The sequence below is a fragment of the Burkholderia sp. JP2-270 genome, from assembly GCF_003233675.1.
In the GTDB taxonomy this organism is placed as follows: Bacteria; Pseudomonadota; Gammaproteobacteria; order Burkholderiales; family Burkholderiaceae; genus Burkholderia; species Burkholderia pyrrocinia_C.
In genome coordinates, this window is sequence record NZ_CP029824.1 from 3,310,178 (window position 1) to 3,367,848 (window position 57,671).

At 67.4% G+C, this 57,671-nt stretch carries 48 protein-coding genes (2 of these 48 running past the window's edge); 20 read left to right on the plus strand and 28 right to left on the minus strand.

Features of this window, described 5'->3' with window-relative positions:
• The 4 genes from DM992_RS15565 to DM992_RS15580 form a co-directional block, all read left to right on the plus strand.
• On the plus strand, positions 1 to 681 hold the 3' portion of the coding sequence (locus tag DM992_RS15565; RefSeq protein WP_111017467.1) for an MdtA/MuxA family multidrug efflux RND transporter periplasmic adaptor subunit. The gene continues 678 nt to the left of window position 1, outside the view; 681 of the gene's 1,359 nt are visible here — the last part of the coding sequence; the start codon falls outside the window, past its left edge; the stop codon is at positions 679 to 681.
• Between the two features lie 15 nt (positions 682 to 696).
• Complete coding sequence (locus DM992_RS15570; RefSeq protein WP_111017468.1) at positions 697 to 3,810, plus strand: MdtB/MuxB family multidrug efflux RND transporter permease subunit; 3,114 nt, start codon at positions 697 to 699, stop codon at positions 3,808 to 3,810.
• A gap of 3 nt (positions 3,811 to 3,813) precedes the next feature.
• Positions 3,814 to 7,119 (plus strand): efflux RND transporter permease subunit, encoded by a 3,306-nt coding sequence (locus DM992_RS15575; RefSeq protein WP_111017469.1) that lies wholly within the window; start codon positions 3,814 to 3,816, stop codon positions 7,117 to 7,119.
• 106 nt (positions 7,120 to 7,225) lie between these two features.
• Positions 7,226 to 7,609, plus strand: coding sequence for a VOC family protein (locus DM992_RS15580; protein ID WP_111017470.1), 384 nt, complete (start codon positions 7,226 to 7,228; stop codon positions 7,607 to 7,609).
• 85 nt (positions 7,610 to 7,694) lie between these two features.
• Here the strand turns inward: DM992_RS15580 and DM992_RS15585 are convergent, their stop codons facing one another.
• Complete coding sequence (locus DM992_RS15585) at positions 7,695 to 9,152, minus strand: NYN domain-containing protein (RefSeq protein WP_111017471.1); 1,458 nt, start codon at positions 9,150 to 9,152, stop codon at positions 7,695 to 7,697.
• A gap of 317 nt (positions 9,153 to 9,469) precedes the next feature.
• Here DM992_RS15585 and DM992_RS15590 point away from each other — a divergent pair, with 317 nt between their 5' ends.
• Positions 9,470 to 10,099, plus strand: coding sequence for an SDR family oxidoreductase (locus DM992_RS15590; protein WP_111017472.1), 630 nt, complete (start codon positions 9,470 to 9,472; stop codon positions 10,097 to 10,099).
• Between the two features lie 89 nt (positions 10,100 to 10,188).
• Here DM992_RS15590 and DM992_RS15595 read toward each other — a convergent pair whose 3' ends face one another.
• Complete coding sequence (locus DM992_RS15595) at positions 10,189 to 10,737, minus strand: peroxiredoxin (RefSeq protein ID WP_111017473.1); 549 nt, start codon at positions 10,735 to 10,737, stop codon at positions 10,189 to 10,191.
• A gap of 277 nt (positions 10,738 to 11,014) precedes the next feature.
• Here DM992_RS15595 and cdpA point away from each other — a divergent pair, with 277 nt between their 5' ends.
• Positions 11,015 to 12,757 (plus strand): cyclic di-GMP phosphodiesterase CdpA, encoded by a 1,743-nt coding sequence (gene cdpA, locus DM992_RS15600; RefSeq protein WP_204356121.1) that lies wholly within the window; start codon positions 11,015 to 11,017, stop codon positions 12,755 to 12,757.
• A gap of 25 nt (positions 12,758 to 12,782) precedes the next feature.
• Positions 12,783 to 14,285: an HDOD domain-containing protein gene (locus DM992_RS15605; RefSeq protein WP_111017475.1), complete on the plus strand. Its 1,503-nt coding sequence runs from the start codon at positions 12,783 to 12,785 to the stop codon at positions 14,283 to 14,285.
• 102 nt (positions 14,286 to 14,387) lie between these two features.
• On the opposite strand, the gene DM992_RS15610 is transcribed toward DM992_RS15605, so the two are convergent.
• The 7 genes from DM992_RS15610 to DM992_RS15645 all read right to left on the minus strand — a co-directional run bounded on the left by DM992_RS15610 (position 14,388) and on the right by DM992_RS15645 (position 22,754).
• Positions 14,388 to 15,182: an ABC transporter substrate-binding protein gene (locus DM992_RS15610; RefSeq protein ID WP_111017476.1), complete on the minus strand. Its 795-nt coding sequence runs from the start codon at positions 15,180 to 15,182 to the stop codon at positions 14,388 to 14,390.
• 363 nt (positions 15,183 to 15,545) lie between these two features.
• Positions 15,546 to 16,574: a succinylglutamate desuccinylase gene (gene astE / locus DM992_RS15620; protein ID WP_204356122.1), complete on the minus strand. Its 1,029-nt coding sequence runs from the start codon at positions 16,572 to 16,574 to the stop codon at positions 15,546 to 15,548.
• Positions 16,575 to 16,581: 7 nt separating this feature from the next.
• Entirely contained in the window at positions 16,582 to 17,922 is a 1,341-nt protein-coding gene (gene astB, locus DM992_RS15625; protein ID WP_111017478.1) for an N-succinylarginine dihydrolase, read from the minus strand.
• Between the two features lie 14 nt (positions 17,923 to 17,936).
• Positions 17,937 to 19,400 (minus strand): succinylglutamate-semialdehyde dehydrogenase, encoded by a 1,464-nt coding sequence (astD, locus tag DM992_RS15630; protein WP_111017479.1) that lies wholly within the window; start codon positions 19,398 to 19,400, stop codon positions 17,937 to 17,939.
• Between the two features lie 7 nt (positions 19,401 to 19,407).
• On the minus strand, positions 19,408 to 20,442 hold the full coding sequence (gene astA, locus DM992_RS15635; protein ID WP_111017480.1) for an arginine N-succinyltransferase: 1,035 nt from the start codon (positions 20,440 to 20,442) through the stop codon (positions 19,408 to 19,410).
• Positions 20,439 to 21,491, minus strand: coding sequence for an arginine/ornithine succinyltransferase subunit alpha (aruF, locus tag DM992_RS15640; protein WP_111017481.1), 1,053 nt, complete (start codon positions 21,489 to 21,491; stop codon positions 20,439 to 20,441). Before aruF ends, astA begins: the two co-directional genes overlap by 4 nt.
• A 30-nt stretch (positions 21,492 to 21,521) precedes the next feature.
• The gene (locus DM992_RS15645; RefSeq protein WP_111017482.1) at positions 21,522 to 22,754 is read right to left on the minus strand and encodes an aspartate aminotransferase family protein; all 1,233 of its coding nucleotides are present in this window, start codon (positions 22,752 to 22,754) and stop codon (positions 21,522 to 21,524) included.
• A gap of 641 nt (positions 22,755 to 23,395) precedes the next feature.
• Between DM992_RS15645 and DM992_RS15650 the strand changes: the two genes are divergently transcribed.
• Together DM992_RS15650 and DM992_RS15655 are read left to right on the plus strand one after the other, a co-directional pair.
• The gene (locus DM992_RS15650) at positions 23,396 to 23,977 is read left to right on the plus strand and encodes a PAAR domain-containing protein (RefSeq protein WP_111017956.1); all 582 of its coding nucleotides are present in this window, start codon (positions 23,396 to 23,398) and stop codon (positions 23,975 to 23,977) included.
• Positions 23,970 to 24,587, plus strand: coding sequence for a type VI secretion system amidase effector protein Tae4 (locus tag DM992_RS15655; RefSeq protein ID WP_111017483.1), 618 nt, complete (start codon positions 23,970 to 23,972; stop codon positions 24,585 to 24,587). The genes DM992_RS15650 and DM992_RS15655 overlap by 8 nt, the downstream gene beginning before the upstream one ends.
• A 732-nt stretch (positions 24,588 to 25,319) precedes the next feature.
• Here DM992_RS15655 and DM992_RS15670 read toward each other — a convergent pair.
• The 9 genes from DM992_RS15670 to hpnI all read right to left on the minus strand — a co-directional run bounded on the left by DM992_RS15670 (position 25,320) and on the right by hpnI (position 34,208).
• Positions 25,320 to 26,357 carry a GlxA family transcriptional regulator gene (locus tag DM992_RS15670; RefSeq protein ID WP_111017485.1) on the minus strand — a complete coding sequence of 346 codons (1,038 nt, stop codon included), beginning with the start codon at positions 26,355 to 26,357 and terminating at the stop codon, positions 25,320 to 25,322.
• A gap of 22 nt (positions 26,358 to 26,379) precedes the next feature.
• On the minus strand, positions 26,380 to 27,174 hold the full coding sequence (locus tag DM992_RS15675; RefSeq protein ID WP_111017486.1) for an ABC transporter ATP-binding protein: 795 nt from the start codon (positions 27,172 to 27,174) through the stop codon (positions 26,380 to 26,382).
• A gap of 21 nt (positions 27,175 to 27,195) precedes the next feature.
• Positions 27,196 to 27,909: an ABC transporter permease gene (locus tag DM992_RS15680; RefSeq protein ID WP_065500422.1), complete on the minus strand. Its 714-nt coding sequence runs from the start codon at positions 27,907 to 27,909 to the stop codon at positions 27,196 to 27,198.
• Positions 27,906 to 28,595 (minus strand): histidine ABC transporter permease HisQ, encoded by a 690-nt coding sequence (hisQ, locus tag DM992_RS15685; RefSeq protein ID WP_111017487.1) that lies wholly within the window; start codon positions 28,593 to 28,595, stop codon positions 27,906 to 27,908. Before hisQ ends, DM992_RS15680 begins: the two co-directional genes overlap by 4 nt.
• A 269-nt stretch (positions 28,596 to 28,864) precedes the next feature.
• Positions 28,865 to 29,422 (minus strand): lipoprotein, encoded by a 558-nt coding sequence (locus tag DM992_RS15690; RefSeq protein ID WP_034183140.1) that lies wholly within the window; start codon positions 29,420 to 29,422, stop codon positions 28,865 to 28,867.
• 87 nt (positions 29,423 to 29,509) lie between these two features.
• A complete protein-coding gene (locus DM992_RS15695) occupies positions 29,510 to 30,568 on the minus strand; it encodes an HpnL family protein (protein ID WP_111017488.1) in 1,059 nt (352 codons plus the stop codon).
• The gene (gene hpnK, locus DM992_RS15700; RefSeq protein ID WP_111017489.1) at positions 30,565 to 31,449 is read right to left on the minus strand and encodes a hopanoid biosynthesis-associated protein HpnK; all 885 of its coding nucleotides are present in this window, start codon (positions 31,447 to 31,449) and stop codon (positions 30,565 to 30,567) included. The genes DM992_RS15695 and hpnK overlap by 4 nt, the downstream gene beginning before the upstream one ends.
• A 3-nt stretch (positions 31,450 to 31,452) precedes the next feature.
• Positions 31,453 to 32,874, minus strand: coding sequence for a hopanoid biosynthesis associated radical SAM protein HpnJ (hpnJ, locus tag DM992_RS15705; RefSeq protein WP_111017490.1), 1,422 nt, complete (start codon positions 32,872 to 32,874; stop codon positions 31,453 to 31,455).
• Between the two features lie 158 nt (positions 32,875 to 33,032).
• Positions 33,033 to 34,208 (minus strand): bacteriohopanetetrol glucosamine biosynthesis glycosyltransferase HpnI, encoded by a 1,176-nt coding sequence (gene hpnI / locus DM992_RS15710; RefSeq protein WP_111017491.1) that lies wholly within the window; start codon positions 34,206 to 34,208, stop codon positions 33,033 to 33,035.
• Positions 34,209 to 34,845: 637 nt separating this feature from the next.
• Here hpnI and DM992_RS15715 point away from each other — a divergent pair.
• Positions 34,846 to 35,844: an LLM class flavin-dependent oxidoreductase gene (locus tag DM992_RS15715; RefSeq protein WP_111017492.1), complete on the plus strand. Its 999-nt coding sequence runs from the start codon at positions 34,846 to 34,848 to the stop codon at positions 35,842 to 35,844.
• A gap of 36 nt (positions 35,845 to 35,880) precedes the next feature.
• Here the strand turns inward: DM992_RS15715 and DM992_RS15720 are convergent, their stop codons facing one another.
• Positions 35,881 to 36,942, minus strand: a complete 1,062-nt coding sequence (locus tag DM992_RS15720; RefSeq protein WP_111017493.1) for an alpha/beta hydrolase — start codon at positions 36,940 to 36,942, stop codon at positions 35,881 to 35,883.
• A 173-nt stretch (positions 36,943 to 37,115) separates the two neighbouring features.
• On the opposite strand from DM992_RS15720, the gene pdxY reads away from it, so the two are divergent.
• From pdxY to DM992_RS15740, 3 genes are all read left to right on the plus strand, one after another.
• Positions 37,116 to 37,976, plus strand: a complete 861-nt coding sequence (pdxY, locus tag DM992_RS15725) for a pyridoxal kinase PdxY (protein WP_034183134.1) — start codon at positions 37,116 to 37,118, stop codon at positions 37,974 to 37,976.
• A gap of 385 nt (positions 37,977 to 38,361) precedes the next feature.
• A complete protein-coding gene (locus DM992_RS15730; RefSeq protein WP_111017494.1) occupies positions 38,362 to 40,506 on the plus strand; it encodes a phospholipase C, phosphocholine-specific in 2,145 nt (714 codons plus the stop codon).
• A 370-nt stretch (positions 40,507 to 40,876) separates the two neighbouring features.
• The gene (locus DM992_RS15740) at positions 40,877 to 42,025 is read left to right on the plus strand and encodes a branched-chain amino acid ABC transporter substrate-binding protein (protein ID WP_111017495.1); all 1,149 of its coding nucleotides are present in this window, start codon (positions 40,877 to 40,879) and stop codon (positions 42,023 to 42,025) included.
• Positions 42,026 to 42,162: 137 nt separating this feature from the next.
• Here DM992_RS15740 and DM992_RS15745 read toward each other — a convergent pair whose 3' ends face one another.
• A complete protein-coding gene (locus DM992_RS15745) occupies positions 42,163 to 42,924 on the minus strand; it encodes a FadR/GntR family transcriptional regulator (protein ID WP_034183131.1) in 762 nt (253 codons plus the stop codon).
• Positions 42,925 to 43,286: 362 nt separating this feature from the next.
• Between DM992_RS15745 and gudD the strand changes: the two genes are divergently transcribed.
• Positions 43,287 to 44,639, plus strand: coding sequence for a glucarate dehydratase (gudD, locus tag DM992_RS15755; RefSeq protein ID WP_111017496.1), 1,353 nt, complete (start codon positions 43,287 to 43,289; stop codon positions 44,637 to 44,639).
• A 198-nt stretch (positions 44,640 to 44,837) separates the two neighbouring features.
• On the opposite strand, the gene DM992_RS15760 is transcribed toward gudD, so the two are convergent.
• The 3 genes from DM992_RS15760 to DM992_RS15770 form a co-directional block, all read right to left on the minus strand.
• Positions 44,838 to 45,302 (minus strand): DUF2214 family protein, encoded by a 465-nt coding sequence (locus tag DM992_RS15760; protein WP_111017497.1) that lies wholly within the window; start codon positions 45,300 to 45,302, stop codon positions 44,838 to 44,840.
• A 39-nt stretch (positions 45,303 to 45,341) separates the two neighbouring features.
• Positions 45,342 to 46,151, minus strand: a complete 810-nt coding sequence (locus tag DM992_RS15765) for a hypothetical protein (protein WP_111017498.1) — start codon at positions 46,149 to 46,151, stop codon at positions 45,342 to 45,344.
• 237 nt (positions 46,152 to 46,388) lie between these two features.
• Positions 46,389 to 47,453: a glycosyltransferase family 4 protein gene (locus tag DM992_RS15770; protein WP_006476459.1), complete on the minus strand. Its 1,065-nt coding sequence runs from the start codon at positions 47,451 to 47,453 to the stop codon at positions 46,389 to 46,391.
• Positions 47,454 to 48,017: 564 nt separating this feature from the next.
• Here DM992_RS15770 and DM992_RS15780 point away from each other — a divergent pair.
• Positions 48,018 to 49,850: an ABC transporter ATP-binding protein gene (locus DM992_RS15780; protein WP_111017500.1), complete on the plus strand. Its 1,833-nt coding sequence runs from the start codon at positions 48,018 to 48,020 to the stop codon at positions 49,848 to 49,850.
• A 123-nt stretch (positions 49,851 to 49,973) separates the two neighbouring features.
• Here the strand turns inward: DM992_RS15780 and otsA are convergent, their stop codons facing one another.
• Complete coding sequence (gene otsA / locus DM992_RS15785; protein WP_111017501.1) at positions 49,974 to 51,353, minus strand: alpha,alpha-trehalose-phosphate synthase (UDP-forming); 1,380 nt, start codon at positions 51,351 to 51,353, stop codon at positions 49,974 to 49,976.
• Positions 51,350 to 52,102 (minus strand): trehalose-phosphatase, encoded by a 753-nt coding sequence (gene otsB, locus DM992_RS15790; RefSeq protein ID WP_111017502.1) that lies wholly within the window; start codon positions 52,100 to 52,102, stop codon positions 51,350 to 51,352. The genes otsA and otsB overlap by 4 nt, the downstream gene beginning before the upstream one ends.
• Positions 52,103 to 52,384: 282 nt before the next feature.
• Here otsB and DM992_RS15795 point away from each other — a divergent pair, with 282 nt between their 5' ends.
• Genes DM992_RS15795 through DM992_RS15805 form a run of 3 tightly spaced genes read left to right on the plus strand, consistent with a single transcriptional unit; the run spans position 52,385 to position 54,359 of the window.
• Positions 52,385 to 53,020: an SCO family protein gene (locus DM992_RS15795; RefSeq protein WP_111017503.1), complete on the plus strand. Its 636-nt coding sequence runs from the start codon at positions 52,385 to 52,387 to the stop codon at positions 53,018 to 53,020.
• A 12-nt stretch (positions 53,021 to 53,032) separates the two neighbouring features.
• The gene (locus tag DM992_RS15800; RefSeq protein ID WP_072436416.1) at positions 53,033 to 53,479 is read left to right on the plus strand and encodes a copper chaperone PCu(A)C; all 447 of its coding nucleotides are present in this window, start codon (positions 53,033 to 53,035) and stop codon (positions 53,477 to 53,479) included.
• A 10-nt stretch (positions 53,480 to 53,489) separates the two neighbouring features.
• Positions 53,490 to 54,359, plus strand: coding sequence for a cytochrome c oxidase assembly protein (locus DM992_RS15805; protein ID WP_111017504.1), 870 nt, complete (start codon positions 53,490 to 53,492; stop codon positions 54,357 to 54,359).
• Positions 54,360 to 54,381: 22 nt separating this feature from the next.
• Here DM992_RS15805 and DM992_RS15810 read toward each other — a convergent pair whose 3' ends face one another.
• Both DM992_RS15810 and DM992_RS15815 read right to left on the minus strand, forming a co-directional pair.
• Positions 54,382 to 54,873 (minus strand): GNAT family N-acetyltransferase, encoded by a 492-nt coding sequence (locus DM992_RS15810; protein WP_034183122.1) that lies wholly within the window; start codon positions 54,871 to 54,873, stop codon positions 54,382 to 54,384.
• Positions 54,874 to 54,997: 124 nt separating this feature from the next.
• Entirely contained in the window at positions 54,998 to 55,864 is an 867-nt protein-coding gene (locus tag DM992_RS15815; RefSeq protein WP_111017505.1) for a pirin family protein, read from the minus strand.
• Between the two features lie 109 nt (positions 55,865 to 55,973).
• Between DM992_RS15815 and DM992_RS15820 the strand changes: the two genes are divergently transcribed.
• The gene (locus DM992_RS15820) at positions 55,974 to 56,891 is read left to right on the plus strand and encodes a LysR family transcriptional regulator (RefSeq protein WP_111017506.1); all 918 of its coding nucleotides are present in this window, start codon (positions 55,974 to 55,976) and stop codon (positions 56,889 to 56,891) included.
• A 102-nt stretch (positions 56,892 to 56,993) separates the two neighbouring features.
• Positions 56,994 to 57,497: a GAF domain-containing protein gene (locus DM992_RS15825; protein ID WP_111017507.1), complete on the plus strand. Its 504-nt coding sequence runs from the start codon at positions 56,994 to 56,996 to the stop codon at positions 57,495 to 57,497.
• A gap of 129 nt (positions 57,498 to 57,626) precedes the next feature.
• Here DM992_RS15825 and map read toward each other — a convergent pair whose 3' ends face one another.
• Positions 57,627 to 57,671: the end of a type I methionyl aminopeptidase gene (map, locus tag DM992_RS15830; protein WP_111017508.1), read on the minus strand. 762 nt of this gene lie beyond the right edge of the window; the window shows 45 of its 807 coding nt (coding positions 763-807); its start codon lies off the right edge, out of view; its stop codon occupies positions 57,627 to 57,629.

A 57,671-nucleotide genomic window follows, 5' to 3' on the forward strand; every position in this document is an offset into this window, starting at 1 on the left:
CGCGTCGGCCTGCGCCAGGTCGACCCCGGCAACTACGTGACGCCGGGCGACAGCACCGGCATCGTCGTGATCACGCAGCTGCAGCCGATGAGCGTGATCTTCACGACGTCGGAAGACAACCTGCCGCAGATCCTCAAGCAGGTGAACGCGGGCCAGAAACTGTCGGTCACCGCGTACAACCGCAACAACACGGTGCCGCTCGAGACGGGCTCGCTCGCGACGCTCGACAACCAGATCGACACGAGCACGGGCACGGTCAAGCTGCGCGCGAACTTCGATAACAAGGAAGGCATGCTGTTCCCGAATCAGTTCGTGAACACGCGGCTGCTCGTCGACGTGATGCGCGATGCGACGATCGTGCCGACGTCCGCGGTGCTGACGGGTTCGATCGGCCAGTTCGTCTACGTCGTGAAACCCGACAACACGGTGACGGTGCGCAAGGTCAAGCCCGGCCCGGTCGACGGCGAACGCACGAGCATCGTCAGCGGCATCGCGCTCGGCGAGCGCGTGGTGACCGACGGCTCCGACCGCCTGCGCGAAGGCGCGAAGATCTCTATCCCGGCCGACAAGCCGAAAGGCGCGTCGGGTGCGCACGGCGCCGGCGCGGCGTCGGGTGCATCGGGCGCCGGCGGCCAACGCGGCGGACACAAGCACGGTGCGTCGCAAGCAGCGGCCCAATAACGCGCGGGCCGCTCGATGAATCCATCCCGCCTCTTCATTCTCCGGCCGGTCGGCACCGCCCTCCTGATGGCGGCGATCATGCTGGCCGGCCTCGTCGCGCTGCGCTTCCTGCCGCTCGCCGCGCTGCCCGAGGTCGACTACCCGACGATCCAGGTCCAGACCTTCTACCCGGGCGCGAGCCCGGAGGTGATGACCTCGTCGGTCACCGCGCCGCTCGAACGGCAGTTCGGGCAGATGCCGTCGCTGAACCAGATGTCGTCGCAAAGCTCGGCCGGCGCATCGGTGATCACGCTGCAGTTCTCGCTCGACCTGCCGCTCGACATCGCCGAGCAGGAAGTGCAGGCCGCGATCAACGCGGCCGGCAACCTGCTGCCGTCCGACCTCCCCGCCCCGCCGATCTACGCGAAGGTCAACCCGGCCGACGCGCCGGTGATCACGCTGGCCGTCAAGTCGAAGACGCTGCCGCTCACGCAGGTGCAGGATCTGGCCGACACGCGCCTTGCGATGAAGATCTCGCAGATCGCGGGCGTCGGCCTCGTCAGCCTGTCGGGCGGCAACCGCCCGGCCGTGCGGATCCAGGCGAACCCGACCGCGCTCGCGCAGTACGGGATGAACCTCGACGACCTGCGCACGACGATCTCGAACCTGAACGTGAACACGCCGAAGGGCAACTTCGACGGCCCGACGCGCGCCTACACGATCAACGCGAACGACCAGCTCACGAGCGCCGACCAGTACAACAGCGCCGTCGTCGCGTACAAGAACGGCCGCCCGGTGATGCTCACCGACGTCGCGACGGTCGTCGCCGGCTCGGAGAACACCAAGCTCGGCGCGTGGGTGAATTCGGAGCCTGCGATCATCCTGAACGTGCAGCGCCAGCCCGGCGCGAACGTGATCCAGACGGTGGACGCGATCAAGGCGCAGTTGCCGAAGCTGCAGGAAACGCTGCCGGCAGCGCTCGACGTGCAGATCGTCACCGACCGCACGACGATGATCCGCGCGGCCGTGCGCGACGTGCAGTTCGAGCTGCTGCTCGCGGTCGGGCTGGTCGTGCTGGTGATGTACCTGTTCCTCGCGAACGTCTACGCGACGATCATCCCGAGCCTGTCGGTGCCGCTGTCGCTGATCGGCACGCTCGCGGTGATGTACCTGGCCGGCTTCTCGCTGAACAACCTGTCGCTGATGGCGCTCACCATCGCGACCGGCTTCGTCGTCGACGACGCGATCGTGATGATCGAGAACATCGCGCGCTACGTCGAGGAAGGCGAATCGGGGCTCGAGGCCGCGCTGAAGGGCTCGCGGCAGATCGGTTTCACGATCATCTCGCTGACGGTATCGCTGATCGCGGTGCTGATCCCGCTGCTGTTCATGGGCGACGTGGTCGGGCGCCTGTTCCACGAATTCGCGATCACGCTCGCGGTGACGATCGTGATCTCGGCGATCGTGTCGCTCACGCTCGTGCCGATGATGTGCGCGAAGCTGCTGCGCCATTCGCCGCCGCCGGAGAGCCACCGCTTCGAGGCGCGCGTGCACCGGACGATCGACTGGGTGATCGCGCGCTACGCGGTCGCGCTCGAATGGGTGCTGAACCGCCAGCGCGCGACGCTCGTCGTCGCGCTGCTGACGCTCGTGCTGACCGGCCTGCTTTACGTGTACGTGCCGAAGGGCTTTTTCCCGGCGCAGGATACCGGCGTGATCCAGGCGATCACGCAGGCGCCGCAGTCGATCTCGTACGGCGCGATGGCCGAACGCCAGCAGGCGCTCGCGGCCGAGATCCTGAAGGACCCGAACGTCGACAGCCTCACGTCGTTCATCGGCGTCGACGGCAGCAACATCACGCTGAACAGCGGCCGGATGCTGATCAACCTGAAGGCGCGCGACGAGCGCTCCGAGACGGCGGCGCAGATCATCCGCGACCTGCAGCACCGCGTCGCGAACATCACGGGCATTTCGCTGTTCATGCAGTCGGTGCAGGACCTGACGATCGACTCGACCGTCAGCCCGACGCAGTACCAGTTCATGCTGACGAGCCCGAATTCGGACGAGTTCGCGACCTGGGTGCCGAAGCTCGTCGCGCGGCTGCAGCAGGAGCCGTCGCTCGCCGACGTCGCGACCGACCTGCAGAGCAACGGCCAGTCCGTCTACATCGAGATCGACCGCGCAAGCGCCGCGCGCTTCGGCATCACGCCGGCGACCGTCGACAACGCGCTGTACGACGCGTTCGGCCAGCGCATCGTGTCGACCATCTTCACGCAGTCGAACCAGTACCGCGTGATCCTCGAGTCCGAACCGAAGGAGCAGCACTACGCTAGATCGCTGAACGACATCTACCTGCCGTCGGCCGGCGGCGGCCAGGTGCCGCTGTCGTCGATCGCGTCGTTCCACGAGCGGCCGTCGCCGCTGCTGGTCGCGCATCTGTCGCAGTTCCCGTCGACGACGATCTCGTTCAACCTCGCACCCGGCGCGTCGCTCGGCGAGGCCGTCAAGGCGATCGAGGCCGCCGAAAAGGACATCGCGCTGCCCGCGTCGTTCCAGACGCGCTTCCAGGGCGCGGCACTCGCGTTCCAGGCATCGCTGTCGAACCAGATTTTCCTGATCCTCGCGGCGATCGTCACGATGTACATCGTGCTCGGCGTGCTGTACGAAAGCTACATCCACCCGATCACGATCCTGTCGACGCTGCCGTCGGCCGGCGTCGGCGCGCTGCTCGCGCTGATGATCTCCGGGCACGACCTCGACATCATCGGGATCATCGGCATCGTGCTGCTGATCGGCATCGTGAAGAAGAACGCGATCATGATGATCGACTTCGCGCTCGAGGCCGAACGCGTGGAAGGCAAGCCGCCGCGCGAGGCGATCTACCAGGCGTGCCTGCTGCGTTTCCGGCCGATCCTGATGACGACGCTCGCCGCGCTGCTCGGCGCGGTGCCGCTGATCGTCGGCTCCGGCGCGGGCTCCGAACTGCGCCAGCCGCTCGGGATCGCGATCGCCGGCGGCCTGATCGTGTCGCAGGTGCTGACGCTGTTCACCACGCCCGTGATCTACCTCGGCTTCGACTCGCTCGCGCGCCGCGTGCGCGGCTGGTTCGAACGCCATGGCCCCGATGCCGGCACGCGCACGGATGCGTAAGCCATGAACCTGTCGCGCCCCTTCATCACCCGTCCCGTCGCGACGACGCTGCTCGCGCTCGGCGTCGCGCTCGCGGGCCTGTTCGCGTTCATCAAGCTCCCGGTGTCGCCGCTGCCGCAGGTCGACTTCCCGACCATCTCGGTGCAGGCGTCGCTGCCCGGCGCAAGCCCCGAGACCGTCGCGACCAGCGTGACGAGCCCGCTCGAGCGGCACCTCGGCTCGATCGCCGACGTGTCCGAAATGACGTCGACGAGCACGGTCGGCAACGCGCGGATCATCCTGCAGTTCGGCCTGAACCGCGACATCGACGGCGCCGCGCGCGACGTGCAGGCCGCGATCAACGCGGCGCGCGCCGACCTGCCCGCCTCGCTGAAGAGCAACCCGACCTACCGCAAGGTCAACCCGGCCGATTCGCCGATCATGGTCGTGTCGCTCACGTCCGAAACCTCGTCGCCGGCGAAGCTGTACGACGCGGCGTCGACGGTGCTGCAGCAGTCGCTGTCGCAGATCGACGGGATCGGCCAGGTGTCGGTGAGCGGTTCCGCCAACCCGGCCGTGCGCGTCGAGCTCGAACCGCAGGCGCTGTTCCACTACGGGATCGGCCTCGAGGACGTGCGCGCGGCGCTCGCGTCCGCGAACGCGAACGCACCGAAGGGCGCGATCGAATTCGGCCCGCAGCGCTACCAGCTCTACACGAACGACCAGGCCTCCGATGCGTCGCAATACCGCGACCTCGTCGTCGCGTACCGCAACGGCTCGGCCGTGCGGCTGTCCGACCTGTCCGACGTCGTCGATTCGGTCGAGGATCTGCGCAACCTGGGCCTCGCGAACGGCAAGCGAGCGGTGCTCGTGATCCTGTACCGCTCGCCCGGCGCGAACATCATCGAGACGATCGACCGCGTGCACGCCGCGCTGCCGCAGCTCACCGCGTCGCTGCCGGCCGACATCACGGTCACGCCCGTGCTCGACCGGTCGACGACGATCCGCGCGTCGCTGAAGGACACCGAGCACACGCTGCTGATCGCGATCAGCCTGGTCGTGATGGTCGTGTTCCTGTTCCTGCGCAACTGGCGCGCGACGCTGATCCCGAGCGTCGCGGTGCCGATCTCGATCATCGGCACGTTCGGCGCGATGTACCTGCTCGGCTTCTCGATCGACAACCTGTCGCTGATGGCGCTGATCGTCGCGACCGGCTTCGTCGTCGACGATGCGATCGTCGTGCTCGAGAACATCTCGCGGCACATCGAGAACGGCAAGTCGCGGATGCAGGCCGCGTTCGACGGCGCGCGCGAGGTCGGTTTCACGGTGCTGTCGATGAGCATCTCGCTCGTCGCCGTGTTCCTGCCGATCCTGCTGATGGGCGGCATCGTCGGGCGCCTGTTCCGCGAGTTCGCGCTGACGCTGTCGCTCGCGATCGCCGTGTCGCTTGCGGTGTCGCTCACCGTCACGCCGATGATGTGCGCGCGCCTCTTGCCCGAGTCGCACGACCCGCAAAGCGAAGGCCGCTTCGGGCGCTTCCTCGAGCGCGGCTTCGCGCGCATGCAGCGCGGCTACGAGCGCTCGCTGTCGTGGGCGCTGCGCCGGCCGCTGCTGATCCTGATGACCCTGTTCGCCACGATCGGGCTGAACGTCTACCTGTACATCGTCGTGCCGAAGGGCTTCTTCCCGCAGCAGGACACCGGGCTGATGATCGGCGGCATCCAGGCCGACCAGTCGACGTCGTTCCAGGCGATGAAGCTGAAGTTCTCCGAAATGATGCGGATCGTGCAGAGCAACCCGAACGTGAAGAGCGTCGCGGGCTTCACCGGCGGCACGCAGACCAACTCGGGCTTCATGTTCGTCACGCTGAATGACCGCACCGAGCGCAAGCTGTCGGCCGACCAGGTGATCCAGCAACTGCGCCCGCGGCTGGCGGACGTCGCGGGCGCGCGCACGTTCCTGCAGGCCGCACAGGACATCCGCGTCGGCGGCCGGCAGAGCAACGCGCAGTACCAGTTCACGCTGCTCGGCGATTCGAGCGCCGACCTGTACAAGTGGGGGCCGATCCTGACCGAGGCGCTGCAAAAGCGCCCCGAGCTGACCGACGTGAACTCCGACCAGCAGCAAGGCGGCCTCGAGGCGATGGTGACGATCGACCGCGCAACGGCCGCGCGGTTCGGCATCAAGCCCGCGCAGATCGACAACACGCTGTACGACGCGTTCGGCCAGCGCCAGGTCTCGACGATCTACAACCCGCTGAACCAGTACCACGTCGTGATGGAAGTCGCGCCGAAATACTGGCAGAGCCCCGAGATGCTGAACCAGGTATGGATCAGCACGTCGGGCGGCAGCGCGAACGGCTCGCAGACCACCAACGCGGCGGCCGGCACCTACGTCGCGACGTCGGCCGGCACGTCGAGCGCCGGCACGGCCGCGCAGAGCGCCGCGGCGATCGCGTCCGATTCCGCGCGCAACCAGGCGCTCAACTCGATCGCGGCCAGCGGCAAGTCGAGCGCGTCGTCGGGCGCATCCGTGTCGACGTCGAAGTCGACGATGATCCCGCTGTCGGCGATCGCGACGTTCGGGCCGAGCACGACGCCGCTGTCGGTCAACCACCAGGGGCTGTTCGTCGCGACGACGATCTCGTTCAACCTGCCGCCGGGCGTGTCGCTGTCGCAGGCGACGCAGGTGATCTACCAGACGATGGCGCAGGTCGGCGTCCCGCCGACGATCGTCGGCAGCTTCCAGGGCACCGCGCAGGCGTTCCAGCAGTCGACGAACGACCAGCCGATCCTGATCCTCGCCGCGCTGCTGGCCGTCTATATCGTGCTCGGGATCCTGTACGAGAGCTACATCCACCCGATCACGATCCTGTCGACGCTGCCGTCGGCCGGCGTCGGCGCGCTGCTCGCGCTGCTGCTGTTCAAGACCGAGTTCAGCATCATCGCGCTGATCGGCGTGATCCTGCTGATCGGCATCGTGAAGAAGAACGCGATCATGATGGTCGATTTCGCGATCGACCAGACGCGCAACAACCGCAAGTCGTCGTTCGACGCGATCCACGAGGCGTGCCTGCTGCGCTTCCGCCCGATCATGATGACGACGATGGCGGCACTGCTCGGCGCGCTGCCGCTCGCGTTCGGCAGCGGCGACGGCGCCGAGCTGCGCGCGCCGCTCGGGATCGCGATCGCCGGCGGCCTGGTCGTGTCGCAGGTGCTGACGCTCTATACGACGCCGGTCGTCTATCTGTACATGGACCGGCTGCGCGTGTGGGCCGAGAAGCGGCGCAACCGCCGGAATCCGGGCGGGCCGGCGGTCGCCGGGGAGTGATGGCAGCGGCCGCCCGTCAGGCGGCCGCTTTGCGCGCTTGAACACCGGCGGCGATCGGCTATCGTGTTTCCATGCCCACCGCCGGCCCCCTTCCCCGGAACACGCCATGAACGTCCAGCTCAACCATACGATCGTCTGGTGCCGCGACAAGCGCGCATCGAGCCGCTTCCTCACCGAGCTTCTGGAACTGCCGCCGCCGACGCCGTTCGGCGCGATGCTGGTCGTCGCGCTCGACAACGGCGTGTCGCTCGATTTTTACGAAAAGACGGGGGAGATCGCGGCCCAGCATTACGCGTTCCTGACCGACGAAGCCGGCTTCGATCGCGTGTTCGCCCGCATTCGCGAGCGCGGGCTGCCGCACTGGGCCGATCCGGCAAAGCGGCAGCCCGGCGACATCTACCGCCACAACGGCGGCCGCGGCGTGTATTTCGACGATCCGGACGGTCATTTCCTCGAAGTGATGACGCGGCCGTATGTGCTGAACGGTTAGCTCGGCGGGCCGGCCGGTGTTGCGCCGGCCGGTATTGCGCGGGCCGGGTGCCGCCCCGTTTCGGAGCACACCCTGCCGGCTGCCGTCACTCGGTAGCCGTCGCCGTCTTGCGCGGACGACGCGCGCGCGGCGCCGCCTTGCGGGCCGGCTTCTTCGGCTTGGCGGCAGCCGGTGCTTCGGCAGCCGATTCAACCGGCGCGGCTTCATGCGACGGCTGCGCCGCGGCAACCTCGCCGCCGAAATCGCCGGCCGCAGGCTCGGCGTGCGTCACCGGGGCATGCCGGTCGTCGCCCTGCCCCGCATCGCTATGTGCGTCGCCGGCATGCGTGCCGTGCGCGTGCTTGTCGCCACCGTGATTCGCCGCGCCATGCGCGGCGTCGTCCGGCTTCCCGGCCTCGTGACGGCCGGCGCTCTTCGCGGCGGTTTTCTTCGCGCCGGTCTTCTTCGCCGCGCTCTTGCGTGCGCGCTTGCGGCCGTCCTTCGCGTCGCCGTGCGCATCGGCCGCGTCGGCCGCGACGGCAGGCGCGACCGACGCGGCGTCGGCGACTTCGTCAACGACCGCCTCTTGCGCTTCGACCTGCGCGCTTTCGTGCACGACCGCTTCCGCCCGCTGCCCGCGACGTCGCGACTCGCGCCCGGCCCGCGCCGGCTCCGCCGCGCGCGTGCCGTGGTGCGCGGCGGCGCCTTCACCGCCCGCCGCGGCGTGCTCCGCGGCCACCGGCTGACGTGCCCGCGACACGAACGCGCCCGACTTGTCGTCGCGCCCCACTTCGAGCAGGCCGCGCGCCTGCGCCTCGTCGAGCAGGTTGCCGAACGCGCGGAACCCGTAGTACGACTCGTTGAAATCCGGCTTGCGGCGCTTGATCGCGCTCTTGAGCACCGACGCCCAGATCTTGCCGACGTCGTCGCGCTCCGACGCGAGCGCGTCGAACGTCTCGACCGCCAACGCGATCGCCTCGGCCTTGCGCGCGTCCATGTCGTGCTTGCGCGACGGCTCGTCGGGCCGCTTCGCGCCGCCGTTACCGGCGCGCTGCTGTTGTTCGCGCTTCGCGAGCGTGCGCTGCTGCTCGCGCACCAGGTCGTCGTAGAAGATGAATTCGTCGCAGTTCGCGACCAGCAGGTCCGACGTCGACTTCTTCACGCCGACGCCGATCACCTTCTTCGCGTTCTCGCGCAGCTTCGACACGAGCGGCGAAAAGTCCGAGTCGCCGCTGATGATCACGAACGTATCGACGTGCGACTTCGTGTAGCAAAGGTCGAGCGCGTCCACGACGAGCCGGATGTCGGCCGAATTCTTGCCCGACTGGCGCACGTGCGGAATCTCGATCAGCTCGAAGCTCGCCTCGTGCATCGACGCCTTGAAGCCCTTGTAGCGATCCCAGTCGCAATAGGCCTTCTTCACGACGATGCTGCCCTTCAGCAGCAAGCGCTCCAGCACGGGCTGGATGTCGAATTTCTCGTACTTCGCGTCGCGCACGCCGAGCGCGACGTTCTCGAAGTCGCAGAACACGGCCATGCTGACGTTGTCCAGGGGTAATGCCATGTGTACTCCAACCGGTTGGCCGACGCGTTATAGGACGTAGCGTCGAAAAATGCATCGCGCACATGATAGCCGGTCGGCGCGTCATTCCCGAATCCGGTGAATGAATGACCGTCCGAACGTCCGCCGTGTCGCCGGGGCCGCGTGCCTGCACCGGAAAGCCTTCGCCCATAGCCCGCGCCGGTATGCCCGCGCCGGTACGCCCGCGCCGGTACGCCCCTTATTACCCGTGCGCCGCCGCAGCGATTCGACATTACACTTGAGGTATTGGTCGTCCGTCCCTATCTGGGAGGATGACGCATCGAGCAAGGAGCGGTTTCATGACGACGAAGGTACTGCTGATTGGCGCAACCGGCCGCACCGGCCAGGCCTGCGCGGATCTGCTGCTCAAGCAGCCGGAATTCGAGGTGACGGCGCTGGTGCGCCGGCAAGGCTATGCGCTGCCGGGCGCGAAGGTCGTCGAGGCCGATCTGACGGACGATTTCTCGCGCGCATTCCAGGGCATCACGCACGTGATCTATGCGGCCGGCTCGGCCGAATCGGAAGGCGCGGCCGAAGAGGAGCAGGTCGACCGCGACGCGGTCGCCCGCGCGGCCGAGTATGCGCTGGCGTACAACGTGCAGAAGCTGGTCGTGATCAGCTCGCTGTCCGCGTACCGGCCCGAGCAGAGCCCCGACGCGCTGCGCCACTATTCGCAGATGAAGCGCGAAGGCGACGAGCGCGTGATCGCGTCGGGCGTCGACTACGTGATCCTGCGCCCCGGCCCGCTCACGGACACGCCGGGCGTCGGCAAGATCGCGCTGACCGAGGAGCGCGTCGAGCCCGCGCCGCCGGTGTCACGCCAGGATGTCGCGTGGGCCGCGATCGAGGCGATCAAGCTCGGCATTTCGCGCAAGATTGTCGGCTTCGTCGGCGGCGGCGTGCCGATCGAGCAGGCGTTGCGCGCATAACGCGGCCCCACGCGCGCCGCCTCGCGAGGCGGCGCGTTTTCCCGTGCCCGCGGCCCGCACGACGGGCCGCTTACGCGTGGGCCGGCCGCTTACTGCTTCGGATGCGCGTCGGCCCACGCCTTCACGGCGGCCAGCGTGTTCTCGACGTGCTTGTCGGGCGACAGGCTCGTGTATTCGTAGAGAATCTTCCCTTCCGGCGAAATCACGTAGGACACGCGGTTCGCGCGGTCGAGCGCCGGCAGCTTCGCGTCGTATTCGCGGATGATCTTCGCGTCCGGATCGGCCGCGACCGGGAACTTGCTCCGGCACTCGCTCACCGAGAACTTCGTCAGCGTGTCGATATTGTCAGCCGATACGCCGATCACCGTCGCGCCGTAAGCCTTGTAACGATCGACCGCATCCGCGAACGCATGCGCCTCGATCGTGCAGCCCTTCGTAAACGCGGCCGGGTAGAAATACAGCACGACCGGGCCCTGCTTCAGCGCGTCGGCGAGCGAGTACGTGTAAGTCTTGCCGCCCAGCGACGCCTGCGTCGTGAAGTCCGGCGCCGCGGCGCCCGGCTTCAATTCCGCCTGTGCCATCAGCGCATGGCCGGCCACCAGCGCCGCCGCGGCGCCCAGCAACAGTTTTCGCTTCATCTGCGTCCTCATTTCTTATAAAGTCAGCCTCGATATAGGCCACGTCGGCGTTCGCCTGTCGAACGCGCGGGCATGATCCGGTCCAGCGGCAGCGCCATCCGCGCCCGGCCCGTTAAAGATTCCGCACAGTGTGCCGTTATTCCTTCCGGACAACCGGTTCCAGCCCTTCACGTCAGCGAGAAACATGGAAGCCAACAGGAAACAGACGTCACGCAAGGGCTCCTGGCGCAGCGCCTTGCATACGCTGCGCCGCTTCGCCTGGTCGGGCGGCGCGCTGATGCCCGCGCGCGCCGGCGCGCCGCGGCGCGACGACTCCGTGCGCAACTGGCTGGAACAGACGGTCGGCACGGTGGATTTCCTCGCCCATGTCGACCGCGAGCTGCGCTTTCTGTATGTGTCCGACGCGAGCCTGCGCTTCATCGGCTACCACCGCGACTACCTGCACACGCTGACGCTGCGCGACCTGATCGCCGAACAGGATACCGCGGCGCTCGAAGGCCTGCTTGCACGCGCCGCGCATTCGGGCCAGGTCGAGAAGGCGACGATGTGCATCGTCAAGTCGCTGACCTACCCGCTCGACGTCGAGATCCGTGCGTTCAAGAGCCGTCACCACGGGGTCGACGGCTTCGCGATCGCGGCGTTCGACGTGTCGTCGTGGCGCGCGCTCGAGGCGCGCCTCACGTACGAGATGCACCACGATCCGATGACGGGGCTCGACAACCTGTCCGCGCTCGTGCCCGCGCTGATGCGCGCGCAGCAGACCGCCGACGAGGACGGCACCTGCGCGGCGCTGCTGCTGCTCGACCTCGACGACTACCAGCGGATCAACCGCGCGCTCGGCTACGACGCGGGCGACACGCTGCTGCGAGAAACCGCGCAGCGGCTGAAGGCGCTCGTCACGCCGAACGAGCAGCTCGCGCGCGTCGCAAGCGACAAGTTCGCGATCGTGCTCGGCGCGCCGGACCGCGCGCAGGCGAGCAATGCCGCCGACGCGCTCGCGCGCCGGCTGCAGGCCGCGGTGCGCGAGCCCTACGTGTACCAGGGGCAGACCGTGCATTTGTCCGCCAGCATCGGCATCGCGCTCTATCCGGACGAGCGTGCCGCGCCGCACCGCGCGCAGCACCACAGCCCGCTGCTGCGCCGCGCCGACCACGCGCTCGCGCAGGCGAAGGCATCGGGCGGCAACGCGCTCGCGTTCCATGCGCCCGTCGACGATCCGGCCGACGCCGAACGGCTGAAGCTCGAAGCCGACCTGTACGACGGCGTGCGCAACGGCGAGTTTTCGCTCCATTTCCAGCCGATCACGCACAGCCAGTCGTGCGCGGTGGTCGGCGTCGAGGCGCTGATCCGCTGGCGCCATCCGGTGCACGGCCTCGTGCCGCCGGCGACCTTCATTCCGCTCGCCGAATCGATCGGCCTGATCAACTATCTCGGCAACTGGGTGCTCAAGGCCGCGTGCATGCAGCTCGTCGCATGGGACCGTCAGGGGCTCGCGCTGCAGTACGTGGCGGTCAACGTGTCGCCGCAGCAGTTCCGCGACCCGCGCTTCACGCAGAGCGTACGCGAGGCGATCGCGCTGACGGGCATCGACCCGCGCCGCATCGTGCTCGAAATCACCGAAAGCCTGCTGATGCACGACCCCGCGCACGCGAAGGGGCTGCTCGAGGAGCTGACCGATCTCGGCATCCGCTTCGCGATCGACGATTTCGGCACCGGCTATTCGAGCCTCGCGTACCTGCAGCGCTTCCCGCTCGCGAAACTGAAGATCGACCGCAGCTTCGTCGAGAACCTGCTGACGTCGCGCAACGACCGCGCGATCGTGTCGGCGGTGGTCGGCCTCGCGCAGACGCTCGATCTCGAGCTCGTCGCCGAAGGCGTCGAGACCGAGGCGCAGCGCGAACTGCTGACGGAGATGGGCTGCAATCACATCCAGGGCTGGCTCGTCTGCCAGGCGCTGCCGTCCGAGGAGCTCGCACGGCGCTTCGAGGCGCAGCAGCTGCACCTGCACGCCGCCGCCTGACGCGCGGCGAACCGGACAGATCCGTATGTCAACCACCGAATACCTGCCCCGCACCGCGTTGCTCGACAAGCTGTGGGCCCGGATGAACGAACGGGGCGACTTCCCGCTGCTGTCGGAATCGCTGCGTGCGACGATGGCCGCGATGAAGAACGACGACCTCGACTTCACAGCGCTCGTGCGCGTCGTGCTGTCGGATTTCGCGCTCACGCAGAAAGTGCTGCGGCTCGCGAACTCCGCGATGTACATGGCGTTCGGCGGCAACATCACGACCGTCACCCGCGCGCTGATGGTACTCGGCCTCGACGCGGTTGGCCATCTCGTCGTCGGGCTGAAGCTCGTCGACCATTTCCACCACAGCACGCCGCGACGCATCGACGCGAAGCTCGAACTGAACCGCGCGCTGCTGTCCGGCTGCGTCGCGCGCAAGCTGACCGAGCACGCCGAGCTGCGCGGCGGCGAGGAAGCCGTCGTCTGCACGCTGATGCGCCAGGTCGGCAAGCTGCTGGTGGTCTGCTATCTCGACAGCGAATGGGACCGGATCCGCCGGCGCACGGCCGAGCTGAACGGCGACGACGCGGCCGCGTGCATCGACGTGCTCGGCGTCGGCTTCGACGAGATCGGGCTCGAAGCGGCCGCGCGCTGGCGGCTGCCCGACGTGATTCGCGCGGGGATGGCCAACGACGACCACGCGGCCCACGCCGACGCGTTCGACGACGAATACGACGACGACCGCAACGCGGGCCATGCGGCCGACGACGGCCCGGCCGACCGCGTACGCTGGCTGCGCGCGGTGAGCCGCTGCTCGACCGACGTCGCGAGCGCGCTCGCGATGCCCGCGAGCCCGCAGCGCGACGCGCGCATTGCGTCGCTCGCGCAGCACTACGGCACGGAGCTCGACATGGAGTCCGACGCGCTAGTCGAGATCGCCGAGCTGCTCGCGCGCGAGGAAGCGAGCGACACCGTGATGCGCGAGATCGTCGAGCTGCGCGCGAACGCCGATGCGATCGCGCGCGCGCAGGCCGAGCCCGAGGCACGCCTCGAAGCCGGCCTCGCGGACCTGCGCGCGCTGCCGTCCGAGCATGTGCTGACGCCGGTGCTCGCACTCGCGTCGGAAAGCCTGCTGGCCGGCCTCGCGTTCACGCGCACCGTGATGTTCGTGCGTCACGACGACGGCACGTTCGCCGCGCGCCTCGGCTTCGGCCCCGGCGTCGATACGGCGCTCGACCGGCTGCGCTTCGACGAACGCTTCGAGCCGGACGTGTTTCATCTCGCGATCACGAATTCGGTCGGCATCTTCATCGAGCAGGCGCAGGATCCGAAGATGCTCAAGCGCCTGCCCGCGTGGTATCAGGACGCGTTCGACGACACGCGCGCGTTCGTGCTGCTGCCCGTGCGGGTCGGCACGACGACCGTCGCGCTGCTATACGGCGACTGGGCCGGTGCGCAGCCCGCGCGCAAAATCGCGCAGCAGGAGATGAGCGTGCTCAACGAGCTCGCACGCGAACTGGGCCGGTTCTTTCCCGCGTAGCGCGGCCAGCGGCTGCCTGCCCGCGTCGCTTCCGGCCTCCCGAACGCAGACCGGCCGCATGAGCGGCCGGTCTGCTTGGCATCGTGCGATCGAACGAAACGCTTACTTGAGCGTCACGGGCACGCTGAAGTACTTCTTCGCGAGATTGTCGATCGTGCCGTCGGCCTTCAGGTCCTTCAGCGCCTGATCGAGGGCGGTCTTCAGCGCCGCGTCGTTCTTGCGCAGGCCGAAGCCGACGCCCGAGCCGAGGATCTCGGTGTCGCTGACCGTGCCGCCCGCGAACGCGAAGCCCTGGCCTTGCGGCTTGGTCAGGAAGCCCTTCGAACCGGCCTCCGAATCCTGGAACGTCGCGTCGAGACGGCCCGACTTCAGGTCGGCATAGGCCAGGTCCTGCGTCTGGTACGGCACGACTTCGACGCCGGCCGGCGCCCACTTCTTCTTCGCATACGCTTCCTGGATCGTGCCCTGCAGCACGCCGACGCGCTTGCCCTTCAGCGATTGCGGGGTCGGCAGCAGGCCGCTGCCCTGCTTCGCGATCAGTTGGTTCGGAATGGTGTAGATCGGATCGGTGAACGCGATCGCGTGCTTGCGTTGGTCGGTGATCGTCATGTCCGAGTTGATCGCGTCGAACTTGCGCGCCTGCAGCGCGGGGATCAGGCCGTCGAAGTCGTTCTCGACCCACACGCACTTCGTCTTCAGCTTCGCGCACACCGCGTTGCCGATGTCGATGTCGAAGCCGGTCAGCTTGCCGTCGGGCGTCTTGTATTCGAACGGTGCGTACGAGGCCTCGACGCCGAACCGGATCTCCTTCAGATCCGCGGCAAACGCGCTGCCTGCCGCCACGGCCGATGCCGCCACCACCGCATGCGCGGCCACTTTACGCCAATCCAACTTCATCAGGTGCTCTCCTCGATACTCGAATGTTCCGGAACTACGGGCGCTTGCATCATTGCAGGGCCAGATAGCCGCGACAATGTCGATGCCGTGCCGTGATGCGGCGCAACAGCCGCAAGGCCGCGATTGTACCAATCCGCGCGGCCCGATATGGCAAAGCGGCCGGCGGCGCGCGATGCTGCGGTGCGTGCGCGGCGCCGGCCGGGCCGGCCGCCGAACTTGCAAGACGATGTCGCAAATACGCAAGGCCGCGGGCCGGGGGCCGTCCGCCCCGGCGTGCAGGCGGCGACGACGGGATACCGACGGGTTGCGGGTCAGGCGCGGGCCGCGCGCGGTCGCGGCCGCGCAATCGGTCGGGACACGCGCTCAGACGAGTGCCGCGAGCGTCTCGCGTGTCGTGTCGACGACGAGCAGGCCCGCGCGCAGGCCCGGCTTCACGGTCGGGTTCGGAAACACGATCCGCTCCTCGTCGTGCGTCACCGTGTAGCGGTAGTCGCCGTCCTGCGCGAGCACCGTGCCGCGCGCGAACGCGGTGAAGTTCGCGACGTCGGCCGCGACGAACAATTCGAGCGCGTCGCTCTGCTTCGTGATCTGGTCGATCACGGTGAATACGCGCGGCAGCACGGCCCCGGCATCGCCCCGCGCACCCGATACGAGTCGACGCACGGCCAAATCGGCCGGCGCGAAGCGCGTCAGGTCGTTCTGGCCGAACGGCCGCACCTTGCCGAGTTCGAGCGTGCATGCGAGCGCGCCGCAGTGCTCGGCCGTGAAATGCGAATACGTGTTGCCCTTCGCCGTATGCAGCAGCACGGCCGCGATGCGCGCGTCGCCGAGCCATTCGACCATCGCGCGCGTCGGCGGCGTGCCCGTATGCGGCAGCAGCGCGAACTGCTCGAACACCGACGCGCGGATCGCCGTATGCATGTCGATGTGCCAGCGCACGCCGCCCGCCGGCGCCGCCGCGAAGAACGCGGCAGCGGCCGCTTCGAGCTGCACGGCACGCGGCGCTTCGCGGCTCGCGGGCACCTGCGCGTGACGACCGCTGAACAGGCGATTCAGATCGTCGTCGAGATAACGCTCGCCGGCGCGCATCGCCGGCACGTTGCCGAGCACGACCAGCAGCCGGCACGCGAGCGGCAGCGCGCCCGACGCGAGATCGCGCACGAGCATCGACAACAGCTCGATCGGCGCCGTCTCGTCGCCGTGCACGCCGGCCGACACGAGCACGCTCGCGCGCGCCGCGCCGTCACCCGCGGCCGGTTCGAGCGCGAGCAGCCCGTCGCCGAGCCATTGCCAGCGCACTGCCCCGCCCGCGCAGGCGCCGTCCGTCACGGCCGGCGTGCCGCCGGCCAGCGTGAACGCGAGAAAGTCGTCGAGCGGCGCGGCGGCGGACATCGGTGCGTCAGCGCTGGAAGTCATACAGCGACCCGACGCGCAGGATCTGCGTGAGCTCGTCGAGCGCCGTGCGCGACTCGTCGAGCAGCGCCGGATCGGCGAGGTCTTCCGGTGCGAGGCGATCGCGATAGTGCTTGTCGATCCACGCGTCGAGCGACGCGAACAGCGTGTCGTTGATCCACACGTTCGACGTGACGGCCGCGCGCTCCGCCTCGTTCAGCACGACGCGCAGGCGCAGGCACGCGGGGCCGCCGCCGTTCTTCATGCTTTCGCGCAGGTCGAACACGAGCACGTCGTGAATCGGGCCGTTGCCGGCCGCGAGACGGTCGAGATACGCCGCGACGTTCGCGTTCTCGCGGCATTCCTGCGGCACGACGAGCACTTGCGAGCCGTCCGCGCGCGACAGCAGCTGGCTGTTGAACAGGTACGACGTCACCGCGTCGTTCACGCTCACGGCCGCGTCGGGCACCTCGATCACGTTCAGCCGCGCACCGCGTGCGTCGAGCGCGGCGGTCAGCGTGTCGTAGATCGCCTGCTTGTTGACGAACGCGCGCTCGTGCGTGAACAGCGTGTCGCGGTTGCCGACCGAGATCACGTCGTTGTGGAACACGCCCGCGTCGATCACGTCCGGATCCTGCTGCGCGTAGACCGTCGCTTCTTCCGCGAGCCCGTGGCGATGCGCGACCGCGCGGCTCGCCTCGAAGGTCTGGCGCGCCGGGAAACGCTTCGGCTCCGGGCCGCGGCGGTATTCCGCACGGCCGTACACGAAGAACTCGACGCCCGGCTTGCCGTATTCGGCGCAAAAGCGCGTGTGGTTCGCCGCGCCTTCGTCGCCGAGCGCCGGCGTGCCCGTCAGCGCCTCGTGCACCGCGAAGTGCGCGGGATCGGCGAACAGCGTCGACAGCGTGCGGCGCGTCGCGTCGTGCTCGATCGCGCGATGCAGCTTGCTGCACAGGTTCGCGGGCGTGAAGTGCACGCGGCCGTCGCTCGTGTCGGCCGACGGGCTGACGGTGGCCGCGTTCGCGGTCCACATCGCCGACGCCGAGCTCGCCGCGGCGAGCAGCTCGGGCGCCTGCTTCGCGGCCTTCGCGATCACGTCCGCGTCCTTGCCCGAGAAGCCGAGCTCGCGCAACAGGCGCAGCGACGGCCGCTCCTGCGGCGGCAGCACGCCCTGCGCGAAACCGAGATCCGCGAGCTGCTTCATCTTGCGCAGCCCCTGCTTCGCGGCGGCCTTCGGGTTCGCAGCCGACTTCTCGTTGTTGAGCGACGCCACGTTGCCGAACGACAGCCCGGCGTAGTTGTGGGTCGGGCCGACGAGCCCGTCGAAATTGGCTTCTTGTGCGTTCATCGTCGTTCCCTCGATCAGAAATGCAGGCCCGGCGACAGGCTCGCGGGCAAAGTCAGTTGCGTGCTTTCCACCGACGCCATCGGATACGCGCAATAGTCGGCCGCGTAATACGCGCTCGGGCGATGGTTGCCCGAGCGGCCCGTGCCGCCGAACGGCGCGGCGGACGATGCGCCGTTGGTCGGCCGGTTCCAGTTGACGATCCCGGCGCGGATCGTGCGGCGGAAGTGCTCCCATGCGTGCGCGTCGTCGGCCAGCAGGCCGGCAGACAGGCCGAACGCCGTGTCGTTCGCACGCTCGATCGCTTCGTCGAACGTCGCGTAGCGGACGATCTGCGCGAGCGGGCCGAAATGTTCTTCATCGGGCAGGTTCGCCACGCCCGTCACGTCGACGATCGCCGCGTTCACGAAGCCGAGGCGCGGATCGCGCTGCGTCATCGCGACGATCGGCTTCGCGCCCTGCTCGACCAGGCGCGACTGCGCGTCGACCAGCTTCGCGGCCGCGCGCGCCGAGATCACCGCGCCCATGAACGGCTGCGGATCGGCATCGAACACGTCGGCCGTGATCTTCGACGTGACGTCGGCGAAGCGCGCGAGGAAGCGGTCGCCGAACGCACCCTGCGGCACGAAGATGCGGCGCGCGCACGTGCAGCGCTGGCCGGCCGACAGGAACGCCGACTGGATCGTGTGATGCACGGCCGCGTCGATGTCCTCGACTTCGCCGATCACGAGCGGGTTGTTGCCGCCCATTTCGAGCGCGAGCACGATTTCCGGACGGCCGCCGAACTGCTTGTGCAGCAGCGTGCCGGTGTCCGAGCTGCCCGTGAAGAACAACCCGTCGATCTGCCGATGGTTCGCGAGCGCGATACCCGTGTCCTTCTCGCCCTGCACGAGGTTCAGCACGCCGGCCGGCAGCCCGGCTTCCTTCCACACTTCGACCGTCGCGCGCGCGACGCCCGGTGCGAGCTCCGACGGCTTGAACACGACCGTGTTGCCGGCGATCAGCGCGGGCACGATATGGCCGTTCGGCAAGTGGCCGGGGAAGTTGTACGGGCCGAACACCGCGACGACGCCGTGCGGGCGGTGACGCAGCACCGCGACGCCGTCGGCCATGTCCTGGCGCTTCTCGCCCGTGCGCTCCTGGTATGCCTGGATCGAGATGCCGACCTTCGCGGCCATCGACGCGACTTCGGTGCGCGCTTCCCACAGCGGCTTGCCCGTCTCGCGGCCGATCGCGGTTGCGATCGCTTCCTTGCGTTCGTTGAGCAATGCCGCGAAGCGCTTCACGATCGCGCAGCGCGATTCGAAGTCGAGCGCCGACCAGCCGGCGAACGCGCGGCGCGCGCTCGCGACCGCGCGGTCGACGTCGGCCGCCGATGCGCTGTCGCCCTGCCATGCGATTTCGTCGGTGCCCGGGTTGCGCGAAGCGAAGACGGGGCCCGAGCCTGCGACCCAGGCGCCGTCGATGAAGAGTTCCGTCATGATTCGTTTATCCCTGTTTGACTTTGAGCGGCAGCACGCGAACCGGATCGCCGGCCTTCACGTCGAGCGCGACGGCATCGTCGGCCGACAGCACGAACGAGCCGTTCGCGACCACGCCCGGCGCGACGCCGACGCGGAAATCGGTGAGCGACGTGTTCGACACGAGCGACGTCGGCGGATGGTCGCCCTGCGCGTCGGGCACACCGATCGCTGCCGGCACGACGACGCTCTCGCGCACCGTGCGCAGGTCGTTCACGTGGCATTCGAGCACGGGGCCCGCGTCGAAGATGTCGACGTGGTTCTGGTAGCGCAGCCCTTCCGCTTCGAGCATCTTGCGGGCCGGCAGCGTGTCGCGGTGCGTGAGGCCGACCGCGTCCTGCGCGTCCTGCGGCAGCAGGTCGACGTACACCGGGTAGCGCGGCATCAGTTCCGCGAGGAACGACTTGCGGCCGTGCGAGCTCAGGTAGTCGGCCGCGTTGAAATCGATCTGGTAGAAGTGCGAACCGACTGCGCGCCAGAACGGCGACGTGCCGTCTTCGTCGAAGTGGCCGCGCAGTTCCGCGCAGATGCGTTCCGGGAAGCGCTCGCGGAACTGCGCGATGAACATGAAGCGCGAGCGCGACAGCAGGCCGCCGACGCCGCCCGTGCGATAGCGCGGGCTCAGGAACAGCGAGCACACTTCCGCATAGCCCGTCAGGTCGTGCGAGATGTTCAGCGCGGACATCCGCGTCCACACGCCGAGTTCCTGGCTCGCATGCACAACCGTGCTCACGCGATAGTTGTAGAACGGCTGCTCGAGGCCGACTTGCGATTCGATTCCGCACACGCCCGCGATGTCGCCCGTCTTCGAGTCTTCCATCACGAAGAAGTAGCCGGCTTCGCCGGGCGCAGCCTCGCCCGCCAGCGTGCGGCGCGTGCGCTCGATGCGCGCGGCGAGCGCGTCGCGGTCGGGCTTGAACGTGGTCAGGCCCGGCCCGGTTTCCTTCGCGAGCGACACGAGCGCGTCGACGTCGCCCGTTTGTACGACCCGAACGACGATCATGCTGCGTCTCCCTTCAAATCTTCATCGTCGCGGCGGTGCAGCGGCACGCAGCGCACGACATCGCCATCCTTCACACCGAGCGCCGCGCGCACGTCGCCGGCCAGCGGCGCATCGGCCGTGTCGCCCGGCAGGTCGGCCAGCACGCAGCGGAACGATTCGCCGCTGCCCGTCGACACCATGTACGCGACGTCGCCCTGCTGGTGCGCGGCCTCGCGCACGACGCGCTCCGCGCCGTGCTTCACGCACGCGGTGCGGTCGACCTGCGCGGTCAGCACCGGGCCCGCGTCGAAGATGTCGACGAAGCGGTCGGGTTCGAAGCCTTCCTCGAGATGGATGTCGTATGCGAGCAGTGCCGTCTCGTTCGGCTCGCCGAGCACGCGCTGCGCGGCTTCCGGCAGCAGCGGCACGTAGATCGGATAGGCCGGCATCACTTCCGCGATGAACGTGCGGCTGCGGCCGCCCGACGCGATGTCGACGTCGGTGAAGTCGCGGCCGAAGAACTTGCGGCCCACTGCTTCCCAGAACGGCGATGCGCCGTTGCCGTCGCTGACGCCGAGCAGCAGCGTGAACACTTCGGGCGTGAAGCGGCGGCGGTTCGCGGCGATGTACATCATCCGGGCGCGCGAGATCAGGTGCGCGGCCGCGTCTCCGCGCAGCGACGGATCGACGTAGAAGCCGGCGAGCCGGCTCTTGCCGGTCAGCTCGTGCGACATCGTGAGCGCGTGGATCTTGCGGTTCACGTGCAGCTCGCGCGACGCGTGGATCAGTGCGTCGTTGCGGAACGCGTAGAACGGCTCCGAGTAACCGGCCGCGGCGACGATGCTCGCCGTGCCGAGCAGCTTGCCTGTCGACGAATCCTCAAGCACGAAGAGGTAGAACTCCTCGCCGGCGAAGTCGACGTCCGCGCGAAACGAATCCTCGGAGAGCGCCACGCGCGCTTCGAGCGCCGCGCGGTCGTGCGGCAGCGAGTGCAGGACCGGCTGCGCGGTGCGCGCCATGTGCGCGAGCGCATCGAGATCCGTGAGTTTGCCGGGGCGAACAAATAGCATCGTCGTTCCTGTCTGCGATGGGTGCGCCGATCAGCGCGCGGTGGCTTCCTGCGCGGCGAGCACTTGTTCGACCGCCTTCTCGAAGCGCTTGACGCCTTCGTCGAGCAGGTCGAACGGGATCACCAGCGACGGGACGAAGCGCAGCACGTTCGGGCCGGCGATCAGCATGATCAGGCCGTTCTCGGCTGCTGCGTTGACGAAGTCCTTCGCGCGGCCGTCGAACGCGGCGGTGAGTTCCGCGCCGACGAGCAGGCCCTTGCCGCGGATGTCCTTGAAGATGCCGAAGCGCGCGTTGATGCGTTCGAGCGCGCCCTTCAGGCGCACGCTGCGTTCGCGCACGCCTTCGAGCAGTGCCGGGTCGCCGATCAGTTCCACGACCTTGTCGGCAATCGCCGATGCGAGCGGGTTGCCGCCGTACGTCGTGCCGTGCACGCCGACCTTGAAGTGCGCGGCCAGTTCGTTCGTCGTCAGCATCGCGCCGATCGGGAAGCCGTTGCCGAGCGCCTTGGCGGTTGTCAGGATGTCCGGCGTGACGCCCGTGTCCATGTACGCGTAGAACTGGCCCGTGCGGCCGACGCCCGTTTGCACTTCGTCGAAAATCAGCAGTGCGGTGTTGGCGTCGCACGCTTCGCGCAGCGCCTTCAGGAAGGCCGGATCGGCCGGGATCACGCCGCCTTCGCCCTGCACGGGCTCGACGATCACTGCGCAGGTTTGCGGGCCGATCGCCGCCTTCGCGGCTTCGATGTCGTTGTACGGCAGGTGCTTGATGCCGGCCGGCACGGGGCCGAAGCCTTCCGAGTACTTCGGCTGGCCGCCGACGCTGACCGTGAAGAACGTGCGGCCGTGGAACGACTGCACGAACGAGATGATTTCGAATTTGTCGGCGCCGTGGCGATCGAATGCGACGCGGCGTGCGAGCTTCAGTGCGGCTTCGTTCGCTTCCGCGCCCGAGTTCGCGAAGAACGCGCGATCGGCGAAGGTCAGCGATTCGAGGCGCTTCGCGAGGCGCAGCACCGGCTCGTTCGTGTAGCCGTTGCCGATGTGCCAGAGCTTGCGGCCTTGTTCGTCCAGGACCTTCAGCAGTTCCGGGTGGCCGTGGCCGAGCGACGTCACCGCGATGCCGCATGCGAAATCCACGTACTCGCGGCCGGCCGTGTCCCACACGCGGGAGCCCTCTGCGCGATCCGGCACGAACGGGGCGGGGGAAAATACCGGCACCATCACTTCGTCGAATGTCTGGCGGGTCACGGTCGAGGTCGTCATGGTCGTTCCTTTCGGTTTCGTAAGAGGGTTCAACAGGATCAAGTTTAGGTAAGGGTGACGCAAGCGTCTTGCGGAATTGCGACGGGTTCTATCGGAAGCCCCTTTTTCTGCTGCTATTTTGCCCTTCCGGGAGGGGGCTGTGGGTTTTGGTGTCAGGGTGGTTTTTTTGGTGGTTCGCCTGTGTTTGTCGTGAAGCACCTGTTGACTTGTCGGTCTATTAGCGTCGCCCCTGCGCGGGGCGGCGGTTACTTTTCTTTGTCTTGCCAAAGAAAAGTAACCAAAAGAAAGGCGCCCGGAAAACGCATGACCTCCCGGTGCCGTGGTCATCAGAGTGGCCACCGCCTAAGTGTCCGCGCCAGGACAGAACACGGAGTGGTTCGAACAATGGTTCTGACATCACTCACCACCCAACAGAGCGGTATACCGCCCGCCAGCTCCATCCTCGCTACGCTCGGCTGCAAGGTACGCATCCCTCAAGCGGCGCTGTTGGTCGATCAGTTTCGGAAATCACGGCACGAACGCGACGCCACGAATCCTATGCACAAGCAGCGCGCTCACTCGATCTCAAGCACCTCGAACAATATCGAGATGGCCCCTTACGCCGCACCGATACGATTATGACTTTCGGAGAGGGCCAAACGATGAATAGAAGAATTGCAGTTGTGAGCGATAGCCTTTCAAGCGGCGGAACAATTAACCCATACAGCGGACCGCCGTTCCTGGTCCACGGACATCAAGCAGCCTTGATTGGCGGCAGTGCGTTCTGCATTGCATGTCAAAGCACCGGCATCATCGCAAAGGCTGGCGGGCCATATCGACTCAAGTTTCGGGGAGAAGTCGCACTAGATCGCGATATTGTCCTGTGCGGCTGCTCGACTCCGCCGAGCATCACTGCGTTGCTTGCCGGTGAAGCATGGTGTGATGATGGGTTAAGGGGTCTCGGGGAGGTCGTTTCGAGCCGAACGATAACGGGCCGCGTCGTGTCGGTCAAGAAAGGCACATTTGATGAGCAAGTCGAGGCGAAAGCTAGCGGCAGTGCTGCTCACGGTCCAGAGGGCTACCCCTATTACATCGAGACGGCAGACGGCCGCATCCATTCCGGCGTGCTCGACACAAGCGGCAAGCTACCGCGCGTCCACACCGGCGACGGATCCGGAGACTACACCATCTATTGGGGAGACGAAGCGATTGCAAAGAAACACTGCGGGGTAAGCTATGCCTAATCCATCCACGAAGATCCGCACGAACAACACACCACAATCGAAGAAATCCGTACAGCTTCAAGCGCTGTCCTTTCAAGCGCTTTGGAACGCGTACCCGAAGAATGCCCCCTACGACGACACCACTGGCGAGTATGAGAATCAATGCGCCATTCGCATGAGCGTCACGTTTCACAGCATCGGAAGCGACATGAAGTCGTTTTCTCAAAACGTATTGAAGCCGATGCCCGGAAAGAAGACGCTAGGCCGTCTGATCCTTGGCGGTAAAGCGACAGCGACGCGCGCGTATGAACTGGCTGAATGGTTAAAGCTTCGCCCGTTCCTTGGGCTTGGCAAACCTGAAAACATCACTGGCCCAGACTGGCAAGACAAGGTAAAAAACCGAACCGGTATCATCTGCTTTTTCGGCTACTGGCGACAGGATGGCGACTCTGCCGACGCACTGAGCGGCGGTCATATCGACCTGTGGAACAAGGACACGCTTACGTCATCCGTCGTGAATTTCTTACGCTTCCGCATTGGCATGTCGCGATTCCGAAACCCACTGACAAACAACAACTGGTTCTCCGACCTTGCCAATTCCAAAGAAATCCTTTTCTGGGAAGTGAAATGAAGCGTATGGCGCTCGCTGTACTCGGGTTCGTATGGGGCTTGCTCGTCACATGGGCAACTATCTACGCCCTCAATCACATCCATTGGCCCGAGGTGAAATCACATGCGACGGGCTGCAACGACATGGAACACTGCACATCGCATGCGAAGTTCCTGTGGGGCATGTTCGCCATGCTGCTATGGCCCGCTGTCACATGCGCGATATTAAACGCGGTAGCGTATAAACGATGGTCGGGACGTCGCTGGGGGGGAGCGCTTTTCGTTGTAACGTTGCTCGCCGCGCTGTTCTATTGCAAGCCATACGTCGCACCCTACTTAGGTCTTGCCGGCTAGCCCTATCGCTGCTCTTGGGGATCGGATGTGCGCCGTTGTGGTCCGTTTGTCGCACGCCTCCTGGCAAGGTCACCGCAAACACCATCCCTTGCGAGTTGAAGCACCTTGCAGCCGAGCGCAGCGAGGATGGAGCTGGCGGGCGGTATACCGCTCCGTTGGGTGGTGTGATGCGTCAGAACCATTGCTCGAACCACTCCGGCCTCCTGACTGGCGCGGACACTTAGGCGGGGGCCACTCCGATGACCACGGCACCGGGAGGTCATGCGTTTTCCGAGCGCCTTTCTTTTGGTTACTTTTCTTTGGCAAGACAAAGAAAAGTAACCGCCGCCCCGCGCAGGGGCGACGCTAATAGACCGACACGATCACAGGTGCTTCACGAAAAACAAAAGCGAACCACGAATCAATCCTTCCCATCCCGCTCGACCAACGCGCCCCCGCGAGGCTCACTCCCGGTCTGCTTTTCGAGCCAAGCTCGCCGATCCTCCCGAGGCGTCACCCCGAACCTCTCGCGATAAGCATTGGAAAAGTGCGCAGCAGAAGAGAACCCACAGGCGAGACTAACCTGCACGACCGATTTGCTCGTGCGCTGCAACTGCGTCCTTGCCTTGAGCAGCCGCAGATTGAGGTAATACTTCGAGGGCATCGCCCCGAGATACTGCCGAAAGAGCCGCTCGAGCTGCCGCCTCGACACGCCGACGAGCTCGGCGATCTCATCGGTAGTCAAAGGATCCTCGACATTGGCTTCCATCAACAGCAACGCATCGTTCAACCGCGGATGCCGCTCGCCGGGCGCAGTAACGAAAGGAATCCGCTGACGTTCCTCGCCACTCCTCAATGTCCCCGCGCCGAGCGCATCGGCAATCCGCTCACCGAGATCGGGTCCGTGTTCCCGGCCGACCATCGCCAGCATGAAATCCACGGTAGCCTGCCCTCCCGCGCACGTCGCGCGGTCCCGATCGATCTCGAAGATCTGCTGCGTGACGATCGACCGCTCGAACTGCTCTGCGAACTGCTGATACGTCTCCCAGTTCACGCTCACGCGATAACCGGAAAGCTGCCCGGCCATCGCGAGCCACCACACGCCGTGATGAATGCCGGTCACGAGCGGCGTACGCTGCCCGACGCGCGCGAGACTCGCGAGAAACAGCCGATAGTCGGCAAACTGCTGAAACCGCTCGGTCACGACGATCAGCCAGTCGCACGCGATCGCATCGTTGAACGCCGCATCGGCATGCCATTGCGCGCCGCCCGCGAGCGGCACGGGCCGCCCGTCCCACGAACATACCTGCCAGCGATACAGCAGCCGGCCGTCGATCTCGTTCGCAAGATTCAGCGCATCGACGATCGGGCCCACGCCCGACATCGACACGGGCGGCAATGCAACGATCACCACCTGCGTCGTGCGGGTGGCGCCTGCGGGACGGGACACCGGTACCACGTATGAAACCTGCTCTGTCGCGTTACTTGAGGCTGCCCGACAGGAACTGCTTGAGCCGCTCGCTCTGCGGGCGCACCAGCACCTCCTTCGGATCGCCCTCTTCCTCGGTCCGCCCCTGATGCAGGAACATCACGTGGTTCGACACGTTGCGCGCGAAACCCATCTCGTGCGTGACGACGATCATCGTGCGCCCTTCCTCGGCAAGCTTCTGCATCACCTTCAGCACTTCGCCCACCAGCTCCGGGTCGAGCGCCGACGTCGGCTCGTCGAACAGCATCACGTCCGGATGCATCGCAAGCGCACGCGCAATCGCGACACGCTGCTGCTGGCCGCCCGACAGGTGCGACGGATACTGCTTCTCGACGCGCGGCGCGAGGCCGACCTTCTCCAGGTATTCGCGCGCACGCTCCTCGGCTTCCTTCTTCGAAATGCCGAGCACGTGCACGGGCGCTTCCATCACGTTCTCGAGCACGTTCATGTGCGCCCACAGATTGAAGTGCTGGAACACCATCGCGAGCTTCGTGCGGATGCGCTGCAGCTGCTTGTGATCGGCGACTTCGAGCGCACCGGCGCGGTCGGCCTTCGTGCGGACGGTCTCGCCGTCGACGACGATCTGCCCCGCATTCGGCCGCTCGAGGAAATTGATGCAGCGCAGGAACGTGCTCTTGCCCGAGCCGCTCGCGCCGATGATGCTGATGACGTCACCGGCCTTCGCGTTCAGCGATACGCCCTTGAGCACCTCGTTGTCGCCATAGCGCTTGTGGATGTCGAGCGCCGCAAGCTTGGTGGCAGCGCTCGTTTGAGTGATCTCGGCCAACTGGCTCTCCTCGAAGTGAATTCAATGACGGGCGGCCGCGAGATACGCAAGCCAGTGGCGCTCCGCGCGGCGAAACGCCGCGACGAGTGCGAAAGATACCGCAAGATAGATCAGCGCGGCGATTCCGAACGACTGGAACGCCATGTAGGTCGCGGAATTCGCGTCGCGCGCGACCTTCAGGATGTCGGGCACGGTCGCCGTGAACGCGACGGTCGTCGCGTGCAGCATCAGGATCACCTCGTTGCTGTACAGCGGCAGCGCACGACGCAGCGCCGACGGCAGGATCACGCGGCGGTACATCGTGAACGGCGTCATCCCGTACGCCCGCGCAGCCTCGACCTCGCCGTGCGGTATCGCGCGGATCGCCCCCGCGAAGATCTCGGTCGTGTACGCGCAGGTGTTCAGCGCGAACGCGAGAATCGCGCAGTTGAAGCCGCTGCGGAAAAACGCGTCGAGCAGCGAATGCGAACGCACGAACTCGAGGCTGTACATGCCCGTGTACATCAGCAGCAACTGCACGTAGAGCGGCGTGCCGCGGAACACGTACGTATAGAACCGCACGGGCATCGACACCCACTTCTTCTTCGACACGCGCGCGACCGCGAGCGGCACCGCGCACACGAAGCCGAGCGAAATCGACGCGACAAGCAGCCACAGCGTCACCGCAAGGCCGGAGAGGCGCTGGCCGTCCCAGAAAAGGAACGCCTTGCCGAATTCCTGGAGGATCTCGATCATAGTTCTGCGTGCCGCACGCCCATGGAATAACGCTTCTCGAGCTGGATCAGCACGAGGTTGGAAACGGTCGTGATCGCGAGGTAGATCAGCGCCGCGACGAGGATGAAGAAGAACATGTTGAACGTGCTCTTGCCGGCGTCCTGCGCGGCCTTCACGACGTCCGCGAGGCCGATGATCGACACCAGCGCAGTCGCCTTCACGAGCACCTGCCAGTTGTTTCCGATCCCGGGCACCGCAAAGCGCATCATCTGAGGAAACATGATCCGCGCGAACACGCGCGCGCCGCTCATCCCGTACGCGGCACCGGCTTCGAGCTGGCCGCGCGGCACCGACAGGAAGGCACCGCGAAACGTCTCGGTGAAGTACGCGCCGTAGATGAAGCCGAGCGTCAGCACGCCGGCCACGAACGGATCGATGTCGATCTGGTCCCAGCCGACGAGGTCGGTGAACTGGTTCAGCCAGATCTGGATGCTGTAGAACAGCAGCAGCATCAGCACAAGATCGGGCACCGAGCGGATCAACGTCGTATAACCGGTCGCGATCGCTCGCAGCACCCGGTTGTGCGACAGCTTCGCCACCGCGCCGATCAGCCCCAGCGCCACCGCAGTGGCGAGCGACAGCACCGACAGCTCGATGGTCTGCACGGTGCCGGCCCAGAGGACAGGACCAAAGCCGTAAAGGAACACGCGCGCCTCCAGAGTTGGAATGGATGCCGACGCGAATGCCTGTCCCGCGCCGGGGTGACGCGGATAGTCGCAAGCGAAATTGTTTGCCTCAAATCACCTTGCACGCGTTTGCTGCGCCGCAGCAACCCGCCCGGTCATTGCGAGCCCGGCCTACGCCACTGTTTCAAAAGGAAAAAAGCCGCTTCCTGACAGTCGGATGACACGCAGGGAAGCGGACTTTTTGCAATTTTCCGGTCGCTTTTTCGATATAGCGCCGAACCCGGGCCGGCTCACCGTCCCTTCAGGATGTCGGAGCGCGAAGTCGTATAGACAAGCCCGTCCGGGCCGAAATGGACGTTGAAGAATGCGTCGGTGTTGACGCCGTCCTCGAGCCAGCGCCAGCTCCAGACCGTCTCGGGCTTCAGCGGATACTGCGCGATGTCGCCGGGCTTGCCGAGCAGGCGCCGCACCTCGTCCTCGTTCATCCCGGGGCGCACCTTCGCGAAATTCTCGGCGGTCAGCACCTGCGTCGCGCCCGTGTAGCGGCCGCTCGCATCGAGATCGACGAACCAGGTCTGGTTGCCCATCGGGCCGCGCGGGTATTCGAGACGCTTCGAGCCGTCGGTGAACACGCGCTCGGTCTCGGGCTTGCCCATCGTGCCGCGCACGTCGGCCTCGGTCGATTCGCCGACCTTCAGCCCCTTCAGCAGCAGCGGCGCGGGCTTGATCGCGTTGAAGAAGTCCCTGATGCGTTGCACGTCGAGGTTACCTTGCTTGTCGTCGCAGCCGGTCAGCGCCAGCGCGGCGGCCAGCATCGTCACGGGAAGCAGCCGGAAACGGAAAATCATCGGAAGAAATGCGCGTCGAGAAAACACGCGGCAAGCATACCCGCACGACGCCGAAAGCGCGAGACGGGCGCGCGGCCCGTCTCGTGTTCAATGTGTCGTTTCGGTTTCGGTTTCGGCTTCGGTTTCGGGCGTGCTGCTCGCCGGATGCGGCGCGCGCGGCCCGGCCGGCGGCGCGTCGTTGATGCGGCGGCGCGTGCGCACGAGCTCGGCGAGCTGCCACGAACCGAGCGCCACGCAGCCGAACAGCACCTCGCGGCCGCGCTTGACCAGCGCGAGCGACAGCGCCGTCTCGCGATCGACGCCGAACATCTGCGCGAGCAGCACGACGGTCGCCTCCTGCACGCCGAGGCCGCCCGGCACCATGAACGCCGCATGCCGCACGGCCTGCGTCATCGCCTCGATCGCGATCGCACCGCCGATCGACACCGGATGGCCGAGCAGCGCGAGCGCCCAGTAGATCTCGAGCGCGCCGAGCACGTAGCCGGCCAGCTGCCAGAAGAACGCGCTGAACAGCAGACCCGTGCGCGACATCAGCCCGTCGATGTCGGCGTCGAGCCGGCGGCCGTCGATGCCCTGCAGCAGCCGGTGCGAATCGCCGAGCAGGCGGCCCGCGAAACGCTCGATCGCGTGGAAGATGCCGCCGCGCCGCATCAGCACGACGCCGAGCACGGGCAACGGCAGCGTCAGCAGCAGCGCGAGGCTGATCGTGCCGCCGCCCATGTTGTCCGTCGTCGACAGCAGCAGCACGAGGCCAAGCGCCGCGAATGCATACTGGACGACGATCGTCACGAGCACCTCGACGATCACCGACGCCGTCACGCGGCTCGCGTCGGGTACCTGCCAGCGCGCGAGCCGGATGCCGACGAGTTCGCCGCCGATTCCGACCACGGGCAGCAGCCGGTTCACGGCCTCGCGCACGGTCGCGATCCACCACAGGAACGGCAGCGAGCTGCGCCGGTCGAGCAGCAGGTGCCATGCATACGCGTCGAGCAGTAGCGGCAGCGCGTGGAACGGCACGAGCCACAGCAGCGCGTAACCGGCGCGCGCGAGCATCTGCGATACGTCGCCGATGCCTTCGTGCAGCCCCAGCGCGAGCAGGATGCCGATGCCGATCGGCCAGCCGAGCCACTTGATCCATTTGGTCATGACGGCTGCGCTCCCGGTGCGCGCGGCGTGTGCGCACCGCGCCGGGCCGCATGCTGTCCGAACACGTCGGCAAAGCCGCCGGTCGCGACGCCCGCCGCCTTCAGCGCGGCGGCAACGCGCGGCGACAGCAGCGCATCGAGTTCGTCTACCGGACGGTAGCCGGCCATCGTCGGCGTGATCGGGCCGTCGCCGGCCTCGGCCGGATGGCAGTAGATCTCGCCGACGCCCGGCGGCAGCGTTGCGAGCGCGTCGAGCAGCACGGCCTCGTCCATCGCGCCCGTATGCTCGATCCCGACTACGTAGTCGTTGTGCGCGAGTCCGGCGCGGTCGAGCCGTGCGCGCACGAGCGCGATCCACGGCTTGAGCAGCGCCGGCGCACTCGTCTCGTACGGCAGCCGCACCGCACGCAGCCCGTAGTCGCGGCCGATCTCGATGATCATCGACAGCACGGTCGGATGCAGATGGAAATGCTTGTGCGCGTTCACGTGGTCGAGCGGCAGGCCGCTCGCCGCGAACGCGTCGAACTGCGCGCGGATCTCGCGGCGCAGTTGCGCACGCACGTGCGGCAGGAAGAAGAAGCGGCAGCCGTCCTTCGCCATCGCGTCGCCGAACCGCCCGTCGGAGCCGACGAGCGCGGGAATGTCATGCGCAGGCAGCGTGGCGGGCCCGTCCGCGAGGACGAGATGCAGGCCGACCGCGAGCGACGGCAGCCGCCGCGCGCGTTCGATCGCATCCTGCGCGGCGCTCGCACCGACCATCAGGCTCGCGGCGTTCAGCACGCCGTCGCGGTGCGCACGCTCGACCGCCGCGTTGACGCGCGGGTGCAGCCCGAAGTCGTCCGCGGTGAAGATCAGCGCCCGCGCCGCCCGCTGCGTCGCCACGAATCAAGCCTCGTGCGCGCGCAGGAAACGGAAGAACTCGACGCCTTCGCGCAGGCGGCGCTTCATCATGTCCCAGCTCGTCAGCATCTCGCGGACGATCTCCCAGATCTTCGACGGACGGAAGTAGAACTGGCGATAGAACTGCTCGAGGTGGTGATAGATCTCGTCGCGCGACAGGTGCGCATAACCGATCGCCGCGAGCTGCACGCCTTCCTTGCTCACCAGGTTGATGGTCTTGTTCTCTTCCATCCAGCCGTTTTCCACGGCCTGCTTGTAAAGCGTCGTGCCCGGGTACGGCGCGGCGAGCGAGACCTGGATCGTGTGCGGATTGATTTCCTTCGCGTATTCGATCGTCTTCTTGATGGTCTCCTGCGTCTCGCCCGGCAGGCCGAGAATGAAGGTGCCGTGGATCTTGATGCCGAGCTTCTTGCAGTCCGCGCTGAAGCGGCGCGCGAAATCGGTGCGCACGCCCTTCTTGATGTTCACGAGGATCTGGTCGTCGCCGGATTCGAAACCGACCAGCAGCAGGCGCAGGCCGTTTTCCTTCATGACCTTCAGCGTCTTGTACGGCACATTCGCCTTCGCGTTGCACGACCACGTCATGCCGAGCTTGCCCAGACCGATGGCGATGGCTTCGGCGCGCGGCAGGTCGTCGGTGAAGGTGTCGTCGTCGAACATCAGTTCCTTCACTTCCGGCATGTTGTCGCGGATCCACTTCGCTTCCGCGAGCACGTTCTCGACCGAGCGCGTGCGGTAGCGATGGCCGCTGACCGTCTGCGGCCACAGGCAGAACGTGCAGCGCGACTTGCAGCCGCGGCCCGTGTAGATCGACACGTACGGGTAGTTCAGGTAGCCGATGAAGTAGTTGTCGATCTTCAGGTCGCGCTTGTAGACGGGCGCGACGAACGGCAGTTCGTCCATGTTCTCGAGGATCGGACGCGCTTCGTTGTGCTCGATCGAACCGTCCTTCGCGCGCCAGCTCAAGCCCTTGATCTCGGGGAACGGCTTGCCTTCGGCGATTTCCTTGCAGGTGTAGTCGAATTCCTCGCGGCACACGAAGTCGATTGCCTCGCTCGCCGTGAGCGAGTTGTGCGGATCGACCATCACCTTCGCGCCCACCATGCCGACCAGCATCGACGGCTTCATCTTCTTCAGATCCTGCGCGAACATCGCATCGGTCGGGAACGACGGCGTGCTCGTGTGGATGATCACGAGGTCGTAGTCGTTCGCGATCTTCAGCGTCTCCTCGACCGTCAGGCCGTCGGCCGGTGCGTCGACGACGCGGCTGCCCGGCACGAGCGCGGCCGGCTGCGCGAGCCACGTCGGATACCAGAAGGAGCGGATTTCGCGCTTCGCCTGATAGCGCGAGCCGGCTCCGCCGTCGAAGCCGTCATACGAAGGGGCCTGCAAGAACAGCGTTTTCATGAATGCTCCGGTAGCCTGCATAGTTCGTTTCGATTCAACGATTCAGTCAAAAAACCGCGGGCCGCCCTGCCGGCGCCCGCCTCTCTGTCATGTCGCGTCGCGCAGCTTCGCCGCGCGGCGCGTCTCGGCCCTCGGGCCGGGTTCGTCCGGGAGCGGCCCTAGCGGCCGTCCACCGCCTCCACGGCTGCCGTCGCGCGTTCGCCGCCGACGACCGTCATCCTTGCACCGCGCCACACGACGTGCGTGCCGAACACCGCCGCGAGCCACTCGAGCGCGAGCAGCGTGTCGCGCACCGCGACGAGCGGCAGGTCGCGCCAGAACGCGCGCCAGCCGTCCTCGCCGCGCGCATGCAGCACGAGCCGCCCGAATGCGCCGACGGTGGCCGCCGCGCCCGCCAGCGTGCCGGCAAAGGTTCCGTCGAGACGCAGCGCGAGCGCCGCGCCGATCGCGAGCCACGGCGCGGTAAACGTGATGAACAGGAACGCGAAGCCGGCCGGGTTCAGCGACCGGATCGTACGCAGCCAGCGCGTCTCGCGGTGCCACAGCGGCCCGAACGATGGCTCGGTCACGTCGGTCACGACGTCGACCTCCGACAGCACGGTGCGCCGCCCGAGGCGGCGCGGCAGTTCGGCGAGCCAGAAATCGTCGGCCAGCTCGTCCTTCAGCGCGAGAAAGCCGCCGACCCGGTCGAGCGTGTCGCGCGTCAGCGCGAGCGTCGCGCCGAAGCCGAAACGGCTCGAGCGGCCGAGGTGCGTGATCCGCACCGACGGCGCGAACCAGGCGTCGACGAACTGCGCGCCGATCCGCGTCCAGAACCCGCCGACGCTGCGCGCATGATACAAGCACGTGACGACGCCGACCGACACGTCGGCGAGCGGCGCCGTCACGCGCTCCAGATAATCGGGCTTCACCGCGATGTCGCTGTCCGCGATCACGATGCGCCCGTACTTCGCGCGCTCGGCGAGATTGATCAGGTTGCTGACCTTCAGGTTCTTGCCGTGCACGCGCGAATCGACCACCAGCGTGATGTCGCACTCGGGATAATCGGCACGCAGCCGCTCGACGACGGCAATGGCGGGATCGGCCGCCGACGCGACGCCGAACAGCACTTCATGGCGCGGATGGCGCTGCTCGCAGAAGGTCGCGAGGTTTTCGTACAGGTGCGGCTCCGCGCCGCACAGCGGCTTGAGCACGCTGACCGGCTCGTAGCCGTCGCGCGCGGCCGTGCGCGGCGTGCGCGGCTGCGGCGCGAACGCGGCGACGAGCGCATAACCGGCCGCGGCCAGCGTGAACGCGATCAGGAGCCAGTCGAGCAGCGTTGCGGTCGGCGTCATGCGCGGCGCCTCCCGGCGACCTGAACGCCACGGCGAACGCTTGAGCGTGATTGAGCGTGATGCGGTATTCGGACAGCGACGAACGCGGGCACGACCCGACTCCTTGTTCCAGCAGCGTCTGTATAGGGGGAGGCACGACCCGCTTTCGGGTGTCGCCATGCCCGGCTTCGTGTGGCGCATCTTCGCGCGACGCCCGGACGGGGATGCGGGAAGACTCGAATGGCTACCATCGGCACAACATGGGCAGGCGCCGGATTTTATCAGCCTGCGGCACCCTGCGCTCGGTACTGCGAGAAACGGACTTGTGCAATTTCAGCAAAGCTGTGCGGCCGGCGAACCATTCAGGCGCAACCGCGTTTACGTTAGCGTAAGCACTTTGCAGGCGTATTGCAGTCTTGAAAATCAAACGTTTCGTGAAAATTTGTAGGTCGATGCGGATTTACGTCCAATTGCCGTAAAGATTGGTAATTAACCAACGATTGGATTGATTTTTGCAACAACCATCGAATTCGACCCTGCATCCCTGCGACGCGCATGGGTATCGGCGCGTGCCCAGCACGTTCCGGAACCCTTTGGCAAAATCCTTGGCATTTGTTGCGTAAGCGCATCACCGCGCGCCCCTTTCGAAGGCCACCCGATGACTCCGTTTTCCGTACTCGATCTCGCCCCCATTCCGGCCGGCGCCGACGCCTCGCAGGCTTTCCGCAACACCGTCGATCTCGCGCAGCACGCGGAACGCTGGGGCTACCAGCGCTACTGGCTCGCCGAGCATCACAACATGCCCGGCATCGCGAGCGCGGCGACCGCCGTCGTGATCGGCCATGTCGCGGGTGCCACGAAGACGATCCGCGTCGGGTCGGGCGGCATCATGCTGCCGAACCACGCGCCGCTCGTGATCGCCGAGCAGTTCGGCACGCTCGCGTCGCTGTATCCGGGGCGCATCGATCTCGGCCTCGGCCGCGCGCCCGGCACCGACCAGACCACGTCGCGCGCGCTGCGCCGCGACCTGATCGGCAGCGCCGATTCGTTTCCGGACGACGTCGCCGAGCTGCTGCGCTACTTCGCGGAACCGGTGCCCGGCCAGCGCGTGCGCGCGGTGCCCGGCGCGGGGCTCGACGTGCCCGTGTGGCTGCTCGGTTCGAGCCTGTTCAGCGCGCAGCTCGCCGCGATGCTCGGGCTGCCGTTTGCGTTCGCGTCGCACTTCGCGCCGGACTACCTGATGCGCGCGCTCGAGATCTACCGAACGCAGTACCGGCCGTCGGCCGCTTGGCCGAAGCCGCACGCGATGGTCGGCGTCAACGTGTTCGCAGCCGAGACCGACGACGAGGCGCGGCGCCTGTTCACGTCGCTTCAGCAGCAGTTCATCAACCTGCGGCGCGGCACGCCGGGCAAGCTGCCGCCGCCCGTCGACGCGCTCGAGGCGAACGAGCTCGAACTCGCGAACGTCGCGCATTCGCTGTCGTTCGCGGCGGTCGGCTCGCGCGACACGGTGCGCGACAAGCTGCGCGACCGCATCGCGCAGACGGGGGCGGACGAATTGATCGTCACCGCGCAGATCTACGATCACGCCGCGCGGCTGCGCTCGTTCGAACTGGCCGCGCAGATCCGCGACGAACTCGCGAACGAAACGCGCTGACGGCGCGAGCGCGGGCCGCCGGCGGCCCGCCCCGCATCACTGCGGGTGCGCGGCCTCCAGAGCGTCGAGCAGCGCCTTGTGGAACGCGTCAGGGTCCTGGATCTGCGGTGCGTGCCCGAGCGCCGGGAATTCGACGAGCTGCGCGCCGGGGATCGCCGCCTGCGTGCGCTTCGCGAGTTCCGGATAGCGGCCGAGCTTCGCGTGCACGTCGGGCGGCGCGACATCCTTGCCGATTGCGGTCGTGTCCTTGTCGCCGATCATGAGCAGCGTCGGCACGCGGATCGCGCCGAGTTCGTAGACCACCGGCTGCGTGAGGATCATGTCGTAGATCAGCGCGGAGTTCCACGCGACCGCGTCACGACCGGCGCCGCGGTACATCCCGGCGAGCATCTGCACCCAGCGCTCGTACGACGGCGACCACTTGCCCGCGTAGTACGTGCTCTGCTCGTAGCGGCGGATGCCGTCGGCCGTCGTCTTCAGCTCGCGCGCATACCAGTAGTCGACCGACAGCGGCGGCACACCGAGCGCCTTCCAGTCCTCCAGGCCGATCGGGTTCACGAGCACGAGCTGGTCGGTCGCCTTCGGGTACATCAGCGCATAGCGCATCGCGAGCATCCCGCCCGTCGAGTGGCCGACGATCGTCGCCGATTTCACGCCGATCGATTCCAGCAGCGCGTGCGTGTTGCGCGCGAGCTGCTGGAAGCTGTACTGGTAGCGATCCGGTTTCGACGACTTGCAGAAGCCGATCTGGTCCGGCGCGATCACGCGATAGCCGGCGCGGCTCAGCACGCCGATCGTGTCTTCCCAGGTCCCCGCGCAGAAGTTCTTGCCGTGCAGCAGCACGACGGTGCGGCCGTTCGGGTGCGCCGGCTGCACGTCCATGTAAATCATCTCGAGGGTTTCACGCTGCGACACGAACGCGTAGCGGTGCAGGGGTTCCGGGTAGGTGAAGCCTTCCAGGCGCGGGCCGTACGCCGGCCCGTCGTTGCCGGCGGGCACCGGGGCGGCCTCGGCGGCGGCGGTCGCGCATGCGAAGGCAACGCCCGCGCCGAACAGGGCGGCGCGCGCGACAGACAACATCTTGCAAATCGAAAGCATGGCGGTCACGGTGATTGGAAACGCACGCGGGCAGCCGGACGGCGCCGCGCCCCGCGATTCTACGCGGTCGGCTGACGACGGCGCGCAACACTCGGTGGCCGCGCGACTTCCGCGTGCGCGACGAACTCGGGTATCGTGTGACGTGACCCTGAAACGCCTGCAGGCGGATTCCCATGAAAAACGTCCTCAGCATTCAGTCGCACGTCATCTACGGCCATGCCGGCAACAGTGCGGCCGTGTTCCCGATGCAGCGCCTCGGCGTCAACGTCTGGCCGCTCAATACCGTCCAGTTGTCGAATCACATGCAATACGGCCACTGGGCCGGCAGCGCGATCGATGCCGCGAAGATGGAGCAGCTCGTCGACGGGATCGCCGCGATCGGCGCGCTCAAGCGCTGCGACGCCGTGCTGTCCGGCTTCCTCGGTTCGCCGCCGCAGGCGCGCGCGGCAGTCGAGATCGTCCGCACGGTGAAGGCGATGAATCCGGACGCGTGGTACTTCTGCGATCCGGCGATGGGCCAGACGGGCGGCATCCGGCCCGAGCCCGGCGTCGAGGAATTCATGGTCCAGGAGGTGCCCGCGCTCGCGGACGGCATGTCGCCGAACCACACCGAACTGCAGAAGCTCGTCGGCCGGCGCATCGAAACCGTCGCCGAAGCCGTCGACGCGTGCCGCGCGCTGATCCGCCGCGGCCCGCAGATCATCCTCGTCAAGCACCTGCACGACCGCAACAGCCCGGCCGACCGCTTCAACATGCTCGCCGTCACCGAAACCGAAGCGTGGATCGGCCAGCGTCCGCTGTACGCATTTCCGCGCCATCCGGTCGGCGTCGGCGACCTCACCAGCGCGGTGTTCGTCGCGCGCCGGCTGCGCGGCGACTCCGTGCGCGCCGCGTTCGAGCACACGCTCGCGGCCGTGCACGCGGTCGTGAAGGCCACCTACGACGCGCGCCGCTACGAGCTCGAACTCGTCGCCGCGCAGGACGAGATCGCACGCCCGAGCGAATGGTTCGGCGCGTGGGTGACGGACGCCTGACGCGCCCGCTCCGATCCCTGCTTCACCGGCGCGCATGCGCGCCGCCCTGCTTTCCTGCTTTCCTGCTTTCCTGCTTTCCTGCTTTCCTGCTTTCCTGCTTTCCTGCTTTCCTGCTTTCCCTGCTTTCCCTGCTTTCCCTGCTTTCCCTGCTTTCCCTGCTTTCCCTGCTTTCCCTGCTTTCCCTGCTGCACCATAACCGCCGGCGATACGCGTCCCGATGCCGGTCCGATGCACGTGCAAACGTTTTCGGACTTCACATGAATGACACCGATTTCCCGCTATGCTCGCGACGGCACGAACCGGCGCAGCCGCATCCTGCGCCTCGGGCGCGCCCTTCCCGTAGGTCCCGCCAATCGGCTTCCCCATTTACCGCACGATAACGACCATGACCCGATCGAACCGTCGTGACTTCCTGCGCGTCGCTGCCGGCACCGCCGGCGCCGCCGCGCTGAACCTGTTTCCGCCCGTGATCCGCGATGCGCTTGCGATTCCCGCAAACCGCCGCACCGGCACGATCCGCGACATCGAACACATCGTGATCCTGATGCAGGAGAACCGTTCGTTCGACCACTACTTCGGCACGATGCGCGGTGTCCGCGGCTTCGGCGACCCGCGCGCGCTGCGTCTCGCGAACGGCAAGTCGGTGTTCCACCAGCCGGTCGGCCCGGCCGAGCTGCTGCCGTTCCACCCCGGCGCGGACAAGCTCGGCCTGCAGTTCCTGCAGGACCTGCCGCACGGCTGGCAGGACATGCACGCCGCGTGGAACAAGGGCCGCTACGACCAATGGGTGCCGAACAAGGGCACCACGACGATGGCGTACCTGAAGCGCGACGACATCCCGTTCCATTACCAGCTCGCCGACGCGTTCACGATCTGCGATGCGTACCACTGCGCGATCCCGAGCTCGACCGACCCGAACCGCTATTACATGTGGACGGGCTTCGTCGGCAACGACGGCACGGGCGGCGGCCCGGTGCTCGGCAACGAGGAAAAGGGCTACGGCTGGAAGACCTATCCGGAAGTGCTCGAACAGGCCGGCGTGTCGTGGAAGATCTACCAGGACGTCGGCACGGGACTCGACGCGAACGGCTCGTGGGGCTGGACGCAAAACCCGTACATCGGCAACTACGGCGACAACGCGCTGCTCTACTTCAATCAGTACCGCACCGCGCTGCCCGGCACGCCGCTGTATGAGAAAGCGCGCACCGGCACCAACATCAGCGCGGGCGGCACGCTGTTCGACGTGCTGCAGCAGGACGTGAAGAACGGCACGCTGCCGCAGGTGTCGTGGATCTGCGCGCCGGAAGCGTATTCCGAGCACCCGAACTGGCCCGCGAACTACGGCGCGTGGTACATCGAGCAGGTGCTGAAGGCGCTCGTGTCGAATCCCGACGTGTGGAGCAAGACCGCGCTGTTCATCACGTACGACGAGAACGACGGCTTCTTCGATCACGTGCCGCCGCCGTTCGCGCCGCAATCGCGCGACAACGGGCTGTCGACCGTCGAGACGACCAACGAGGTGTTCGCCGGCGACGCATCGCACATGGCCGGCCCGTACGGGCTCGGGCCGCGCGTGCCGATGCTCGTCGTGTCGCCGTGGACCAAGGGCGGCTGGGTCTGCTCGCAGACCTTCGATCACACGTCGCTACTGCAGTTCATCGAGGCGCGGTTCGGCGCGCAGTATGCGGTCACCGCGGCCAACGTGTCGCCGTGGCGCCGCACGGTGTGCGGCAACCTGACGTCCGCGTTCGACTTCTCGACGCCCGACGCAAGCTGGCCGCAGCTCCCGGACACGACCGGCTACGCGCCGCCCGACCGCAACCGTCACCCCGACTACATTCCGGTGCCGCCGGTCGTCCAGCATCTGCCGAAGCAGGAGCACGGCCTGCGTCCGGCACGCGCGCTGCCGTACGAACTGTTCGTGCACGGGCGGATCGACAACGCGAGCGGCCAGTTCCGGCTGACCTTCGCGAACACCGGCACCGCGGGCGCGGCGTTCCAGGTCCAGGCGCGCAACCGCGTCGACGGCCCGTGGACCTACACGGTCGATGCCGGCAAGCGGATCTCCGACACATGGAGCCCCGCGCCGTCGCTCGGCCTGTACGACCTCGACGTGTACGGCCCGAACGGCTTCTATTGCCACTTCCGCAGCCCCGCCGCGTCGGCGGTCGGCCCCGCGAGCGTCAACCCCGAGGTGATCTACGGCTACGACGTCGCGAACGGCAACATCACGCTGCGCCTGATGAACCGCGGCCACAAGGCCGTGCGGCTCAAGGTCACGAACGCTTACGGCCACGGCCACGCGCGCACGTTCGACCTCGCAGCGGGCGCGCGGATCGACGACTACTGGGACCTGCGCGGCAGCCACGGCTGGTACGACCTGACCGTCAGCGACGGCAAGCCGCTCGGCTTCCAGCGCCGCTTCGCAGGCCACGTCGAGACGGGCCGCCCGAGCACGAGCGACCCGGCGATCCGCACGACGTCGTCGCACAGCGACGCCGAAGCCGCATCGGACGCGCTGTCCGACTGACGGCGTCCCACGCGCGGCGCGGCCCCGGCGGGCCGCGCCGCGTCTTAGCCCCGCACCGCTCCCCCTCCTCCCCGCCCGTTCCGTTCGCGACGGGAAACTCCCGATACCGGCCGCCACCGCACGCGCGGAAGCTGTGCGCAAATCCTCATCGAATGCGCGGCAAATTGCCAAGACCCGTGCATATCGGCGACCTATAAATCGAGGCGATCGGGGCTCTTCGCGGAGCCTGACGGGAGATTCTTCCGAGGATCACGATGCCGACCTCCCCGCCCGATTCCGAGAAGCGGTCGAACCGCCCGCCCGTCGCACGCGCCTGGCCAGCCCGAGCGCGTGCGGTACCCACTTGCAGGTATCGAACAAGAGGAACCACATGAAATTCCGTCATTCCCTGCTGTCGGTGTCGATTGCATCCGCGCTGGCCCTCCTCTCGCAACAGGCCGCCCGGGCCGCCGACGCAACCGACGTGAAGGTCGGCTTCGCCGCGCCGCTCACGGGCGTGAACGCGGGCTACGGCAAGGACCTGCAGAACGGCGTGCAGCTCGCGCTCGATGACGCCGCCGCGCAGAAGGTGCAGATCGCCGGCAAGCCCGTGCACTTCAATCTCGTCGTGCAGGACGATCAGGCCGACCCGCGCATCGGCGTGCAGGCCGCGCAGGCGCTCGTCGACCAGAACGTGTCGGTCGTGGTCGGCCACTTCAACTCGGGGACGACGATCCCGGCGTCGGTCGTCTACGACAAGGCCGGCATCCCGGTGATCGATCCGGCCGCGACCAACCCGACGCTCACGTCGCGCGGGCTCGCGAACATGTTCATGGTGATCGCGACCGACGGCCAGAACGCCGGCAACGCGGGCAAGTACGCGGTCGACGTGACGAAGGCGAAGCGCATCGCGATCATCGACGACCGCACCGCGTTCGGCCAGGGCGAGGCCGACGAGTTCGAGAAGGCCGTGAAGGCCGCCGGCGGCACGATCATCGGCCGCGAGTTCACCAACAACCAGGCGGTCGACTTCCGCGCGCAGATCACGAGCCTGAAGGGCAAGAACCCCGACCTGATCTTCTTCGGCGGCCTCGATTCGCTCGCCGCGAACTTCATCAAGCAGATGCGCCAGCTCGGGCTGAACGCGCAGTTCGTCGGCGGCGGCGGCGTGAAGGACAACGAGTTCATCAAGATCGCGGGCCCGGCCGCCGAAGGCGCGATGGCGTGGGAATACGGCCGGCCGCTCGACGAGCTGCCGCAAGGCAAGGACTTCGAACAGCGCTTCAAGAAGCGCTTCGGCGTCGACGTGCTGTCGTACGCGCAGTTCGGCTACGACGCGGCCTGGGCGGCGATCAAGGCGATGCAGGCGGCCGGCTCGACCGACCCGAAGGTCTATCGCCCGGTGCTCAAGAAGGTCGACTTCGAAGGGGTCACCGGCCGCATCTCGTTCGCGAACGACGGCTCGCTGAAGAGCGGGATGTCGACGCTGTACCAGGTGAAGAGCGGCGCGTGGAAGACGGTCGTGACGAAGGGAGGCTGATCGGCGGTGTCGGCGGCCGGCGGCGGAAACGCCGCCCGGCCCCGGAGACCGGCGAAGTTACGCCGACCTCATATGACGACTGATGTTAGTGCGATGCAATCGGGCCCGCGGCAGCGCGGGCCGCACTGCCCGGCGCATCAGTTGGCTTGCGTGTCGCGCTCGGCCTCGGCCGCCTCGTGCGCGCGGCGCAGCCGCTCGCGGCTGTTGGTGAGGTGCGTGCGCATCGCGGCGCGGGCGGCCTCCGGGTCGTGGCGCGCGATCGCCTCGTAGATATCCTCGTGCTCGTGATTGAGCCGGCCGACATAGCGCTCGAGGTCGTCGCCGGCGAAGCGCGCCGAATTCACCCGCGTGCGCGGGATGATCGACGTGCCGAGCTGCGTCATGATGTCGACGAAATAGCGGTTGCCGGTGGACTGTGCGATCTGCAGGTGGAACTGGTAGTCGAGCTGCGCCGTGTCGCGGCCGCCGCCCGCGCCCGTCGCGATCGCGTCGAGCGCACGCCGCAGCGCGGCAAGATCGGTATCGTTCGCGCGCTGCGCGGCGAGGCTCGCGCACTCGCTCTCGAGGCTGATGCGCAGTTCGAGCACCGCGAGCACGTCGCGCAGCGTCGTGATCGTCGCGGGATCGATGCCGAGCGCCTGGCGGCGCGACGGCTCCAGCACGAAGCTGCCGATGCCGTGGCGGGTCTCGACGAGGCCGCTCGCCTGCATCCGGGAGATCGCCTCGCGCACGACCGTGCGGCTCACGCCCTGCGCCGCCATGACTTCGGTTTCGGTCGGCAGCTTGTCACCGGGACGCAGCGTGCCGTTTTCGATCTGCGCGGTCAGCGCGTCGACGACATCTTGTGCGAGGCTGCGTGCGCGACGGCGCGGCGCTGCGGGAAACGTAGGCACGGACATGAGGTCGGTTCCTTTTTGAATGATCGTAATGTGAGCCGAGGGTTTACGCGGGGTTTGAGCGAAAGCCGATGATTCATTATACTGCGTCACAAGTCATCCGACGACTGATGATCGGCGCATGGATCTCCTGTCAACTCAAGCCGGCGTTCCGGCGCCTGCACGGTCCCATGCGTTACGATCAGCCAGCGTTCGCGTTCTGCGCTTCGCTGGTCCGGTTGTCGCTCCCACCCCGTTCCGGGTTTTGCTGTCGACATGCGGGCCTTGCGCGCCGCGCACGTCGGTTGTCGAATGATCGCACCTCCCGCCGCGCGCGGCAAAGCTTTTGCCGCACGGCATTGCCCACCCTTTCGCCATCGCCGCCCATGAACGCCGCCACAGCCTCGCCTTCCCACGACACGCCGCGCATCGTCGACCTGCAAGCGATTCCGGTCGCCGGCCACGACAGCATGCTGCTCAACCTGAGCGGCGCGCACGGCCCGTTCTTCACCCGCAACCTCGTGATCCTGAAGGACAGCGCGGGCCGAACCGGCGTCGGCGAGGTGCCGGGCGGCGAAAGCATCCGCCGCACGCTCGACGATGCGCGTGCGCTCGTCGTCGGCCAGCCGGTCGGCAATTACCACGCGGTGCTCAACGACGTGCGGCGCACCTTCGCCGACCGCGACGCGAGCGGCCGCGGGCTGCAGACCTTCGACCTGCGCACGACGATCCATGCGGTCACCGCGCTCGAAGCCGCGCTGCTCGACCTGCTCGGCCAGCATCTCGGCGTGCCGGTCGCCGCACTGCTCGGCGAAGGCCAGCAACGCGAAGCCGTCGAAATGCTCGGCTACCTGTTCTACGTCGGCGACCGCACCAAGACCGCGCTGCCCTATCGCGACGGCAGCGGCGCGACCGACGACTGGACCCGCGTGCGCGACGAGCCGGCGCTGACGCCCGAGGCGGTCGTGCGGCTCGCCGAGGCCGCGCATGCGCGCTACGGCTTCAACGACTTCAAGCTGAAAGGCGGCGTATTCGAAGGCGCGAGCGAGATCGAGGCCGTGACGGCGCTCGCCGAACGCTTCCCCGACGCGCGCGTGACGCTCGATCCGAACGGCGCGTGGTCGCTCGACGAGGCCGTGCGGCTGTGCCGCGACCAGCATCACGTGCTCGCCTATGCGGAAGATCCATGCGGCGCGGAGAACGGTTACTCGGGCCGCGAGGTGATGGCCGAATTCCGTCGCGCGACGGGATTGCCGACGGCGACCAACATGATTGCGACCGACTGGCGGCAAATGGGCCACGCGGTGCAGCTTCAGGCTGTCGACATCCCGCTCGCCGATCCGCACTTCTGGACGATGCAGGGTTCGGTGCGCGTCGCGCAGATGTGCCGCGACTGGGGCCTCACGTGGGGCTCGCATTCGAACAACCACTTCGACGTGTCGCTCGCGATGTTCACGCATGTCGCGGCCGCCGCGCCGGGCCAGGTCACCGCGATCGACACGCACTGGATCTGGCAGGACGGCGAACGGCTGACGCGCGAGCCGCTGAAGATCGAGAACGGGCTGGTGGAAGTGCCGAAGCGGCCGGGGCTCGGCATCGACATCGACATGGATGCGGTCGCGGTCGCGCACGAGCTGTACAAGCAGCACGGACTCGGCGCCCGCGACGACGCGGCGGCCATGCAGTACCTGATTCCGGGGTGGACGTTCAACAACAAGCGCCCCAGCCTCGTGCGCTGAGCATGGACGGACCCGGCGGCGGCCTCGCCCGGCCGGGACGAAATCGGAAGGAACGATGCAGTTCGAGGCCGGCCCGGCTGATGTCGGGCTGGAGATGCGGCGCAGGCGGAACGAGATCCGGACGGTTGCGGCCATGCCGGACCTGCCGGACCGCACCTGGCCGGCCGCACCTGGCCGGCCGCACCTATCCAGCTACACCTACCCGGCCACCCCAATCCCCCGCGCCATCCCCGATGCGGCGAACACGATGACGACCAGCAGCACGGCCTGCCAATGGCCGATCCGCACATAGGTGCGCGCGCGGCCGATATCCGGCATCTGCTGCTGCCGCGCGGCGACACGCCAGCGGATCAGCCCGAGCATCGGCACGACCTCGAGCAGCAGGATCAGCACGAGTGCGGTCATCTTCAGATGAAAGAGCGGTTCGTGCAGGTAGTACGCGGTGCCCTTCTCGAAACCGCCGAACGCGCGCATCAGCCCCGTCACGATCAGCACCAGCGCCGACAGCCCCCAGGCGGCGTCAGCCTTGAATACGCCGGGCAGGTCGGCCGCCTGCGCCGACGCGATGAGCCGGCGCAACGCGCGGTTGCGTCCGGCGATCGCGGCAAACGCGACGGCGAACGCGCTCAGGTGAACGGCAGCCAGCAACCAACGGAAGATCATTGCGCCTCCTTGTCGCCCGCGCCCGGTGCGCGAGCCGTGTCATACGATCTGCTTGAGCGCCGCGTCGAGCGCGAGCACCGCGACGCGGTCGCCCTCGGTCGCAAGCGGCGCGCGCATCACGATCTGCCGGTTATGGCCGACGGCTGCCGGCGAATCCCACAGCAGTTCCACCTTCGGCCGCCGGAACAGGCCGCCACGGGCCGGCGGCACGGCAGCCGGCTGCACGTCCGTCGCGCCCTGATCGCCCGCGACGGGCGCCGCCCGGCCGGGCCAGCGCACCGACAGCTCGCGTGCGTCGTACTGGCCGACCTTGCGGCTTTCCATCCAGACGATCGCGGTGCGCGTCAGCACGTCGAGCGAAATCGCGTAGCGGCCGACCGCGAAGCGGCGTGCCGCCACGTTGGTCCGCCACAGTGGCCGCGGGCGGCAGATCCAGACGATCGCCGCATAGAGCGCCGGCGCGGCGACGAGCCAGCCGTTGGTCGCCGTCACCGCATGCAGCGCGCGGCGCCAGCCGGCCGCCCATGCGAACGCGCCGATCGACCAGACGGCAAACAGGAAGCCGATCAGCGCAAAGACGCGCAGCGCCTGGCGCAGCCATTGCGGCAGCGGATGGAACGGCCGCTCGGCGCGCGCGACGGCGCCCGGCAACGCGAGCAGCAGGAAGATCAGCACGAGGTAGACGAACGCCCAGGGCGACGACACCATCGCCGACAGCGACGCGCGATAGCCCATCTGGGACATCGAGAACAGCCAGCGCGCAAGCAGCACGAGACCGATCGCGCGCAACGCGAAGATCACGCCGGCGCCGGGGGCCGGCGCTGCGCGCGTGGTTTTCGTTCTCGCCAAGACTGCTCTCCTCTGGATGATCGTGCGGAGCCGGATTTCACGGCACGGCCATTATAGGGACATTACCGTCTGGACAGACTGCCGGATGGCGTGCCCGGCCGCTTCATGGGCCGTTCGCGGCGTCGGGCGCGGCGAGAATACAACAGATCCGCGCCGCGGATGTGACAACGCCCCGCCGGGAACCCGGACGGGGCGTCGATGACGGCGGCACGCCGCAGCGCGGCGGCGGCCGGCGAATCAGCTTGCGTTGACTTCGCGGAGCACGGTGCGGCGCTTCTGGCGCAGCAGTTCCTCGTAGCCCTTCACGTAGTTCTGCGCCATCACCTTCGACGAGAAACGTGCTTCGAACGCGGCGCGGACCTTCTCGCGCGGCAGCGTATCGAGGCGCTTGAGCGCCGCGACGGCCGACAGTTCGTCTTCGACGACGAAGCCCGACACGCCGTTGTCGATCACTTCCGGCACGGAGCCGCGCTTGAACGCGATCACCGGCGTGCCGCATGCCATCGCCTCGATCATCACCAGGCCGAAGGGCTCCGGCCAGTCGATCGGGAACAGCAGCGCGTGCGCGTTGCCGAGGAATTCGGTCTTTTCGGACTCGCTGATTTCGCCGATGTACTCGACGTGCGGCAGCGCGAACAGCGGCTTGATCTTCTCTTCGTAGTACGCGCGGTCGGCCTTGTCGAGCTTCGCGGCGATCTTGATCGGCAGGCCGGCCTGCTCGGCGATGCGGATCGCGGTGTCGACGCGCTTCTCCGGCGAGATGCGGCCGAGGAATGCCAGATAGCTCGGCTTCACGTTCGGGATCGGCGTCAGCAGGTTTTCCGGCAGGCCGTGATAAACGGTCGACAGCCAGTTCGCCTGCGGCAGCGGGATGCGCTGGTTGTCGGAGATCGACACGACCGGCACGTCGCTGAATGCGTTGAAGATCGGCTGCAGTTCCGGCAGGTCGAGACGGCCGTGCATCGTCGTCAGATGCGGGACCGGCTGGCGCGAGAACAGCGAGAACGGGTAGTAGTCGATGTGGCAGTGCAGGACATCGAACTCTTCCGCGCGGCGGCGCACCTGCTCGAGGAGCAGCATGTGCGGTGCCATCACGTCGCGGATCGTCGGGTCGAGGCGCAGCGCCTGCGGCCAGCACGCTTCGAGCTTCGCGGAGGTTTGCGAATCGCCGCTCGCGAAGAGCGTGACGTCATGCCCCATCTCGACAAGTGCTTCGGTGAGGTAGGACACCACTCGCTCGGTACCGCCGTACAGCTTCGGGGGAACCGCTTCGTGCAACGGAGCGATTTGGGCGATTCGCATACGTAACTCCTAAAAAATCGGCTAAAAACCAGGTTGGGTCGGCAACCTGCCGGCGGTCCGGGCTGGATGCATTTCGTCCGCAAATCGGACGAATCAGCCTGCCGGGGGGCGTCGAACCCGCGCTGCTCAAGGAGCGTCGGCGATGCGACAGGCATAGAACGTTTGAAACGAAGACCCGTTGACAGGGGTTCGTAAAAAAACCTGGAATCGAACCCGGAGCCGATTATCTAGGGTTAATCCCGATGCGGCGCACAACATTTCAAACACTTTACTTTGTTACAAAGGCGCAACACTTTGCAACCCGCGGACTTGGGTGTCCGTTCTAGAGTGGAAGGCCCTTTTGGCGATCCTGGTCACCCGTGGCTGCCGGCAGCGTGATTCCGGCACATGAGGCAGGTCGGGATGCCGAATTTTATCTCAAAATCGATCGTGAGCCCCTGGCCAAGGCAAGATTCGCGCAGCGCAACGCATGCGTTGTTTACAATGCCGGATTATTCAGTCCGGGCGAACGCGGGCATGCGATCCAGCCGCAACGCTCAACCACCGAATCACCGCACGCATATTTTGGAATCTCTCACCCCTGCCCAGCGCAACGCCCACAACGCGAAGCTGTCGAGCTACGCGCATCGGCCGATCGCGTTCCTGTTCCGCTACATCCGCCTGCATCCCGTCGCCCACCTCATCGTGCTCTGCAGCGTGGTGGCCGCCGTCGGCTGCGCGCTCGGCTCGCAATACGCGATCAAGCACCTGATCGACGTGCTGGCGACCGGGCGCCATCATCCGGGCCCGCTGTGGAGCGCGTTCGCGCTGCTCGTCGGGCTGATCGCGGCAGACAACCTGCTGTGGCGGGTCGGCGGCTGGGTCGCCGCGCACACGTTCGTCGCGGTCACCGGCGACCTGCGGCGCGACCTGTTCCAGTACCTGATCGGCCATTCGCCGACCTACTACTCGGAAAAACAGCCGGGCACGCTCGCGAGCCGCATCACGGCCACGTCGAACGCGGTCTACACGTCGGAGAACACGATGGCGTGGAACGTGCTGCCGCCGTGCATCGCGGTGATGGGCGCGATCCTGATGATCATCGTCGTCAATCCGATGATGGCCGCCGGCCTGCTCGGCTGCTCGGCCGTGCTGTCCGTCATCCTGTTCAAGCTCGCCGGGCGCGGCTCGGCCCGCCACCATGCGTTCGCGGCAAAGGCCGCGGCGGTCGATGGCGAACTCGTCGACGTGATCGGCAACATGGGCCTCGTGCGTGCGTTCGGGATGACGCTGCGCGAGCAGAAGCGTTTCGGCGCGACGGTCAAGGCCGAGATGGATGCGCGCCAGCAGAGCCTGCTCTATCTCGAGAAGCTGCGCCTGCTGCACGCGGTGATCACCGCGATGCTGTCCGCCGGCCTGCTCGGCTGGGCACTGTGGCTGTGGGACCAGGGCCGCGCGACGTCGGGCGACATCGTGCTCGTCAGCTCGCTCGGCTTCACGATCCTGCACGGCACGCGCGATCTCGCGGTTGCGCTCGTCGACGTCACGCAGCACGTCGCACGGCTGTCCGAAGCCGTGAAGACGCTGCTCGAGCCGCACGGGATGCAGGACCGCTCCGATGCGCAGCCGCTGTCGGCCAAGGGCGGCCGCGTCGCCTTCGAGCGCGTGACGTTCGCGTATCCGCACCGCCGTGCGATCCTCGACCACTTCGATCTCCATATCGAACCGGGCCAGCGCGTCGGCCTGATCGGCAAGTCGGGCGCCGGCAAGTCGACCGTGCTCGCGCTGCTGCAGCGCTTCTACGACACGCAGGACGGCGTCGTGAAGGTCGACGGCCAGGACGTGAAGGCGATCACGCAGGACAGCCTGCGCCACGCGATCGCGCTCGTGCCGCAGGACATCTCGCTGCTGCACCGGACGATCTACGACAACATCGCGTACGGCCGCCCCGACGCGACCCGCGACGAAGTGCTCGCCGCAGCGCGCGACGCGCGCTGCGCGGAGTTCATCGAGGCGATGCCGGAAGGTTATGACACGATCGTCGGCGACCGCGGCGTCAAGCTGTCGGGCGGCCAGCGCCAGCGCATCGCGATCGCGCGCGCGATCCTGAAGGATGCGCCGATCCTGCTGCTCGACGAAGCGACGTCGGCGCTCGACAGCGCATCCGAGGAAGCGATCCAGAGCGCGCTCGACCGCCTGATGGTCGGCCGCACGGTGATCGCGATCGCCCACCGCCTGTCGACGCTGCGCAACTTCGACCGGATCATCGTGATGAGCAACGGCAAGGTGATCGACGACGGCAGCCCCGAAGTACTGCGCAACCGCCCCGGCCTGTATCGCGACCTGCTCGCGAAGCAGCACGGCCGTCATCACGCGGCACCCGACGGCAACACGCCGACCGGCGAACGCGTGGCCTGACGCGTCCGCGCGCAGCCGATAAAAAAGCCGCAGTGCGTGAAGCACTGCGGCTTTTTTCATTGCAGCGGGAACGGCCGGCCGAGTTGGCGCGGAATGCGCCGCGCGATGCGCCGGACCTACCGGCTAGCCATGCTGCAGATCGCGCAGGAAGTTGTCGCGCCACACCGATACGTTGTTCTCGCGAAGCTGCGCGATCATGTCCGTATAACGCGCGCGCCGCTCGGCAAGCGGCATCGTCAGCGCCTGCGACAGCGCATCGGCCATCCCGTCGATATCGATCGGATTGACGATCAGCGCGCCCGTCAGCTCGCGCGCGGCGCCCGCGAAGCGCGACAGCACGAGCACGCCCGGATCGTCCGGATTCTGCGCAGACACATACTCCTTCGCGACGAGGTTCATCCCGTCGCGCAGCGGCGTCACGAAACCCACGCGTGCGAGCCGGTACAGCGCGGCCAGCACCTGGCGGTCGTACTGGCGGTGAATGTAGAGGATCGGCGCCCAGTCGAGCTCCGCGTAACGCCCGTTGATGCGCCCCGACTCCGCTTCGAGCTGCAGGCGGATGTCCTGGTATGCGCGCAGGTCCGCGCGCGTCGACGGTGCGATCTGCAGGAACGACACGCGGTTGCGGATCGACGCCTGGTGTTCGAGCAGTTTCTCGAACGCGCGGAACCGCTCGACGAGCCCCTTCGAATAATCGAGCCGATCGACGCTCATGATCAGTTGCCGCCCGCGCAGCGACGTCGCGAGCGTGCGTACGGCCTTGCCGTGTTCGCCCGCCTGCGCGAGCGTCGCGATCTCGTCCGGATACACGCCGATCGGATAGGCGGCCGCGCGCAGCGTCTGGCCGAACGCGCGCACGCGCACCGTGCGGCCGTCGCGCTCGACCTCGCCGCCTGCCTCGAATTCGACGTAGTCGCAGAACGCGCGCAGGTCGGGCTCGGTCTGGAAACCGAGCAGGTCGAACGCGCACAGCGACTCGACGAGCTCGCGGTGCGGCGGCACGTTGACGAGCACCTGCGCGGCCGGAAACGGGATGTGCAGGAAGAAGCCGATGCGGTTCTTCACGCCGGCCTCGCGCAGCGCGCGTGCGAACGGGATCAGGTGATAGTCGTGCACCCAGATCACGTCGTCGTCCTGCAGCAGCGGCACGAGCTGCTGCGCAAGCCACACGTTGACGCGGCGATAGCCGTCGAATTCGTGGCGGTCGTACTGGATCAGGTCCGCACGGTAATGGAACGCGGGCCACAGCGTCGCATTCGAGAAGCCGCGGTAGTACTGGTCGTAATCGCGGCGCGACAGGCCGACGGTCGCGAACGTCACGGGCCCGCGCTCCTCGATGCGGATCTGCGGCGCGCCGGAGGCGACGACCTCGCCGCTCCAGCCGAACCACATGCCACCCGTCTCCTTCAGCGCATCGTAGACGCCGATCGCGAGGCCGCCCGCCGCCGGTTCGCCTTCCGAAATCGGGGCGACGCGGTTTGAAACGATGATGAGCCGGCTCATGCGTGCGGCTGCCCCGCGCCGAGCCAGCTTGCGATCTGCTCATGCAGCGCGTCGACCGAGTCGAGCCGCAAGCGGGCGGACGTCTCGCCCGCGCCGACCTTGATCGACAGGCCGCCGCGCGCGTTGACCACCGCGAAGCCCTTCTCGTCGGTCAGGTCGTCGCCCGCGAACAACGGCATGCGGCCCGCGAACGGCGGCTCGTCGAGGAACGCGGCCAGCGCGCGCCCCTTGTCGACACCCTTCGGCTTGATCTCGAACACCATCTTGCCGGGCTGCAGCACATACGCATCCGCGTATTCGGCGACGAGGCGCTCGGCCGCTTCGCGCGCAACCGCCTCGCGCTCGGGCGCGTTGCGATAGTGCAGCGCGACGGCCGCGCCCTTGATTTCGAGCAGCATGCCCGAATGACGGTCGACGACGGCCGCGAGCTCGCGCTCGATGCGCAGCAGACGTTCGTCGTTGAAGCCGATGCGCTGCGTGTCGCCGTTCGCATCGCGGCGCTCCGCGCCGTGCAGGCCGGCGATCGGCAGGCCGGGCATCTTCAGGAACATATCGACGTTGTCGATGCCGCGCCCGGACACGATCGCGACCGCGCCGTGCGAGCGGCGGCGCAGCTCGTCGAGCAGCGTCAGCAGCGACGGCGGAACGTGAATGCTGTCGGGCGTCGGCGCCAGTTCGACGAGCGTGCCGTCGAAGTCGAAGAAGAACGCGGTATCGGTCAGGGACAGGGAAGCCGGAACGGATTGCATCGATTCGATAATGTGAGGGCCGGCCGGCAAACGCCGGGCTGCCGCTGCGCGAATGGAATTGTGCGCATCTTACCGCGCCTGCGCATCGAGTTGGGCGAAACCGGCGCATCGTAGGCAGCGCGCCGCCAGCCGCGTCAACTGCGGCATATTGCCCCGCTCGCCCGCGCCGTACGGGTTTCGAAAGGACGCGGGCGCGCAAATTGCGCTACAGTCGCAACCGCCTGCCGCGCGACGCATGGCGCCGCGCCGGCCGGCCACCATTCCGTCCGATCGAGCTCCAGGATGCCGTCTGCCCGTCCCGCGCCGCGCCGGCGCTTCTCCCGCATCATCCGCACGGCCGCAACCCTCGCCGCCGCCGCGGCGCTCGCCGCGTGCACGCACGACGAGCCGCGGTGGAACCTGACCAACGTCACCGGCCACCTGCCCGACCTGTCGTTCACGCTGACGGGCGGCGACGGCCATCCCGTCGACGCCGATGCATTCCGCGGCCGCGTCGCGCTCGTCTACTTCGGCTACACGCACTGCCCCGACGTCTGCCCCGAAACGATGGCGCGGCTGATGGAAGTGCTCGCGAAGCTCGGCCCTCAGGCGAACGACGCCCGCATCCTGTTCGTCTCGGTCGATCCCGCGCGCGACACGCCGCAGGCGATGCAGTCGTATGTCGCCGCGTTCGACCCCGCGCATGCGCGCGGCCTGACCGGCACCGACCGCCAGATCGAATCGCTCGCAAAGCGCTATCGCGTTGCGTATCAGATGGAAAAACGCGATCCGTCCGGCGGCTACGAAGTCACGCACAGCTCGGCCGTCTACATCTTCGACGCGAGCGGCCGCGCGCGCCTGCTCGCGACCGACCGCGACTCGCCCGACGCCATCGCCGCCGACGTGCGCCGGATCATCGACACCGCCTCCACTACCTGAATGCATTCCGACATGAAGACGAAGACGACCCTCAAGACGTTCGCCCTCCTCGCCGCGCTGTGCGCCGGCGCCCAGGCCTATGCCGCCGGCACGATCACCGCGCAGAACGCGTGGGTGCGGTGGCTGCCGAACAAGCTGCCGGCCGGCGGCTACGTGACGCTCGTGAACACGGGCGACAAGCCGGTCGATCTCGTCGATGTCGACAGCCCCGACTACGGGATGACGATGCTGCACCAGACCGTCTCGAACGGCTCGACGCAGAAGATGGAAATGGTCGACAAGCTGACGATCCCCGCGCGCGGCAAGGTCGACATCGCGCCGGGCGGCTATCACTTCATGCTCGAGGAGCCGAAGCACGCGATCAAGCCGGGCGACACCGTGCACCTGCGCCTGAAATTCTCCGATGGCGAAACGGTCGACACGCCGTTCGCGGTGAAGTCGCCGGCCCAGGCGAAGTGATGCGCGCGCGATGAACCTCCTGTACTGGCTCGATCCGTGGGAACCGTCGCCGACCGTCGTCATCGCGGTGCTGACGGCCGCTGTGCTGTTCGCGCGCGGCGTGAAGAAAGCGAAAGTGTCGCCGCTGCGGCAGTTCTCTTTCTGGTTCGGGCTGACGGCGCTCTACATCGCGCTGCATACGCGCCTCGACTATTTCTTCGAGCACGAATTCTTCCTGCACCGCGCGCAGCACCTCGTGCTGCACCACCTCGGGCCGTTCTTCATCGCGCTGTCCTATCCGGGCGCGGCGATTCGCGCGGGCATTCCGTTTCGCTGGCGGCAGCGCTTCGTGCGCCCCGCACTCGCGTGGGCGCCCGTGCGCGCGACGCTCGACGTGGTGTTCCATCCCGTCGTCGCGGTCGTGCTGTTCGTCGGGCTGATCTATTTCTGGCTGCTGTCGCCGATCCACTTCATCGCGATGCTCGACTGGCGCCTCTATCGCGTGATGAACTGGAGCATGGTGATCGACGGGCTGCTGTTCTGGTGGCTCGTCGTCGATCCGCGCCCCGCGCCGCCCGCGCGGCTGTCGCCTGGCCGCCGGATCCTGATCGTCGTCGCGGCGATCCCGCCGCAGATCGCGCTCGGCGCGCTGATCTTCTTCACGCCGCACGAGTTGTATCCGATCTACTCGATCTGCGGCCGCGCGTTCACGTGGCTGAGCCCGCTGCGCGACCAGCAGATCGGTGGCCTGCTGCTGTGGATTCCCGGCTCGATGATGAGCGTGATCGGCGCGCTGATCGCGCTGCGGCACTGGCTGCGGCTGTCCGCACGCGGCCGCCTGATCGGCGAACGGGCCGTGCAGCGCGCGGACCAGCCGTCGGTGGCACGCACCGCGCACTGACTGCCGCGCGTCGCGTCGCGCATCACGCGCGCGTGCTGCTCATCCACACGTGCGGGATGCCGTCCTCGTCGTGCACGTCCGAACTCGGCGTGAAGCCGAATGCGCCGTAAAAGCGCTGCAAGTGGGCCTGCGCATGCAGGCTCACGGGCGTATCCGGCCACTGCGCGCGGATATGCTCGAGTGCGCGCGACAGCAGCCCGTTGCCGAGGCCCGCGCCGCGAAACGCGGCGGTCGTCAGCACGCGGCCGATGCGCACGTCGGTGTTCTGCGCATCGGGCAGCAGCACGCGCAGATAGCCGGCCAGGCGGCCGGCCGGATCGTACGCGGCCAGGTGCCACGCGGCCTGGTCCGCGTCGTCGATGTCGCGATACACGCAGTTCTGCTCGACGACGAACACCGCGCTGCGCGCTTCGAGAATCGAATAGATTTCGCGCGCCGTCAGCGCGTCGAAGGATTTCCAGCGCCAGTCGAGATCGGCGGCGCTCGGGGATGCGGCGGGTGCGGATGCGTTCATGTGCGGTCCTGATTCGGGCGCGCCGGCCGGCGCGCGGCAACCGCTGATTATGCCTCGAAGCTCGCACGGCGCGCGACCGTCCGCCCGCGCGCAAAAAAGGCCCCGCATCGCGCGGGCCTGTCCGTCATGCCGGCATCTTGCCGAAGCGGCCGCTGTTGAAGTCTTCGATCGCGGTACGGATCTCCGCTTGCGAGTTCATCACGAACGGCCCGTAACCGACGACGGGCTCGTCGATCGGCTCGCCGCTCAGGATCAGCAGCTTCGCGTCGCCGTTCGCCTCGATCTCGACGTCGCGGCCGTCGCGACCCAGTTGCACGAACTGCGCCTCGCGGGCGACCGTCTCGCCGTTCACCTGCACCGTGCCGCTCAGCACGACCACCGCAAGCGTGCGCCCTTCGGCGACCGGGAACCGCGCATGGCCGCCTGCCACGAGCCGCACGTCCCACACGTCGATCGGCGTGTGCGTGCGGGCCGGGCCGCGCCGCCCGTCGAGTTCGCCCGCGATGATCCGCGCGCGCCCCGCGCCGTCCGGCAACTCGACCACGGGGATGTCCGCGTTCAGCAGCGTCTGGTAGCCGGGCGCGCCCATCTTGTCCGCGGCGGGCAGGTTCACCCACAGCTGCACCATCTCGAGCGGGCCGCCACGCTTCGTGAACGCCTCCGAGTGGAATTCCTCGTGCAGGATCCCGCTTGCGGCCGTCATCCACTGCACGTCGCCCGGGCCGATCACGCCGCCCGCGCCGGTCGAGTCGCGGTGCGCGACTTCGCCGTCATAGACGATCGTCACCGTTTCGAACCCGCGATGCGGATGCTGACCGACGCCGCGCTGCGCCGAAGCCGGCTCGAACGTCGCGGGGCCCGCGTAATCGAGCAGCAGAAACGGGCTCAGGTGCGCGCCGTGAGACTGGTAGCTGAACATCGAACGCACCGGGAAACCGTCGCCGACCCAATGGCCGCGCGGCGCACTGTACACACCCTGGATCTTCTTCATTGCGCTCTCCAAATTGCGGCGAAACACGTGTTTCGCATCCTGAGCATGAATATAGAGGTGCAACGATCGATCCAGTAGACTGCCAAAATCGCACTCAGCGTTCCATTTCATGAACGATAAAGAACGAGATCTGAACGATCTCTACTACTTCGTGCAGGTCGTCGAGCATGGCGGCTTTGCACCGGCCGGGCGCGCGCTGGACATGCCGAAATCGAAGCTGAGCCGCCGCGTCGCGCTGCTCGAGGCGCGGCTCGGGATGCGGCTGATCCAGCGCTCGACGCGCCGCTTCACGGTCACCGACGTCGGCCAGACCTATTACGCGCATTGCCGTGCGATGCTCGTCGAGGCCGATGCGGCCGACGAGGCGATCGCGCTGCTGCACGAGGAACCGCGCGGCATCGTGCGCGTCAGTTGCCCGATCGTGCTGCTCGATTCGCTGGTCGGCGCGATGATCGCCGCGTTCATGGCCGAGTGCCCACGCGTAGAGATCCACCTGGAGGCGACCAACCGGCGCGTCGACGTGGTCGGCGAAGGGATCGACGTCGCGATCCGCGTGCGCCCGCCGCCGCTCGAGGACAGCGATCTCGCGCTGCGCGTGCTGGCCGAGCGCGGCCAGTGCCTCGTCGCGAGCCCCGCGCTGCTGCGCGAACATGGCGTGCCGGCCGTTCCCGCCGATCTCGCGCGCCTGCCGAGCCTCGATCACGGCGTGCCGCAATCCACGCACGTGTGGCGGCTGCGCGGGCCCGACGGCGCTCAGGCCGAAATCCATCACCAGCCGCGCTTCGTGACGGGCGGCATGCTCGCGCTGCGCGCGGCGGCGGTCGCGGGCGTCGGTGTCGTGCAGTTGCCGACGATGATGGTGCGCGACGAGGTCGCGCGCGGCGAACTGGCGACCGTGCTGCCGGACTGGGCGCCGCGCCGCGAGATCGTGCACGCGGTGTTCGCGTCGCGCCGTGGGCTGCTGCCCGCGGTGCGGGCGCTGCTCGATTTTCTGGCGGAGCGGTTTGCCGGGCTCGAGCCCGATTGAGCGCGCCGCGTCACACGCAACCGCGCGCTGCAGACCGCACGCCCGTGCCGTAGACTGCGTGACGCGCATCGCCTATTTTCACAACCCTATCGCTTTCCCGCCATGTTCACGCTGTCCAACGACCCCACCGCCTCCAAGGCCGATCAATACGCGACGCTCGTCGAGCAGGCACGCGCGCTCGTCGAGTCCGAACGCGACCTGACCGCGAACGCGGCGAATTTCTCCGCGCTCGTCTACCACTCGCTCGACCGCCTCAACTGGGCCGGCTTCTACTTCTTCGACGGGGCCGAACTCGTGGTCGGGCCGCTCCAGGGCAAGCCCGCGTGCGTGCGGATCGCGCTCGGCAAGGGCGTGTGCGGCACGGCCGCGCAGACGCGCGAGACGCAGGTCGTGCGCGACGTGCATGATTTTCCCGGCCATATCGCGTGCGATGCGGCATCGGAATCGGAAATCGTCGTGCCGCTGGTGGCCGGCGACGGCACGCTGATCGGCGTGTGGGACGTCGACAGCCCGGTCGCCGCACGCTTCGACGATGAAGACCGCAAAGGGATGGAAGCGCTGTGCCGCGTGTTCGTCGAACACGCTTGGCAGAAGGCGCGCGGTTAAGCAGCGGCCTCGCGTCACGCAGCAGGCAACCGCAGTCGCGGGTGAGTCGTGCCGCGCGACCTCGAACCAAACAGGCCCTGCTGCAGGGCCCGTTCATCTGCGCCGCCGCGCCGACGGGCACGGCGCGCGTCAGGCCGCGCGCGTGCCGGAAAGCGCCGCAAATGCCTGCGGCTT

Bases quoted from the DNA above. Each gene is read 5' to 3' on its own strand.
- cdpA (WP_204356121.1), top strand. From the start codon at position 11,015: ATGCCCGCGCGCGCCGGCGCGCCGCGGCGCGACGACTCCGTGCGCAAC.
- pdxY (WP_034183134.1), top strand. From the start codon at position 37,116: ATGAAAAACGTCCTCAGCATTCAGTCGCACGTCATCTACGGCCATGCC.
- DM992_RS15810 (WP_034183122.1), bottom strand. From the start codon at position 54,873: ATGAACGCATCCGCACCCGCCGCATCCCCGAGCGCCGCCGATCTCGAC.
- DM992_RS15820 (WP_111017506.1), top strand. From the start codon at position 55,974: ATGAACGATAAAGAACGAGATCTGAACGATCTCTACTACTTCGTGCAG.
- DM992_RS15605 (WP_111017475.1), top strand. From the start codon at position 12,783: ATGTCAACCACCGAATACCTGCCCCGCACCGCGTTGCTCGACAAGCTG.
- DM992_RS15680 (WP_065500422.1), bottom strand. From the start codon at position 27,909: ATGATCGAGATCCTCCAGGAATTCGGCAAGGCGTTCCTTTTCTGGGAC.
- DM992_RS15595 (WP_111017473.1), bottom strand. From the start codon at position 10,737: ATGAAGCGAAAACTGTTGCTGGGCGCCGCGGCGGCGCTGGTGGCCGGC.
- astA (WP_111017480.1), bottom strand. From the start codon at position 20,442: ATGATCGTCGTTCGGGTCGTACAAACGGGCGACGTCGACGCGCTCGTG.
- DM992_RS15800 (WP_072436416.1), top strand. From the start codon at position 53,033: ATGAAGACGAAGACGACCCTCAAGACGTTCGCCCTCCTCGCCGCGCTG.
- DM992_RS15815 (WP_111017505.1), bottom strand. From the start codon at position 55,864: ATGAAGAAGATCCAGGGTGTGTACAGTGCGCCGCGCGGCCATTGGGTC.
- DM992_RS15760 (WP_111017497.1), bottom strand. From the start codon at position 45,302: ATGATCTTCCGTTGGTTGCTGGCTGCCGTTCACCTGAGCGCGTTCGCC.
- DM992_RS15575 (WP_111017469.1), top strand. From the start codon at position 3,814: ATGAACCTGTCGCGCCCCTTCATCACCCGTCCCGTCGCGACGACGCTG.
- DM992_RS15590 (WP_111017472.1), top strand. From the start codon at position 9,470: ATGACGACGAAGGTACTGCTGATTGGCGCAACCGGCCGCACCGGCCAG.
- DM992_RS15730 (WP_111017494.1), top strand. From the start codon at position 38,362: ATGACCCGATCGAACCGTCGTGACTTCCTGCGCGTCGCTGCCGGCACC.
- DM992_RS15580 (WP_111017470.1), top strand. From the start codon at position 7,226: ATGAACGTCCAGCTCAACCATACGATCGTCTGGTGCCGCGACAAGCGC.
- DM992_RS15655 (WP_111017483.1), top strand. From the start codon at position 23,970: ATGCCTAATCCATCCACGAAGATCCGCACGAACAACACACCACAATCG.
- DM992_RS15690 (WP_034183140.1), bottom strand. From the start codon at position 29,422: ATGATTTTCCGTTTCCGGCTGCTTCCCGTGACGATGCTGGCCGCCGCG.
- DM992_RS15695 (WP_111017488.1), bottom strand. From the start codon at position 30,568: ATGACCAAATGGATCAAGTGGCTCGGCTGGCCGATCGGCATCGGCATC.
- astB (WP_111017478.1), bottom strand. From the start codon at position 17,922: ATGAACGCACAAGAAGCCAATTTCGACGGGCTCGTCGGCCCGACCCAC.
- astD (WP_111017479.1), bottom strand. From the start codon at position 19,400: ATGACGGAACTCTTCATCGACGGCGCCTGGGTCGCAGGCTCGGGCCCC.
- otsB (WP_111017502.1), bottom strand. From the start codon at position 52,102: ATGCAATCCGTTCCGGCTTCCCTGTCCCTGACCGATACCGCGTTCTTC.
- DM992_RS15715 (WP_111017492.1), top strand. From the start codon at position 34,846: ATGACTCCGTTTTCCGTACTCGATCTCGCCCCCATTCCGGCCGGCGCC.
- DM992_RS15795 (WP_111017503.1), top strand. From the start codon at position 52,385: ATGCCGTCTGCCCGTCCCGCGCCGCGCCGGCGCTTCTCCCGCATCATC.
- DM992_RS15645 (WP_111017482.1), bottom strand. From the start codon at position 22,754: ATGACGACCTCGACCGTGACCCGCCAGACATTCGACGAAGTGATGGTG.
- DM992_RS15770 (WP_006476459.1), bottom strand. From the start codon at position 47,453: ATGCGAATCGCCCAAATCGCTCCGTTGCACGAAGCGGTTCCCCCGAAG.
- DM992_RS15805 (WP_111017504.1), top strand. From the start codon at position 53,490: ATGAACCTCCTGTACTGGCTCGATCCGTGGGAACCGTCGCCGACCGTC.
- DM992_RS15610 (WP_111017476.1), bottom strand. From the start codon at position 15,182: ATGAAGTTGGATTGGCGTAAAGTGGCCGCGCATGCGGTGGTGGCGGCA.
- gudD (WP_111017496.1), top strand. From the start codon at position 43,287: ATGAACGCCGCCACAGCCTCGCCTTCCCACGACACGCCGCGCATCGTC.
- aruF (WP_111017481.1), bottom strand. From the start codon at position 21,491: ATGCTATTTGTTCGCCCCGGCAAACTCACGGATCTCGATGCGCTCGCG.
- hpnI (WP_111017491.1), bottom strand. From the start codon at position 34,208: ATGACGCCGACCGCAACGCTGCTCGACTGGCTCCTGATCGCGTTCACG.
- DM992_RS15650 (WP_111017956.1), top strand. From the start codon at position 23,396: ATGAATAGAAGAATTGCAGTTGTGAGCGATAGCCTTTCAAGCGGCGGA.
- DM992_RS15570 (WP_111017468.1), top strand. From the start codon at position 697: ATGAATCCATCCCGCCTCTTCATTCTCCGGCCGGTCGGCACCGCCCTC.
- DM992_RS15745 (WP_034183131.1), bottom strand. From the start codon at position 42,924: ATGTCCGTGCCTACGTTTCCCGCAGCGCCGCGCCGTCGCGCACGCAGC.
- DM992_RS15585 (WP_111017471.1), bottom strand. From the start codon at position 9,152: ATGGCATTACCCCTGGACAACGTCAGCATGGCCGTGTTCTGCGACTTC.
- DM992_RS15720 (WP_111017493.1), bottom strand. From the start codon at position 36,942: ATGCTTTCGATTTGCAAGATGTTGTCTGTCGCGCGCGCCGCCCTGTTC.
- DM992_RS15740 (WP_111017495.1), top strand. From the start codon at position 40,877: ATGAAATTCCGTCATTCCCTGCTGTCGGTGTCGATTGCATCCGCGCTG.
- DM992_RS15825 (WP_111017507.1), top strand. From the start codon at position 56,994: ATGTTCACGCTGTCCAACGACCCCACCGCCTCCAAGGCCGATCAATAC.
- hpnJ (WP_111017490.1), bottom strand. From the start codon at position 32,874: ATGAAAACGCTGTTCTTGCAGGCCCCTTCGTATGACGGCTTCGACGGC.
- otsA (WP_111017501.1), bottom strand. From the start codon at position 51,353: ATGAGCCGGCTCATCATCGTTTCAAACCGCGTCGCCCCGATTTCGGAA.
- astE (WP_204356122.1), bottom strand. From the start codon at position 16,574: ATGTCCGCCGCCGCGCCGCTCGACGACTTTCTCGCGTTCACGCTGGCC.